Genomic DNA, 57,671 nt, shown 5'->3' with positions numbered 1-57,671 from the left:
TTATATTTTTTATTGAAAAATTTAGAATAAAGTTTATTCGGGATTTAGCTTTGCTGAAATAATTAACTAGAACTAAAAAAATAGTCACCCTGAGGTGCTCGAAGGGCGACTATTTATAAGTTTATGGGATAAAAACTTTATCATCCTTCGAGTGCCTCAGGATGACGAAGTTTTTATTTTACACTTTCCACGTCTTTGTATAAGCAGAGCCAACTACACCTTTTTTACAAAGTTTAGTAGTCATAAAATCACCAGAGTGTTTTGCTTGTACAGAAATTGCATCAGCTAAAGTTGCTTTGCAAGAATTCTGAATACAAGCCATTATAGCTTTGCGTGCTTCAGTAATTGTTTCATCTTCGGTATTTGCAAGTCCGGAAACTTCAGTTGGAATATCAGAAATACTCTTTTCGTTTAGTTCACGTTTTTTCAAACCATGATCTGTGCCTGAAGCTAATTTCCATGCCATTTTTATAGATTGTTCCATGTTACCAGCATAGTCAGTTAACCAGCCTACAGAATCTTTTGCTTTTACTGATTTTCCGGATAAAATAAAATGTAGAAAATCTTTATAGTTAGCAGAATTCATTTTTCTTAAAGGCCAATGACAACCTTCCATTCCAGGAATTACAGGAAGTGTAACTTCCGGCATTCCAAGTGATGAATTTTCTTCGGCAATTAAATAATGGCAATGTACCATTAGTTCAAGGAATCCACCTAAACAACGTTTGCCATTTATAAAACCTACAGAAGTTTTAAAGTCAGAATTTAAACGACGTGCAGTAATTGACCATGCTTTGCTAAGTTCAATGCCAATATTTGCATTTTCAATTGCTGGAAAAAATTCAGTAGTATCGGCACCAACCATTTGAGTTGCAATATGGAAATCGCCGGTAATTATTACATTTTCTATTTTGTTAGATTTTAACCAATCGATAGCTCTGTTAAGTTCGGCATTTACATCATGGTTATAGCTTTCACGGTTAATTGAAATAACTCCTACCTTTCCATCATGCTCTGCATTAACATATAATTGTTGCCATTCAGGTGAATCAATTTTATCAAATACCTCAGGATACCATGCTTGTTTTGCGGCTGCCGGATGAAGTTTATGGTAATCGCTAACAATATTCCTTACAGCGTCAGCACCTAAGTTACGGGTAACAGCAAGAACTCCTTTACTGAATTGTGCACATAATTCACCAATTAAATTCATTTGCGAAAGATGTGAACGGTTTTCGTGTAACATCATACTTGTCATTTGGAAAAGAGGACCAAGTATCCATGCATTAAATTCAGCAGTTTCCTCTTCATTCATCGACCAATCAACCATTGGTCTGAAATGATCTAGTGGATACCAGTTCATTCCGCTATCTTTCTTCTCATTTAAAATATCGGTAGGTGTAAACAATTCACCGTAATGCTGACTTAAATGATGTAAACAAGACCAGGTTAAGAAATTTGCGCCGGCAGCACCAATTGCATCATGTGCTCTGAATGGATTTGGTCCGTAATATTTTCGAATATATTTATCTGTTTTCCAGAAAGGCATATTGGTAGCCTCATTAAATCTTGATCCTGCAAGAGTAAGTCCGCAGAATAAAACATCGAGCACAAATGCCCAGTTATCGCTAACCTGCATAGGGATTAAACCTAATGCCCATAGTAGTTTTGAGCTAGCTGATGGAGTTGGTTCAACAATTTCCCAAATTTTATTTACTTCGTGAGGAAATGCAGGGTGAGCAATTCCAACACCTAATTGAGAACTTGGGAATCCTGATGTAACAGACCAGATATCAATATCCGGAAAATTTTCTCTGAATGTTTTATAATGTTCTTTTTTAATATCAAGTATTTCTGGAATAGCTTCGAGTAAGAATTTTGGATTGTGAGCAGCTAATCCTTTAGGAAGAGTTTTTCCATCATATGAATATTTTATAATGTTACCCATTACTTTATTGGCATTTCCTTTACCAAATGCTTTTACTAATCCTGGATATTGTTTTGCAATACCATCCGAAACACCTGGAAAATCAAGGGCTACGATTGGAATACCGAAAGGCTCAAGTCTTGACCCTAATTGCATTGTCTTTCCTGCGCCAACTATTCCGTTTGCCCCAGATATAACTAATGCTCCTCTGTTATCAGCTTTCCCAAAAATTTGTTCTACCAATTCTTCTGCTGTTACAGGTAATTTTCCGTTCTGAAATATTTCAAATACAGAACCTAATCCTAAGGTCTGTAATGTTGACGATCTCATTTGATTTATCATAATTTTTCCTCCGATTCTTTGTTATGAAACTCTAAAAATACCTGCAGTACCAACATCGCCGGCAGCGCAACCAAAAACTAATACATAACCACCACCCAAGTCAACTGCTTCTTCCAATGCTTCGATAATAATTCTTGTTAAGGTTGGTGCTTGAGGATGTCCCCACACAAGTGAACAACCGGTGTTATTCATTTTTGCCCAATCGTAATTCATTGTTTTTGCAAAAATAGCATCGTTAACAGCAAAAGGATTATGGTTTTTAACAACTTTCATGTCATTCATTGTTAATCCTGTTCGTTGAAGTAATTTTTGAACTGCCATTCCGGGTGCTTCGGGCATTAATCCTGGTAATGTACGAACATCAATTTTTGCAATAAATTCAATATTTATTTCTGGTCTAGTGCTTAATTCTTTTGATTTTGCAGGAGACGCAACAAGTAGTGTAGCCATTCCATCTGCAGCATGAGTTTGTGTGCCTGATGTTACACAAGTATCTAATTCTCTTTGGTCATTAAGTGACTGTAAAGAAATTTCACGAACACCAACATCTTCACTGATTTTACCAAGAGATTTTCCCTGAACATTTAATACATCGAATGAGAATAGTACTTTATCCAGAAAACCAGAATTCTTTGCATTGAAATATTGTTTATATCTGAGATATGTTAACTCGTCGACTTCTTTTTTGTCGATTTTATATTTACGAGCAGCTAAACCGGCAGTTGCCATCATGGTTCCACCAGTTGAAGGGTCAAAATTAAAATTATCCCAAACGTCAGCAAGAACTTCAGTTCTTCTGTATGAGCGACGTTCTGGAAAAACACCAACCGGTGAATCACTTGTTCTGTCAAATGTTAAAACACCTGCAACATCGTATGATTTTGAATTTACTTCTGATCCGGCAAGAATTACTGAACTTAATCCGGTGGCACATGCTTGTTCCATTTGGAATCCGGGAATTCTTTGTCCCATGCAACTTGCAACAGCTGGTCCGTTCCAGAATTTCCAATGCCATGGAATTGTTGAACCTATAACAAGATACTCAAGTTCTTTTCGTGAAACTTTTCTTTTTCCTAATATATTTGCCATAGCTTCTCCTGCAAACTGACCTATATTTACTTCTGCTAATGGTGATGATTGCCATGCTGGAAAGTAACTACTTCCCCAGGTTCCGTATGGGATTCGTGCATTTGGAAACATTGATTCGACTACTTTCATTTTGTGCCTCCTTATTGATTGTTTATTTATTATTCTTGTTCGTTGTTAAATATTGTTTTCCAAATTGAGTAGAACGCATCCATAGGCTGCCATAAACTGAGATTTCTCAGGGCTATCACAATTTGGAAATCTTTTTTTAAATAAATTCACTATTAATGGATGATTGTCTGGGATACCTCCTGTAATTACTAAAAAATCTTCTATTGGTGATAATTCAACACTTCTGTCAATAACAGAATTGTAAATGCCGAGAATTATATTTGGCATTGTAGATCCTTTTTTAATCATTCCAACAATTTCAGAAACTGCAAACACTGTGCAGTAACTATTTATTTTTGTTTCTTCTGTAGCTTGTTTTGCTAATGAAGTAAATTCTTCAACAGAAATATCTAATCTGAATGCAATTTCTTCAATAAATGAACCTGTTCCTGCAGCACATTTGCGATTCATCTTAAATTTATCAACCTGGCCAGATTCGCTAACTGTAACATATTTTGTATCCTGTCCGCCTATATCAATGATTGAACATTTTTTATTGTAATGTTTGAAAACGGCATTTGCCAATGCAATAATTTCTGAGTTAGAGGCAAAAGGAATTTTTAATTCTTCACGACCATATCCACAGGTGTATACTGGGTATTGAATTTCATGGTCAGCTGAAAATTTATCAATTATTTTTTGAGCCGCTTTATTGAAATCAAATCCTGTACGTGTTAAATGATAATCAATAATATTATTGTTATCGTCAACTAATACACCTTTGGTAAATGATGAGCCTAGATCAATTCCTATTTTATACATAATTATATTTTATTTGCCACAAATTCACCAAAGCACAAAAATTCACGAAGAAATAATTAGTGAATTGTCTTTTGTGAGATTTAGCGATTTTGTGTTTTAGTGGCATAATTATTTTCTAGTAGATAATTGTTTTATAAAAGTTTCAATAGCTATAATGCTTTGTTCTTCACTATAACAACGTGAATCACATAAGTCACCATTTATCTCCAGATAAGGAATTTTATTTTTTTCATTTAGTCTGTTTTGCAATCCAAAGCGATTGTTTGAATTACGTGCACATGTTTTTGCATCGTGATAAATAATGCCATCAATTGAAAAATCAGTCATTAATTTTTCCAGAACATTTTGTTTTGCATCATCAGATCTAACAATAAACAATTTGCAATAAGCAATTGCAGATGACTCAAAAGGGTCTTTAGGATCTAGGTCGTCAAATACCCAGCTGTTACAATATGTAGATGCTACTACGCATGTATCGTGATGAGCAAAAAGTTTAGACATACTGCTGAGTTTATACCATAATGGCATTCCGTCCCAGTATAATCTTAATTTTTCATTAGGTATTGAACTAATATTATTTTTAATTCTTTCTTCTAATTCAGTAAGAAGAATTTTGTAGTAGTCAACTGCATATTGGGTTCCACGCATTACAACAATGGGGCCCATATGAATTGCTGAATCGAAAAAGTTAATAGGAGAGGGTTTATGTTTTGCTGTTTCAAGAACTTTGCGCCACAAGACACAACCTTCGTGAGATAAATGAACAGTTTCGCGGAATTTTTCCAAATCGAATTTTTGTATTGCAACTTTTTCTAATTCCGGAACTAAATCTTTAAACTGATTTGCAATTCCGTTTATTATGCTAGGTGTTAATTCATTTATCCAAAGTGGAGTATTTACTCCAAGTATTGGAACATTAAAATGTTTTGCATAATACATAAACCAGTCACCAACTTCGTGACATTGATTTGTGTTATAAACTAAAATGTCAGGTTTTGGAACAGATTTAAAACCATTTTTTTGAAGAGGTGTTTCGTTCTGTAAAAATGCACCTATATCAGCAGTTAAGTATGAACAAATATCAGGTGAGTAACCATGAGCAACAGCAGTAGGAATATATTTGTCTGCTAATTTTGAAGCTCCTAACATTGCACCATGATTTTCAGGAAAATAAACTTCAAAACCCATAGAATATAAAAGCTCTGCTGGTCCGACGCTTGTACACCATGCAATTTTTTTATTTCCGGTTTCAGCAGCAGTACTAAGACGTAAAAAATACTCGTCCATAGTTTTCCGTAATGCATTTACGGATTGTAATTTTGCTACTTCTTTAATTTCTTCACTCATGAAATATTGTTTACTGATTAATGTTATAAGTTCTATGCTGAATGTTTTATGTTCTTTGTTTTATTTTTACTATTTGTTGTATATTGTTTGGTCCGCCGCGGTGGATTGGAATTTGGTATTTGAGATTTTGTGTTTGTGACTGTTAGTTGTTTTTCCATTCGGCTTTTCTCTTTTCCATAAAAGAATTAATTCCTTCATTGGCATCATTTGTTTCCATTAAATCTTTTACAAAAAGATCATGAAAAACAGGTAGGTTTTTTAACATAAAATAATCAAATGACGCTCTTGCTGCTTTAGTAGCATAACGTAATGAAATTGCAGATTTTGGACATATGTTCTTAGTTATCCAAGCATCAATTTCACGTTCAAGAGTTTCTTTATCTTCGAAAACTTCATTTAACAGCCCAAGATTTTTAGCTTCTTCTGCATTAATTATTTTTCCAGTAATTAATAGTTCTTCAGCTCTTGCGTTACCAATTTTTAATGGAAGCATTATTGAAGCTGGAGGTGCAAAAACACCTAGCACAATTTCTGGCTGACCAAGTTTCGCAGTTTTATCTGCAAAAAGAAAATTACACATTAATGGTAATTCAAGTCCTCCACCTAGGCATTGACCTGAAATTTTTGCCATTGTAGGAATATGTAAATCAAGTAAAGTAAAAAATATTTTGTGAAATGTTGTTAGCATTTCATCAGCTTTTTCTTTAGTGTGTTCCTCAACACTGGCACCGAATGAAAAGTTTTTTCCTGCTCCTTCAAAAGTAATAAGCTTAATGTTATTGTTTGTTTTGAATGATTGAAGCAAAGGAATTAACTCATTCATCATTATATTGTCAAGAACATTGCCTTTTCCATCGTCAAGAATTATTCTTGCTACAGAGTTATCATGAGTGTACTCTAACTTTATTTTAGTCATCTTTCTTTTGTTGTATGTTAAATGTTCATTGTTTTGTGTTAAATGTTTCAAGTTCTTTGTTTTATGTTCAATGTCTTAAGTTAATCGTTCAATGTTTATCGGTTGCTGTTTTATGAAACTTTGTACCTCTTAAGTCCGAATTTTTAAGATACGAAATTAATCCTCCGGATTTTGAGATAATTTCTTCGCAGAGTTGAGAACTGATTTTAAACTCGCTTTCTGAAATATATTTCCAATCTAACGCACGATATAGCTGTGAACTACATTCTGAGCATGAACCTAAAGCAATGCTTAAAAAATTAACAAACTCTTTATTTCCACCTCTTCCGAATCCTTCTGCAATATTGTCCATTATTGATCCACTTGAAGATTTTATCTGATCTTTAAATCTAAAATCTTTAACAAAGCTTCCCTTTTCTGTAATTTCAAAAATATTATTACATAATTTACGAGCAAGTTGCCAAATTTCTAAATCTTCAAATTTTTTAAAAGTGGACATAACCTTTAGTTTCTATTTAATCGTTTATTTTTTTTTTTTGTTTCAGGTTCATTGTTCTTTGTTTGCTTTCATCGTTAACTATTCAATTAAAAGATAAATGTTTTGTTGAACATAGAACAAATAACATAGAACTTTTTAAACATTTTTATAGTTTGGTGAAGTAGCATTAATCAATTCATCATTCCACTCGTGACCTTTTGCAAGCATTTGACGAAGTTTAACAAAATCAACTTCGCGGTTATCTTTTGGTCCATCGTTGAAAGCTCGGAATCCAGCTTTACCTTCGGTCATCATGTTTAATGCTAACCAATCTCTGTGACCCTCTTTATTTATATCCCATAAATTTAATTTATGAATACGAAGAGTGTTTATTGTTTTGCTTAAACAGTTTGGCATTGTATAAAGCAATTTGGTGCAATATTTATCGACAACTTCATCTAATGCAGTTAAATCAACAGTACCAGATTTCATAATTTCTTTGCCATTTGTTAAATCTGCACCCGTTTTTGATTTTCCATAAACAAGTTGTCCTTTATCGTCAACCCATTTGTCAACTATCACCATTGGATTTGCAACGTATTCGCCATTCACTTTTAATGCAGGAACAACTTCGGTAAGTAATCCATATCTCAAAGCTTCATGAGCAGACCAAGGTTCGCAAACAGTACATGAGAACATTGCATTTTCAATACCTACAAAAAGTGGTAAGAAATCTGTAGCACCTCCAATAGGTGCACTTCCGTGTTTCGGTCCGGCCTGACCAAAACGAGCTAAATCCGAAGCTATTGAAAAATCACAAGCCATTCCAATTTCCTGACCACCGCCAATTCTCATTCCATTTACACGACAAATAACAGGCTTATCATGCATCAAGATTGATGAAACCATATCATTGAATATACGCATATATTGTTTATATTCCTGTGGATTACCAGCATAATATTCTGCATATTCTTTAGTGTTACCACCAGTACAGAAAGCTTTGTCGCCAACACCTGTAAAAACTACAGCAACTACACTACGATCGTTTGAAGATTCACGCATAGCAAGAATGACTTCTTTTACAGCACTTGTTGTATAAGAATTGTACTGTGAAGGATTGTTAAGGAATATCCAGGCATTAAATAATCCTTCGATTATATTTCCCTGGTTATCTTTTGCTGGTCGTTTTTCGTAAATAATTTCTTTGTAAGTTGTTTCAACTAAATTGTGGCTTGATAATCCTGACATAATTATTTATTTTTAAGTTGTTATTTTATTAAGAATTTATTGTCTTCGACTACGCTCAGACTGACGGGCAATCAGTCATCCTGAGCGGAGTCGAAGGATGACATTATTTAAAATCCGGAACTAATACTGAACGTTTTTTGTATTTATGTTCGAGAGTATTTTTAAATACTTCATTAATTTGTGACATCGGGAATGTTTCTACAAAATCATGAATTTTTAATTTTCCTGAAGCGATTAATTCAACTACTTCCGGGTATAATTCAGGTTTACAACCCCAAGTTCCGATTACTTTTGCATCGAATGCCATTAAGTTACTTAAACGAACTTCCGGTTTATCCATTGTAAATCCAACAACAGACAGTGTAGATGTATAAGTAATTAAATTATATCCTAATTCTTGACCAGCTTTTGTGCCGGAAACTTCAAAAATTTTCCATCCGTAACGTGAAACTCCTAAGTTCTTTGTTATTTCTCTTATTTGTTCTTTTACTGCTTTAATGTCTAATCCTTTCACGTTAAGAGTGGCATCAATACCATTTACTTTTGCAGTATTTAATTTTTCATCATCAATATCAAGTGCTAAAACTTTTGCACCCATTATCTTTGCAATCAGCGCTGCATAAACACCAACTCCACCAATGCCAATAACAATAGCTAAATCGCCACTTTCAAGTTCAGATTTTTTTATTACCTGATATGGAGTTGATATAGCATCAGCAATTACTGCAAGTTGTTCTAAGGTGTAGTTTTCTAAAATCTTTTCTGGAACAGGACATAAATATTTTGAAGGAACTTTAATATGTGATGCAAATCCACCATGGAAATCGTTACCTGGCATAAGCTGTTTCTGGCACATATTGCTACGCCCTTTTTTACAAAGTTCGCATTCGCCACAAGGTAAAACAGCAGGAATTATTACTTTTTTGCCAATCCAATGTGATGGTCCGGCAATTACTTCTCCTGAAATTTCATGACCTAATGTTAAGGGTAATTCCTTTTTTGTTTTAACTCCAAAATGCCAAAAACTTAAATCGGTATGACAAACTCCACAACCGGCTATTTTTACCAGAGCTTCACCTTCTGATAATTCAGGAAAAGCACTTTCTACTATTATAAAATCAGCTTTTAGCTCTGTCATCTGCCAGGAATACATTTGTCCTTCCATAGTATAATTTGTTATTTGTGTTAAATGTTATTGTTTATTCAAATCTGAAAGTGTCTTTTTTCTTGTAATTATTTACACCATTTTTATGTCCGATTGCATTAACCAGATTTGTGAATGTTAAATTTAACGGAGTTCGTATATAATGTTTTCTTCCGTATTCAACTATTTTACCGTTCATATAATCGATTTCAGTTTCTTTATTGTTAATTAAGTCAACTGCAAGAGAAGGCATGTGATTTCCGGCAGCCATTAAATAACGAATACATAATTTAACAAAGTTGTCAGGTAATTTAATCTCTTCTGCTTTGGCGACTTCAACGGCTTCGTATAAAATTTGTTCAACAATTTCTAAAGTGTCAGGGTGACTCATTGCTTCTTTCATTGTTAATCTGGAAATAGCACAAAGTGGACTAAGAGCTGCATTTAATATAGTTTTTTCCCAAATTTTATCAGCAATTACAAAAGAGTCAGCCATTCTTGTTTCAAGATTAACACTAGTCAATGTATCAGCTATCCATTGAGCCATTTCTTTTTGTGAATCGTCAATAGAGCCAACAAAATTAGGAGGATTAAAGAAATTAATGTTAACTACATTTGGAGCTTGTAAATTACCTGCATAGTTTACAACCATTCTGAAAATTTTTGAATCTGTAAAATGGTTTACATATTTTTTTCTAATATCAATTCCATTTTGAGCACTTAGTAAATAAAGATCTTTTTTGCCGCTTTTATCAAGTTCATCTAAAATTGTGTCAACATGGTAAGCTTTTACAGCACTAATTAACAAATCGAAATCATGCTCCATTAATTCTTCAATAGAATTATAAACATGCTTGAAATATGACTTTTTTTGAATTTTTCCGCACAATTCAATACCATGAGATCTTACTAAACTTAATTTCTCTCTGTCAAGATCGGTAATTGCTACTTCACATCCAGCTTCATTAAAATGAACAGCTAGTGTTTCCCCAATAGGACCTAACCCAATAATTCCAATTTTGGAAAGTTGTTTTTTCATATTTTTATTATTTAAGCTCTAAATATATTAATTTTTTAAAGTATTATTCTTGCATCAACAGCACAAACTCTGTCTTCGAAAGCAAATACAGGGTTTATATCAAGTTCTTTTATTTCGGGATTATCTGAAACAAGTTTTGAAACTCTTTGTATTAATTCAATTAATAATTTCTTATTAACCCCTTTGTTACCACGATATCCTGAAATTAATTTTGCTGCTTTAATTGTTTCAACCATTTCCTGTGCTTCAATATCTGATATTGGTGCAATATTAAATTTTACATCTTTAAATATTTCAACAAAAATACCACCCATTCCAAACATAATCAAATGACCCAATCCTTCTTCTTTTTTTGCACCGATAATTAACTCTAATCCTTTTGGTTGTTGTTTCTGAATAAAAAATTTAAGATCATTAATTATAAATTTTTCCTGCATTTCTTTTACAGTTTTTATTACCTGATCTTCATTTTCAATGTTTAAAGCAACACCACCAACATCGCTTTTATGGATTACTTTTTCTGAATCAGCCTTTATAACAACTGGAAAACCAATTTTAATTGCTGCTTCAACCGCTTCTTCTGCTTTACTTGCATTTCTCCATTCTGAAACAGGAATAGAGTAGGCACCTAGAATTGAATATACTTCATTTGCAGTTAAAACCTCACGATTTGCAGCTTTTGCCTTTTCTATTATTATTTTAGAAATGTTTTTATCAGAGTCAATAAACTGTTTTATTTCACCTTTTTTTCTTGATAAAATATCATTATATCTTACCATTGCTGCCAATGCTTTTGCTGCAGTTTCGGCAAAATCAAAACATGGAATTGAACCATCTTTTAATATTTTTGAAGTTTCCTGCCATTTTTGCTTGTCAGTCATGTAATTGCAGACAATTGGTTTTGTGCTGTTTTTTGCAGCTTCTGCAAATTCTCTTGCAACGCTTTCGCAATCTACAAATGGAGGGGTAACAAAGTTCACATATATATTGTCAACATTTTCTTCATTCATCATAACTTCAAATGCCGATTTAAAATGCTGTGCGTTAGCTGTTGCAACAACGTCCAACGGATTATTAATTGAAGCAGATTCGAGCATTGTGGTTTTTAAAATGGCTTTTGCTTTTTCTGAGAGTGGCGGAATTTCTAAGCCATTACTTACTAGCTCGTCTATTGCTATTACTGAAGGACCACCGGTATTTGTAATAATTCCAACTCTTTTTCCATGTGGAATGGGTTGGTATGCAAATGCAACTGCAGCATTACATAAATCTTCAAGATTTGTAAATGAAAGAATTCCAACTTTTTTGAAAACAACTTCCATTGAAATACTACCGGCTAAACCACCGATATGCGAACGTGATGCTTCTGCACCTTTATCTGTTCTGCCGGCAGTCATTGCCAAAATAGGTTTTTTAGCAGTAACTTCAAGTGCAATATCCATGAATTCTTTCGGGTCAGTCAAACTTTCAACATAAAGCACAATAGCGCGTGTGTTTTCATCATTCCCGTAGTGACGAATAACCTCTGGAATTGATACGTCAGATGCATTACCGTTTGATGTGTACATTCTCATTCCAATTCCCCAATCATAAAAAGCTTGCATTATAACTGCACCAACACCACCACTTTGTGCAACAACAGAAATATATCCTTCTTCTGGAAATGTGAAAGTGAAATTACAATATGCTTTATATTTTGGATCGGAATTTATTGTACCCTGACAATTTGGACCTATTATTCTTATTCCATATTTTTTTGCAATTGCAAGAAAGTCATTTTCAAGAGCCTGACCTTCTGCGCCCATTTCTTTAAAACCAGCTGTATTTATTATAATAGCTTTAACTCCTTTTTTTCCGCAATTTTCAACTTCTTCCGGAACAAATGTTGGTGGTATTACAATATGAGCTAAGTCAATTTCACCCGGAACATCGATAATAGATTGATAAGCCTTTAATCCTCTAATTTCATCTACTTTAGGATTTATGGGATATATAGGTCCAGTGAATCCATAATGTAATAAATTCTTGATTATTACATTCCCAATCGAAAGTTCCTTTACTGAAGCACCGATTAAAGCAATTGATTTTGGTTCGAAAAAAGCCTTTAAGTCATTCATAAACTTTCAAAATTAAAAATACTAATTTTAAAAAATTATTACATATATCACGTTTATTTTGAAGATAATTTTAGATGCCTGAAACCACCCCATATAGCTGCACCGAGTGCGCCTGCATATACTGCATCCGGATTTGAAGTAATAGTTAAGTTTAGCTTACCAAGCTCAGCAAGTTCATTAATAGCCTGAACCATTCCGATATTCATTGCCATTCCACCCGTTAGAGTAACAGGTGATTCTGCTCTTACCGATGTTAATAGTTTAACAACTTTATTTGCTATTGAAAGATGAATTCCTTTTATTATATCTGGTGTTGAAATTCCTCTTGAAACCATATTAATAACATCTGTTTCAGCTAATACTGCACATATTCCTGATGGTAATTCGGGTTTGGTAGATTTTAGAGATGTTTCTCCAACTTCTTCAATAGCTAAACCTAAATATCTTGAAATATTCTCGATAAATTGCCCTGATCCTGATGCGCATTGTCCGGTCATTTTATAGTCAATTACTTTACCAAAATCGTCAACTTTAATTGCTCTAACATACAGTGCACCTAGGTCAACAACTGTTTTTGCGCCGGGCGAAAAATAAATTCCTCCACGGGCATGGGTTGTCATACTGTAAAAATGACCTCGTTTTCTTGTAAGCATTTCACCTTCTCCAGTTGATGCAATGTATGCAATGTCCTTTATATTAAGGTTGTTTTTTTCCAGAAGATGGTCGATAAGTAAATTTGCAACCATTTCGGGATTACGTTTTCTAATTTTCTCGGAATCTTTATCAATAATAACAGGATTTTCTGAATAGTTCAGAAGAACCATTTTAATGTTACTACTTCCAACATCAACTCCTATTGTGTATAATTTGTTATCCATTTTTTAAAATTAATTTTAATCTTTATAACTTCTGCGTGCAAACATTGCACCGCCCAAAGCTCCCATAAAAATTGAGTCGGTGTGAATATTTATTTTAAGATCGTCACCGTAATTTTTTCTTACAAGTTCTGTAACATATTTTAATACAGCTTGGTTTCTTGCTACGCCTCCTGTAAATGTGAATTCATTTCTAACACCACCTGAACGCGCAAGTAAAGACATCGCCCTCATAACAATTGATTTATGTAAGCCTGCAAGAATGTCTGCACGTTCTTCGCCAACATTTAATAATTCTCTTATTTCTGCGGCTGCAAAAACAGTACATGTTGAGCAAATTGTTACTTCTTTCTTTGCGTCTGATGCAAGGGGACCTAATTCATTAAGTGAAATGTTAAATTCATCTGCAATATAGCCTAAATATCTTCCACAACCTGCAGCACATCTGTCATTCATGTGAAAACTTGTAACTAAACCATGGCTGTCAACCTGAATTGCTTTTGTGTCCTGACCACCAATATCCAGAACGGTTTTAGTATTTGGAAATACTGCATGGGCACCAAAAGCATGGCAAAGAATTTCCGATTTTATAGATTTCTCCGGAAATGGTAAAAGCGCACGACCATAGCCGGTACCAACCATGTTTGCTATATGTATATCCATGTTTGCAATAAAAGTTATGTGTTCTTTTATTGACTCGTGAACTTGTTTATGATTTCCTTTCAGGATATTCATTTCAATGTCGAACTGGATATCTGAAACCTCTGGATTTGTGTTTTCTAAATAAGAATATTTTTCATTAAGAACTTCAAGTGCTTCAAATATCAGTTCTTTAAAATCAAACTCAGTTAATTCATTTTCCACAGGAGTAATACTTTTATCGTAAATCAGCATCATTGGCTCAAAATATTCTTTGCCAAGTTTTGCAATTTCTTTATTGTAGCGTTCACTTACTATATCACGGAAAAACTGATTTTTATTTCCAAGATTTGCGAAAATAAATTCATGTCTTATTTCAGGAGCAATAATATTGAATATTGTTTTAACAAAATTAACAATAGTAGTTTTTTTCTCACCTTCAAAAGTAGAATTTATTGATTCGTCAAACTGAACAATTAGCTTATCTAATCTACGTTTAAACTGTAAATATTGAAATACAGATTCAATATCCTCAATATATTTTTTATATTCAGGTTTACTTTTTATTTCATCATCTAATTTCATTTTAAGAATTGAAAAACGGGCATTGTAAATTGCTTCCAATCTTGCAATTTCTGTTGCTACCATGTAATTTGCCCTAGTATTTGTTATTCCTCTTCCAATGATTTCATCCTGCTCGTTAATAATAACAGCCTTTGAAGTAGTTGAACCAAGGTCGATACCTAAAAAATATTTTTTCATTAATAATTATTTTTCTTAATTAAAAGATTGTTATGATTATTCTAAAATTAATTTACGTTGTTCTAACATTTGGAAGAATGATTCGAGACGATTTTTAATATTTGCATATGAAAAGTATCTAGGATCAACCAAATCAGATTCAATAAAACCAACTGGTATTTCCAGACGACGTTCCAGTTGTTGCATAATCATTAACTGACCTGCCGAGAATGAATTACAGCTTTTAATTGAATTAACGAGAAATCCATCTGCATGATAATCAGTAATACATTTACTTAAAAGTTCTACACGTTGTTCAAGGTTTAGATTTGTATAACAATTCATACAGTAATCGGCAAGACTTTCCAATGGTTTATCCGGATTTACACGGAATCCCATATCGTAAACTCCACCAACTTTTGTATATGAAGAAGCTACAATAACGGCACCCATATCATAAAATAATTTCCAGAATTCGCGAAAGTGTGTCCAGTTGGGTGGACCTTCAACCACTAAACGGAAACGTTCTTTCTCCATTTCACCTTCAGGTGTTATAGGTCCTAATCCATTATGAACTCTGTCCATAATTTCTTTGTATAGCTCATTATAATAATCTATAGCTTCAGGAGTTCCTCTGAAACCATTATTTATAGGTCCGATATAATATACTCCTGCAAAATAAGCATCAATAGGTGAGGGACGGTTTTTAGTTGTATCAAATATTTTGATTATTGTTTCTTCAACTTTTGAGGAATTTGCAAGTATTTTCTTTAATTTTTCTTCGTCATATTTGTTACCTGAAACTTTTTCCATTTTTGGTATAACTTCTTCTTTGAGTTGTTTTACCATATATTGCGTCATTTCTGGAGTAATTTTATGACCTTCCTGATATGGAGTGTGAAGTAAAGCAACTGGTACATTTGGGTAAAGTCGTTTTAATGTCTCGAACCATTTCATAAATGTGAAACAGCCGGTATAGCTTAATAACAAAAGATCAGGTGCCGGAATCTTTTCACCTGATGGTCCAATGTTACCATTAATCATCATACCAACATCACATTTAACGTAAGTACAAACATCTTCTGAATGTCCCAATTTTTCTGCATCAAGTATGAAGCCTTCAGATTTCTTTCGCATACCGGATTGAAGTGCATTAATTTCAGGATAAACAGGAAGCATGTCGAAAGCAAGAATAAGCTCTGAAATATTTCCGGGAACAAAAGTATAAACAACTTTCTTTCCGGTTTCTTTAGCATTTCCCAACTCCTTTAACAATCCTGCAATCATCTCTTTCTGGATGATCATGCTCTTTTCTTTGCTAACAGATTTTGACATATTATTTATTAATATTTTCTTCTTTAATTGTGATTTAATTAAGCCCAAAGTTTAATTGAGTCTGAAAAAGTTCCGACCTGTTCTTTAATTACCTTAAACTGACCGGTGTTTTCGCTGTATAAAAAGCTTATGTAACGAACGTTGTTATCATCGCAGGCTTTTTGCAAAATAGGATGATCAAGTAGAGCTGGGTCGCAGAAACTTGGAGCTGCAAAAATGATCCCGTCTACGTTTCTTTCTTTCAATTGAGTTAGTAAGCGACCTTCTTTTGGATTGTCTACATCATAAACTGACGAAGAAAATGTGCTTTGTTCGAGGTAAGCTCTAACTATAGAATCTAAAGGTGAGTATTTTGTTGTATTTATATCGCCTTTTATCCATCTTGAACCAAGAAGAAAATCGTCTTCAATAATATAACACCCTGCAAGCTCAATTGTTTTTATTAAACTTAAGGGAGGTTGTTCGCAGAATGCACCAATTACAAGAACTCTTATTTTATCATGAGGTTCACCGTTTTCAACTTTTAAAAGATTTACAACTTCTTCTAAAATGTCATTATGTTCTTCAACCGGAATTACAAAACCGGCACGTACAATATTATATATGTCGGCAGCAGTAATTCTCCATGGAAACTCTGATCTGATATTGTATATTTCTTCAGTTAGTTTTCTGTTTTTATTAAATAGATCAATTGATTTTTGAAGACGCTCAGGTGTAACTTCAATATTATTTATTTTTTTAATCTCATTTAATATATGTTGAAGCTCTGATTTATAAAATTCACCTCCGACTTCAGGTAAGAAGTTTTGAGGAAAGTCCATGTATTTCACAAATTTACCTTTACCAAAAAGCTGAAACATTCCGGATAGATTCCTTATTACATCACAAATTGACGGAAATATAAATCCGTCAAAATCTTCAAGATGATTATCAAGTACTAATTCTACAATCCCACGGGGCATATGACACACATATGATTGATAGTATGCGTCACCCTTAATAATCTGCTTCTTATCTCCACCGCCAAGTATTCCTACCGCCAAACCATTAGCTGCATGAACTATTTCTCGCGGAAAGTAAATAGGCATATATCCAACCAAAACTCTGCTATTATCCTGTTTCTTCCATTCTTTTGCTCTGGTAAAATTCAGGTCAAAAGCTAGTTCATTACATTTTTTAATTATATCGTTTAATGCTTCCAAAATAAATTAAATTAAATTGATTGGTAATTAATTTGTTGAAGAAAAAGTAAAATCCTAATAGGCAGATTGTAAGCGCGATAATAAGATTGCTCCTTAATTAATCAACTACCAAATATAATAATATTATTTAAAATAAAAATGTTATTTAGCATAAAATATAAATATCGTGTTACTTTCTTGTTTATAGTAAATTAAATAAATATTCAATTTTTTAATATTTAAATTAATCAAATTTTAATACAAGTATTTTTACAATTAGATTAGTTATTTTATTCTGATATTATATTTTTGCCTGAAAATCTTATTTCCTATTTTTCTTACATTTACCAAGTTTTTTAAATTTTAATTTAATGAAGAGTTTATTTTTTTTAGGAATTTTTTCATTGTGTATTTACTTTAGTTCTTGTAATAGTAAATCCAAAAAAGATGTTGTAAAAAAGGATGTTGTTGCAAAAAATGATAGTATAAAAGTAAAACCTATAGATTCATTAAAGTGGGAAATTGAGCAATTTCTTACAGATAGCACAATTCGTCATGCTTCTGTAGGAATTATAATTGCTGAAGATTCGATTGATAATGTTATTTATCAATATAACCCGCAAATAAGTTTAGTGCCGGCATCAGTATTGAAATTACTAACAACAGCTACAGCATTGGAAGCCCTTGGTGGGGGAATGTCATTTAAAACCACTTTACAATATAATGGTAATATTTCTGAAGGGCATATATTAAATGGTAATATTATTATTAAAGGAGGTGGTGATCCGACTCTTGGCAGAGTTGATGAGTCAAATATTGTGTCGAAATGGGGAAATGCAATTAAAAAATTAGGAATAGATTCAATAAATGGAAAAGTTATTGGTGATGCATCGGTGTATGAAGATGAACTTGCCTGCCCCACATGGAGTTGGGGTGAGGTAGCAAATTATTACTGTCAGCCTGCAAGTGGTTTAACTTTTAATGATAATGTTTTTGAACTTAGGTTTAATGTTACTAACAAAGCAGCATTATATTCCAGTTCAGGAAATATGAAACCTTATGTGCCTGGAATTAGATTTAATAATTTTTCTCAGGGAGCAGGAATTGGCGAACTTGAAACTTATTTTTTAGGTATGCCATACGGAAAGGAATTTGATATTCAAGGTTATTATCCAAATAGTCAGGGAAGTTCTATGATGGTTGGAACTATGCCCGATCCTGCTTTGGCTGCAGCATATCAATTAAATTTCTGGTTAAAAAGAAATGGTGTTAAAGTTTGTGATACAGCAACAACTATTCGTGAATTAAAGTTGCATAGAATGGATACTGGTGGTGAGCGTAAGGAAATTATAACAACCTTCTCTCATAGTTTGTACTCAATTATTTCTGAGACTAATCTTGTTAGTAGAAATCTTTTTGCCGAACATATTTTAAAGCATTTAGGTTTTATGAGAAGTGGTAAAGGAAGCAGACAGTCAGGATTAAATTATGAAGCTGCATTCTGGAAAAATAAAAAAATGGATACAGGTGGTTTGTTTTTACATGATGGTAGCGGGATAAGCAGATATAATGGCATTACTGTTTCACAACTTGCTTTTGTGTTATCACATATGAAAAATAAGAGTCAGCATTATGAGTCGTTTAAAAATACTTTACCAGAAGCTGGTAAAACAGGTACAATGCGACGTATGGGGAAAAATACTCTGGCAGAAGGAAGAGTTTTTGCCAAGAGTGGAACAATGTCCAGAGTTTCTAGTTATGCGGGTTATGTAACAACGATTAAGGGAAAGACATTAATTTTCGCAATTATTACAAATAATTTTACCTGTTCTCTTGCTGAAATTAAAGAAAAGTATGAGAAGATAATGATTAGAATGGCAGAATGGGAAAGAATAACAAAATAGAATTATAAATTTTGAAATAGCTTTTAACTTAATAACTGTTTGACTTATTCCTTAGTTATTAATTACTCTGATTTCGTGTGTTAATTCAAATGCTTTTTTATACATGTATGAAACACCGCAATAGCGATCTTGTGATAATTCTACGGCTTTCTGAAGTTTTTCTATTGGTAAATCTTTACCTTCAAATTCGTAAATAATATGCATTTTGGTATAATGCTTAGGGTGTTCTTCGGTAATGTCTGCGTCAACAATAATATTAAAGCTGGTGATTTCAACGCGCATTTTTTCAAGAATAGAAACTACATCCATACCTGAGCAGCCTGCAACAGAAGCAAGCATTAATTCTTTCGGACGTGGACCCTCATTATTGCCTCCAACTTCTGCATTTGCATCCATTGTTAAATTATGGCCATTTACTTCAGCATTAAATGCCATTTTACCTTTCCAGGAAGTTTTAACAGAATGTTTCATTTAAAGAATTTCAATAAATTATTTCTTAAAGTTAAAAAAGCTCCGAAAATTCGGAGCTTTTTGTGGTACCACCTGGAATTGAACCGGGGACACACGGATTTTCAGTCCGTTGCTCTACCAACTGAGCTATGGTACCCTTTTGTTGGGTTGCAAAAGTATAAAAATTTAATATTACACAAAACTTTTTTTGAATAATAAAATAATATTTTTTTCAAGTATTTACGTAATCGCCATAAAAATAGATGATTGAGTCGTAAATATTTTTTGTGATTATATGAAATTATTTTTTGTAAATGAATTTTTGATTTCCGAATTAATTGTATCTTTGCAGTCCGTTTAAAATAAATAATTATATGCCAGCAAAAATCAGATTAGCAAGACATGGTAAGAAAAGATCGCCGTATTATCACATTGTGATTGCGGACGCGCGGGCGCCACGAGATGGCAAGTTCATCGAAAGCATTGGCACCTACAATCCAGTAACAAACCCAGCAACTATCGACATTAATTTCGATAAAGCGTTAGCTTGGTTAAACAACGGGGCAGTTCCTACAGAAACCTGCCGCGCAATTTTATCATATACAGGAGTGTATATGAAAAAACATCTTATGGAAGGCGTTAAAAAAGGCGCATTTGATGAGACTGTTGCAGAAACTCGTTTTAACGATTGGAAACAACAGAAATTCAATAAGATTCAGGATAAGAAAAACAGATTAAGCAAAGAAAGTGTTTCTGAACTTAAAGCTCGTTTAGAAGCTGAATCAAAAGTAAAAGATGCAAGAGCAGAAGCAATAGCTAAAAAATTAGCTAAAGCTGCAGAAAAAGCTAAAGCTGAAAACGAAGAAGTTTCTGAAGCACCAGCTGACGAAGCAGCTCAAGCTGAAGCATAAACGTTCTTATGTTCAGAGAAAAATGCCGTGAGTTCGGCATTGTGCTGAAAACGCACGGTGTAAAAGGCGAACTACTTATAAAAACGGTATTTGAGATTTCTGACAGTTACGAATTAGCGGAATCAATATTCCTTGAAATAGAAGGATTATTGGTTCCGTTTTTTATTGAAGAATATACAGTTTCTTCAAATCAGACAATTATTGTAAAACTTTCTTTTATAGATAACAAAAATAAAGCAGTAAGATTTGTCGACTGCAATGTTTTTATCGAAAAAAATAAATCCAAAGCTCCTAAGGTAGAATTCTCAACTTCTGATTTAATTGGATTTTCAGTTTTAAATCAGGATGGGGTAAATCTTGGTAAAATTATCGACTTTATGGATATTCCAGGAAATTTTCTTGTAACAGTAATGTTTGGGAATAAAGAAATTCTTATACCATTTAATGAGCATGTTTTAATTGATTTTAATAAGTCCAAGAAGCAAATTACTTTGGATGTTCAGGATGGACTTGTTGACTTATAAAAAAAATATAGATCAATTTTTAAACTTTAGATACTCTAAGTACTTTAATTAATTAAGGCACTTATTCCCCTAAACCATGACTTTTATATTTCTTTTTTTACTTAATAATATTATCTTTGTCTGTTAGCCTTTTAACTAATTAAGGATTTATTGTTAAGGCTTTCAGTATTTTGTAATTTTATTTTTTGTCAGATAATGAAAGTTGAGAAAAACAAAAAAGTGAATGCTCTGATATTAGCTGCAGGAAATTCTACAAGAATGAATGCTCCTAAACCTTTTTTGAAGTTTGATAAAAACATAACATTTATAGAAAAAATTATATCCAGTTATCAGAAATTTGGTTGTGATGATATTATAATAGTTGTAAATACTGAATGTGTTGAAGCTATTAGAAAATTTCAAGTTGATAATGTTACAATAGTAATTAATGAAAACATAGAACTTGAAAGATTTCATTCTGCAAAACTTGGTTTTCAGAAAATGCAGGATTGTGATTTCTGTTTTTTACAGGATGCAGATAATCCATTTATAACAAAGGATATTCTGACTTATGTTTATTCTGAGAATTTGCCTGATCAATATATAATACCAAGCTATAAGGGTAAAGGCGGGCATCCTATTTTATTGCCAGAAAGTATAATATCTGATTTGAAAAAATATCAAAAACAAAGTGCAAATTTAAAAGAGTTTTTGTCAGATTATAAAAGCTATAAATTAGAGATTCCTAATAAAGATATACTTATTAATATAAATACTCCCGAAGACTATAATTATTATTTTAATTCCTGATTAGAAAAAATGAACAATATATATAATAAAATATCTGAAATTTTAAAGTCGAATAATAGGACTGCGTTATGTACAATAGTTTCTACTGTTGGTTCTACACCATTAAAAGCGGGTGCAAAGATGATAGTTTATGAAGATGGAAGTATTTTCGGAACTATTGGTGGTGGGCATCTAGAGGAAGCTACAATTAAAAATGCACTTGTTGTTATTAAGGCAAAAGAACCAAAATTATTTAAGCATGAACTAAAGGCTCAGCATGAAATGTGTTGTGGTGGATCATTAGAAATATTTATAGAACCAATTATGCAAAAGAAAAAAATGTTTTTGTTTGGGGCAGGACACGTAGGTAAAGCAATAGTTAAACATTCACTTGATTTAGATTTTGATATTACTGTGATTGATAGTCGTGAAGGCATTTTTAACGAATGGGCATTTGATGGGGTTGAGAAAATTATTGCACCTTTTACTCAGGTTCTTCCAACTCTATCATATGATAATAATACATTCATTATTATAACAACGTTTGATCATGCTATCGATAGAGAGGTGTTAGCTTTTTGTATGAAACAACCGCATTTTTATTTAGGTATGATTGGTAGTAAAACCAAGATTGCACGAACCTATGAAATGTTCCAGTCAGAAGGAATTTCTACAAAAGAACAACTTGAAAAAGTTGATATGCCAATGGGTATTGATATCAATGCTGAAACTGCTGATGAAATAGCCATAAGTATTATCGCAAAACTTATTAAAGAAAAAAACACATTGCACTAAAATTGTTAAAGAAAATTAATGAAACAACTAAGTATAAAAATTAATGGAAAGCAATTTGAAGTTTTAATTAACGAACATGAATTACTTTCATCAGTAATTAGGGATAAAGTTGGATTAACCGGAACTAAAATTGGTTGTGAGCAGGGAAGTTGTGGCGCTTGTACTGTTTTAGTTAATAATGAACCTGTTCTTAGTTGTATAACTCCTGCACTTCGTTGTAACAATACAGAAATAACGACAATTGAAGCTCTTGCTGTTGATGGAAAATTGCATAAACTACAGGAAAAATTTGTAGAAAAAGGTGCAATTCAATGTGGCTTTTGTACACCGGGCATGGTAATGACTGCAATATGTTTAATTCCAAATCTTGATTTAAAGGCAGGAATGGAAGCTGTCAGAAATCAGATAAAGGAAGGGATCTCAGGAAATTTATGCAGATGTACAGGATATAAAAAAATAATTGATGCAGTTGCCGAACATGCTTTGGAAATAGAAAATTCTAAATCAAAAATAAATGATAATTTAAATGGGGCTGTGGGTATATCACGACCATATATTGAAGCAGAGAAAAAAGTAAGAGGTGCTGCAGAATATGCTGATGATATTTACACAAGAAATGCATTGCATTGTAAGTTATTACGTAGTACATATTCTCATGCTAAAATTGAAAGTATTGATACTTCAGAAGCATTAAGACTTGAAGGTGTGCATTATGTTGCGATTGGAAAAGAATTGCCAATAACATTTGGAGTGCTTCCAATTTCTCAGGATGAAAATGCAATTGCAGTTAATAAGGTTCGTTATGAAGGCGAAATAGTTGCAGCTGTTGCAGCTGATAGCGAAGAAATTGCAGAACAGGCATGTAAACTTATTAAAGTAAAATATATTCCATTAAAAGAATTTTTAGAGATTGATGAATCACTTTATGATGTTGGCGAAAATGAAAAAATTCATGAATATGGAAAATTCAATAACAATATTCATAAGAAAGCAGAACTTCGGTTTGGTGATCAGCAACAAGGAATAAAAGAAGCTGATGTAACATCAAAAATGTTTTTTGAATTTGAGGGAATAAATCATGGTTTTACTGAACCTCATGCTGCAACTGCTTATTGGGATGAGAATGGTTTAACAATAACTACAGCAACTCAGGTTCCTCATTATTTGCATCGTGCATTGGCAAAAGTAATGGAAGTCCCCTTAAGTAGAGTTAGGGTTATTAAACCATATTTAGGTGGTGGCTTCGGAGGTAAAAGTGATCCTTTTCCACATGAGATTATTGTTTCGCATTTAGCTAGAAAAACAGGAAGACCGGTAAGGGTTAGATTAACACGTGAAGAAGTATTCTTAACAAATCATGGCAGGCATCCATCAAAAATGACTGTTGAAATGGGTATTTCAAATGATGGTGAATTCAAAGTTCTTGATGCTGATGTTGCGATTGATGGTGGCGCTTATGGAAGTTTTGGTGTTGTAACTTCTTATTATAATGGTGTGTTGTTACAGGCACCTTATAAATTAAATAATTTTGGTTTTAAAACTTACAGGGTTTATACAAACAAGCCTCAGTGCGGTGCTATGCGCGGGCATGGTGCTGTAAATTCCCGTTTTGCAGTTGAATCAATAATTGATGATTTAGCTCACAAAATTAAAGTTGATCCATGTGAATTAAGATTGAAAAATTTCCTTGATTCAAATACTTTAACAGTTGGTCAATATAGAATTACTTCAAATGGTAGTCGAGAGGCTTTATTAAAAGTAATGGAGCAATCTGAATGGAAAAAACGAATTGGTAAATTAGTAACCGGGCATGGATTAGGTGCTGCTTGTGGCTTTTTTATTAGTGGAAGTGCACTTCCAATTATATGGAATGAATTACCTCAATCAGTAGTTCATTTAAAACTTGATTTTGATGGCAGAGTGTTAGTAACATCTGGTTCAAGTGATATTGGTCAGGGAAGTGATACAATGCTTGCAATAATTGTTTCTGAAGTTTTAGGAATTAGTTTAGATAAAATATTCGTTTTAGCTGCTGACACTTTACTTACTCCTGTTGATTTTGGTAGTTATTCAAGCAGGGTAACTTTTATGGCAGGTAATGCAGCAAAGGATGCTGCTGGGAATTTAAAGAAAGAAATAATTGAATCTGTAACAAATCAAAAAAATATTTCTAAAGAAGAACTAAATTTTGTAGGTGGTAGAGTTTTTAGTAATGACAAAACTGTCGATTTATCATGGATTGAAGTGGTAGATATTTTAACTGCTAAACGCGGAGCTGTCTGTGTTAGTGGAAAATATATTTCTCCAAAACTGGGTGGCGATTTTAAAGGTGCAGGAGCTGGTTTAAGTCCGTCATATACTTTTGGATCTTGTGTTGCTGAAGTGAATGTTGATACTGAAACAGGTTTTGTAAAAGTTTTAAACGTATGGGGAGCGCATGATTGTGGAAAAGCTTTAAACCCAATGGCAGTTGAAGGTCAGTTAGAAGGCTCGTGGCATATGGGAGTGGGGCAGGCAATAAGCGAACAAATGAAATATTATAAAGGTTTATTGTTAAATAATAATTTCCTTGATTATAAAATTCCAACTTCACTTGATACTCCTGATATTCATGCTAACATTATAGAAACAATTGATCCTGAAGGTCCGTTTGGAGCAAAAGAAGCAGGTGAGGGAGCTATTCATCCTGTAATTCCTGCAATAGCAAATGCTATTTTTAATGCAGTTGGCGTAAGAATTACCAAATTGCCAATAACTGCCGAGGATATTTTAAAGCAAATGAAGGAGAATAAATTGTTAAAAGAAAAAACTATTGCGTAATGATAACAGAAAAAACATACATCACAGCTTTAACTATTGACCATGCATTTTTTGAAGCAAAGAAATGTCTATCTGGTTTTCGTTATATTGCTGGCGGAACAGACGTAATAGTAAATAAATTTCAGGGAAATGATAATGCCGATTGTTTGATTGACATTAGTGGAATAGCAGAATTAAAGCAAGTTGTTACAAAAGAAAACCATATAGAAATAGGTGCTTTAGTTCGTTTAGATGATTTGAAAAATTATAAAGTAATTACTGATAATTTTCCTGCTTTACTTGAGGCTGCAAATTTAGTTGCTTCACCGGTTATAAGAAAAACTGCAACTATAGGCGGTAATTTACTTTGCGAAAACAGATGTGTTTTTTACAATCAAAGTGAATGGTGGAGAGAAGCTGCTGGACATTGCTTAAAATGTAATGGTAATGTTTGCATAGCCTCAGGTGGAAATAAAAATTGTTTTGCGAAATTTGTTTCTGATACTGCTGTTGTTTTAATAAGCATGAATGCCAGTATTGAAGTTTTTGATGATAATAAATTATCAATAATTCCAATTGAAGAAATTTATTCCGGCGATGGTATAATACCTGTTAAGTTAAGCAAACTAGCTATTGTTAAGTCAATTCATATTCCGCTTAATAATCAATATAAATCTGTATTTAAAAAACTGCGACAGCGTGAGACTTTAGAATTCAGTTCTATGTCAACTGCTGTAACAATAAATAAAATAGGTAAACTTAAAATTGTATTAGGTGCTGTACATGCTAAACCAATTATTTTTAATGGTAATGTTACAGATGATTTTAATGAAATACTTAATGCTTTAATTTCTAATACTAGAATTGTAGATAATGATGTTTATTCGAGATCATACAGAAAAGAAATGATTTCTGTATTTTTACAAAGAAGTTTTAAAGAGTTATCTTTATTAAAATAAATGAAAATGAATTTAGAAAATAAAACTGCAATTGTTACAGGTGGTAGTGCCGGTATAGGTGCTGCAATAGCTTTAAAACTCGCCGAATACGGTGCGAATATTGCAATTGTAGATTGGAAAGAAGAAGCAAATGCAATAATTTCAGAAATAGAAAAACTGGGAAGAAAAGCAATTTTTATTCGTGCTGACGTTTCTAAATTTAATGATGCACAAACTGCAGTGGAGAACGTTGTTAAAGAATTTGGAAGAATAGATATCCTTGTCAATAATGCAGGAATAAATAAGGATGGCGTAATATGGAAGATGACAGAAGAACAGTGGGATAACGTGGTTGATATTAATCTTAAAGGTTTTTTTAATTACATACGAGCAGTTTCTCCAATATTTCGCGAACAACAATCAGGTAAGATTGTAAATATTACATCAATTAATGGTATGCGCGGAAAATTCGGTCAAGCAAATTATTCTGCAGCAAAATCAGGTATTATAGGCTTAACAAAAACTGTTGCAAAGGAACTTGGAAAATATAATGTAAATGTAAATGCAGTTGCTCCAGGGTTAATTGAAACAGAAATGATGAAAAATGCTGATGAAAGTGTAAGAATTCAGGCAATGGCAGATATAACATTAGGAAGAATTGGACAGCCTGAAGATATTGCAAATGCTGTTGCTTTTTTGTGCAGTGAGCTTGCAAAACATATTACAGGAGACGTTTTAAAAGTTGATGGAGGACAGTATATTTGAAAAGTTATTAAGTTTTAAAAGTTAATAGGTTATAGAGTTATTAAGTTATTAAAATGGTTTTAGTGAGATTTTGCGATTTAGTGTTTTTTGTGGCAAAAAGAGTTCATAGGTTATTAAGTTATTAAAAATATTTAGTGAGTTTTTGTGATTTTGAGTTTTTGTGGCAAAAGAGTTATTTGGTTATTAAGTTATTAAAATAGTTTTAGTGAGATTTTGTGATTTAGTGTTTTTGTGGCATTTAAAAATAAACGAAAATGAATTTAAATGATATAGTTGTTATTTCTGCTTGCAGAACAGCAATGGGTAAATTTGGCGGATCTTTAAGAGATATTGAATCTTATGATTTAGGTGCTGTTGTAATAAAAGGAGCTTTGCAAAGAGCAGGCTTAATAGGAAGTCAGATTGATGATGTAATTCTTGGGAGCTGTCGTCAGGCTGGTAATGGACCTAACCCTGCGCGTACTGCGGCCGTTAGAGGTGGAATAAATCCATTAGTTCCTGCAATCTCCTTAAATATGGCGTGTCCATCAGGAATGAGATCTGTTGCCTTTGCATCTCAGGCTATTCGTCTGGGTGAAGCTGAGATTGTTTTAGCAGGTGGATTTGATAATATGAGCTCTATTCCTTATTTGTTGAAAGGTGCAAGGTGGGAAGGTTTTAAAATGGGTAATAAAACTATTGAAGATGGCTGGAGTGATAGCATTGATCCATTAATTGGAATGGGCATGGGTGACACAGCGGAAAATCTTTATGATAAATATAAAATTTCAAGAGAAGAGCAGGATGAGTATGCAGTGCAAAGCCATTTGAAAGCTTCTGCTGCACAAAAGAGCGGACGATTTAATGATGAAATTGTACCGGTTGAAATTCCTGCAACAAAACACACTAATGCAATTACTTTTGATAAAGATGAAACTATTCGCCATGAGATAAATATTGAAAAGATGGCGAAAATTCCTCCTGCTTTCAGAAAAGGTGGAACTGTTTCAGCTGGAAATTCATGTGGCTTGAGTGATGGTGCCACTGCGTTAATTGTAACATCTAGACAAAAAGCAACTGAATTAGGAGTTAAACCATTATTTTCAATAGTGTCATTTGCTCAGACTTCTGTTGAGCCTAATGTTATGGGCGAGGGTCCTTCATATTCTATTCCATTGGCATTAAAAAATGCAAAGATGGAATTAAGTGATATGGATTTGGTTGAAATTAATGAAGCTTTTGCTATTCAGGTTTTATCAAACCAAAAAGTATTGAAAATTGATAACAATAAGCTAAATGTTAATGGTGGTGCTATAGCATTGGGACATCCAACCGGAATCAGCGGAGCAAGAATTCTAGTTACAGGTTATTATGCTTTAAAAAATCTTGATAAAACATTTTGTGTTGCCAGTATTTGTGGCGGTGGCGGTGTAACAACTGCAATGGTAATTAAAAGAGAATTGTAATTGTATATGAAAAGTCTATTTCATATTATAATGTTATTTGTTCTTATTTTATCTGTTTCATGTAATCAGATTAAAGAAAAAACTATAAAAATTAATGAAGATAGTTCAGGATATTTTTTTAGATATTACGACTCTGACACAGGGCAGATAATAAGATTAACTGAAAAGCAAATGCAGGAAATTCAAAATGCTATACCTTATTTGAATGTTGATTCTTGTAAAATTTATAATCCTGATAGTTTATATGCACTTTGTTTATTAAGTTGTGAAGAGCAGCTTGATATAAATGGATTTACAAGCGAAGCAGGACAGGATGAATTTTATAAAATATATTCAATGGTTTTAAGGAAAGAGGTAGATAAAAAATTTGTTGATTCTGATACGTTAAGAATAGCTTTGCAAAATATATTTAACAGTGTTAATAGTACTTTCCAATGTGTTTCGCAAGGTGGAACAATGTACTATCATATGTCTGAACGAATATATGGATATGCAGAATGGTATTTATTGACTGGTATCAATGATAATTATAAATCTCTGAACATTGTTAAATATGGTGATATCGAAAAACAAATTTCAGATATTTGTATAACCTACAAAGAAAATATTTCTAAAGAACAGATAAATTCATGTATGCAAAATATTACTGTAAGTAACAAAGAATATAAAAACTGGCTATTAGAACAAGCGTTTGATTTTACTGGGTTATATAAATAAATCTTTTTATGATAGGTATTATGCTTAATAACATTTTGATTTAATGCTAATACTTGCTATTTTTATAGTATAGATACAATAAATATATTAGTAATTAATTGGGAATAAATATGTGTTATGGGCTATAATAAGAAATAGTGAATCGTATAATATTGTTTTAACCACATAATCTAAAAATAATATGAGAAATTTAATATTACTTTTCTTACTTGCAACTGCAACATTTTCTTTTGGTCAAGCACCTACATCCTATTTTGCTGTGCCGAGTGAATATGTATGCACAAATCAAATTACTACCGTAGTTTATACTGGTAACGCCTCACCTTCTGCAATATATATATGGGATTTTGGTTCAGGACAAATAGTTAGTGGAAGTGGACAAGGACCAATTCAGGTTAGTTTTCCAATTGCAGGAACTATCACAATTTCTTTGACAGTAATTCAATATCCTGACACTTCAGTGACAACATCAGGAGATATGTATGTTTCATTGTGTAATGGAATCGAAAATGTAAAAAATACAAATTGGCTGATTACTCCGAATCCCGCAATCGATAAAGTTTACATTAAGACTTCTCTTTCAAATGCAGTTGCAGAATTTTTCGATTTAAATGGCAAAATTCTGCTTAAAGAAATAATTATAAGTGACAAGCAATGTGACATCAGTAAATTTAACAAAGGCGTGTATGTTGTTAAATTGACTTCAGACCATAAAACTTACTTTAAGACTTTAATTAAAGAATAGAAATTACAGCCCATAACACCACCTACGAAAACAACGAGCAGTAATGTGCAACTTGGCAACTATAACATTAAATAATATTCTTAGCGGTTTGACGCTGACTGCAAGCAAATGCTCGTCGTTCCGTAACTTCAACCGTTAGCAACCCTTAAAACAAAAATTGACAATATGAAAAAATTATTATTATTATCCATTATATTTTTATTTCTTACACAAATTCTATTTGCTCAGACAAATTTTAATTTCCGTTATGGTTCTTCATATTTTGACAGAGCAAAAAAAGTCATCCAAACAGATGATGGTAATTTTATTATAGTTGGACAAACTAATGGATTTGGTTCTTCTGGAAACGCCTTTATGATGAAAGTTAATGCTTCTGGAATTATTCTATGGGTAAAGGATTATGAAGGTGTTAATATTGATATTATTTTTGATGTTATTGAACTTGCAGATAGAAAATTAGTAATGTGTGGTTCAACACTTAGTTTTGGTTCAGGTTCATATGATGGTTTTGTAATGAAAACTGATAGTTCAGGAAATACCTTATGGGCAAAATCCTATGGTAATGTCTTATATGAGGAATTTTATAAACTTAGTGCAGATAATGAAAATGGCTTTTATGTTTCCGGCTTTGCTGTGAATAATACATCAAGCAATGTGGGTATCGCAATAATGAAGATTGACAGTGCAGGAAGTGTTAATTGGATTAAATGGGCACCTGATTGGGACCCTCAGGGAGATTGGTGGCCATTAGATATCACATCGACAACGACAGGAGACGTGGTGGTTTGCGGACATGGGTCTTCTTATGGTATTGATGTTTGGAAAATATCTTCATCAGGCAATGTTCTTTGGTCTAATCGTTATACTCCAACCCCTACATACAGTGGTTTGGTTGGTTACTCAATCACAGAAAATAAATTTGGAGATATTTTTGTAAATTATGCTTTTAGTAATCCCAATACCGTCGCGCAGTCAGAGGATATAGGTGTCTTTAAACTTAACAGTACAGGCAATTGTATTTGGAATAAATGCTACGGTGGTACTTATACCGATAATTGTCGATCTATCTCAAAAACTAGTGACGGCGGTGTCATAATATGTGGTCAAACAAATAGTGTTGGTAATGGGGACGATGATGCATGCTTAATTAAAATAAAGCCTGACGGCTCTGTTTCTTGGTCTAAAGCTTATGGCACTTCTTGGGCAGAACATCCTGCAAATGCTATTCAAATTAATGATAGTGGCTTTGTGTTTACTGGGCAGACATGGGCTACCGGTTCTAATAATGATAGTTCAAAAATTCATTTAGTAAAAACTGATTCACTTGGTAATACAACTTGCTCTAATGTTTCTTGGACACCATCAATTATAAATCAAACATTTCAAATATCGATTGCTTCTACTCTCGAAAATATTAATTTTCAATCAACTCAAATACCATGGAATGCTGTTAGTCGTAATTTTTATACAAAAAATATTTGTTTGCCGGTATCAGTGCCTTCAATTCAAGAAATAGACAAATTGTGGAACATTTATCCTAATCCATTCTCCTTCTCAGCTACAATTAAAACAGAAAGTGTAATTAAATATGCCACACTTGAGTTATTTAATGTCTTTGGACAAAAAGTTAAGCAAATTCCACTTACCAAACCAGAATCCCAAATTACACGTGACAATCTTGTAAGTGGAGTATATATTTATCATATTATTTCCGATTCAAAAACAGTTGAAATAGGAAAAATAATCATACAATAGAGCATCTATAACACCATCAATGACAACAACGAGCAGTTATGGGCAACTTTATACATTTAACATTAATAAAAATATAAACGATAATATGCTGAAACAATATGAGATCAAAAATATTTACATTTATTATTACACTATTTGTTAGTTCTGTTATTAATGCTCAGGATTATCAGATTGATTTTATGGGTTCAGGATCAAGTACTTTTGTTGACTCTGTAAATGTAGAAAACTTAACACAATGTAAAAGTATAAATATTGCAGGAAGTAATATATTGCACCTTGTTGCTGAAGTTGGAATTAATGAAGTGAATACAGGAACAGAAATTAAGCTTTTTACTTATCCGAATCCTATGTCTGATCTTTGTTATATTGAAATTGAGTCAAAATCAATTGGAAAAGCAACTGTAGGATTATATAATTTAGCCGGAAATAAAATTATTCAAGTTCAGGAATTATTAACAAAGGGGCATCATATTTACAAACTAAGTGGAATAAGTGAAGGTGTATATTTACTAAAGGTTGAATCTGAAACATATTGTTTTAATTCTAAAATTGTAAGTGTAAATAAAGTTCTTGCTAACCCTGAAATAAAGCGTGTCGAAACAATTCCTGACAAAATGTTAACAGAGATGCCAAAGAGCTTAAAAAGTGAAAAAGCAATAATAGACATGCAATATACCGTTGGTGATCTTTTAAAACTGACAGGAAAATCGGGCGTATTCCGCACCATAGTAATGCTTGTTCCTAACAATAGTCAAACAGTAAATTTTACTTTTATGCCTTGTACTGATTCCAATGGTAATAGCTATTCTATAGTACAAATAGGAAACCAATGGTGGATGGCTGAAAATTTGAATGCCGGTACTTATGTACCGGTTACCAGTCCTCAGGTATCTGGAACAAAATTTTGTATGGACGTATATGGGCAAGCCGATCCAAATTGTCCTATGGGAGGTTTATATGAGTGGGCAAATCTTATGCAAGGAGCTATACAATGTAATGGTACAGGTGCTCCGCCTAATGACAAATGTACAAATCCCGTAAAAGGACTTTGCCCTAATGGTTGGCATATCCCATCTCATTATGAGTGGACAACTTTAGAAAGAAATTCTGGTATCAATCCCGGTGCTTTCCCTTACAATACTTCAACAATAAGTTTGCTTGGAACAGACGAAGGTGGCAACTTAAAAGAGACATGTACATCTTATTGGTGGGCTCCTAATTCAGGTGCAACAAATTTAACCGGTTTTTCCGGTCTTCCGGGAGGAGATACATGGAATGGAGTTTTCGAAGATTTTGGTCAAAGTGCATATTTTTGGACATCAACAGAGCCATTTTTTATGGCCTGGGTTCATGCATTGAATTATAGCCTTACTGTTGTTGGGCGCTCTAGCTATGCAGTGGAGAGTGGTTTTAGTTGTCGTTGTGTTAAAGATTAATTGAAACGCAATTTTAACTAAGTTTTTTATAAATTTAATTTGTAAATTTTGTTAGGTCATATTTAATATTCAACTTAGATTCGAGAACACACGAACCATGGAAGAGGAGAAAATCACGAGTAATTAAAATACTTAATTGTATTAATTATTTGTTTAATAACATTTTGATTTAATGTTAATACTTGCTATTTTTATGGTTTAGATACAATAAATATATTAGTTATTAATTTGAATTTATAAGTGTTAGCGGCAAGGTGTGCGAAAAAATTATATCAAAATGAAGTTTAATGACTGGGAATATTTTTGTGACAATCAAAATGGAAGTATTATTCCTAATAGAAAAATTGTTTTACCTAATTCTTTTATTAAATATTTTAGTTTAACAGAATATAATGTAAATGCATTGATAAATAGTTATTTATTTTTTTCACATCCATTAATTCTAAACGACCCATTTGATTCTTGTCGAAGATTAATTAGTTTAAATAAATTTTCAGAAAGTCAATTTATTAATTTAATGATAAAAAGTAATCATTATGTTTTCCCAGATTCACCAAAAACTAATGATCAACTTGAGAATTTTGTTAAACATACATTATTTGAAAATAAAGAAGAACTTCTTGATATTACTCTAAATATTTATTGGAATCTTCTTTTTAAAGATTGTGGCATCTTATCTTTATCAGAAATTGACAATGATTTGTTAATGTGGTCATATTATACTAATCATGAAGGCTTTGTTATAGATTTTAATAATAGTTTATTTAATAATAATAACGAAATAATAGGTCCTTTTCCTATAAATTACAGTGAAAGTTATATTACAATTTCCCCTGAAAGTGTGGAGATGGAAAAAGAAAATCTCTTATACGTAACTAATGTTAAATCTAATCGTTGGCTACATGAAAAAGAGTGGAGATTTATTTTAAATAGAGAAAATATGTCAATTCCTGATTATGATTTGCCAAATCATAGTTTAGAGAAAAGGAAAATTAATTATGGTTTTGAAAAAATTAATTCCATTATTCTTGGTTATAAGTTTTTTAAGGGAAATCTGACTAATAAATATTTAGGTAAAGGGAAAAGATTTTTTGAACTTAGACCAAACGAAAATGTAAATGACAAATTTAAAATACAAATTCTTGACTTTTTAATTGAAAATAAAATTAAAACAAATGAAATGACTATTGAAGAAAACAATACATATAACTTGAAAGTTTCAAACATGAAATTGATTTGTGTAAAAAAAGGTAAAGAATATATTGTTGAATCAGAATATTAATACATCCAACAGCTAACACAATACAAAACCATTTGGACGGTTGGTAGTAAATTGGCAACATAGTCACTTTTGCAACGAGAAGATTAGTATTATCTATTATTAATCGTATTATATTCTATTAAATAATTTTATACATTTGATTTAATTATTTATTTAAATAAAACTATTGAATATAGTAAAACCTATATGGCCGGTGTTAATTATATTTTGTATTGTTATTTCTTTTTTTGAAAGTTGCAAAAAAGAAGAAAAGAAAAGTGATGGCGAAGACTGGTCATTTGTTGTGTGCAGCGATCCACAACAGGGATTGGGTGTTTACAGTGTGCTTGCAAAAGAAATGGGTGAAATTATTCCAACCCCAAAAGCAATGTTTTGCTGCGGAGATATTATGCTGCGTGCCGGTAACGAAGCGGAGTGGATAAACTTCTGGAAATATTCTGAGCCGGTTACTGAAAAAATGCCCTTGTTTATTGCACGTGGTAATCATGAGGGTTTTGGATCAGCTGCAGAAGAGTTTTTGCATACATGGGGACATATTCCCGGCAATAATCTGTATTATGTTAATTACATAGGTAAAGCAACTTGCATTGTGCTCGATTGTGATGTTACCGGTGAAGAAAATTCAATTGCAGGAACACAAATGGCATGGTTGCATAATCAACTGGATACTGCAACAAATGATACAAGTATTCCATATGTTTTTATTTTTATGCATAAACCTTTGTACCCACAAGGAGCACAGGTGCAATTTCCACTTCATAACAATGATTCGCTTCATCAGATGTTTCTCAATCACCCGAAAGTAAAAGCAATATTTTCAGGGCATGAACATATGTTTCATAAACATTATAAAGATGGATTATGTTATATCACTACAGGTGGGGCAGGAGCTTCACTAGATAAAGGTTACGGTGGAGAATATAACCACTTTATTAAAGTTTCATTCTTTAGTAATCCCTTAAGAATAAATATAAAAACAATTGGACTTTTTAATGAAGAAATTGAAGATTTTGATTTATAGTATTTGTATCGGAGCATTTTTTCCGGTTGGTTCCTTGTATGCCCAGAATGTATCTATACGTGCAGGAATATATGACTTTACTGGAATGGCTGCAAGTGAGATATACAGGGTTGCTCCAACTATTCAGTTTGGAATACCTGTTTGGCAACGCAATAAACTGTGTATGGAAGTAATTCCGGGTTTCTCCTTCAAATCAAAAGACTATAATGAGAATCATCATTATTTGTATATGGTTCCACTCCTGTTTAGTATGAATTACACTGCAGCTAATCCAGACACTAAAGTGTTTCCTGTTTTTTCTTCGGGCTTTACTTTTCTTGGTAAAGCAGATCATAATGTTTTTATGGATAAACCAATTTATTCTTTTACTTATGGTTTTCATCTCGGCACAGGTATTCGTGCAATTTGTAAGAACAAAAGTCAGTTATCATTAACTCTTACATATAATCTACTTATTCCACCCGTTATGGAGAAAGTTAATCCATCCGGAGTACTAATAATGATTGGTTATCATTTTAAAGTGAAAAGCGAACAGTAGATTAAATTAATACATCAAGTGTAAACGTTCAAAGTATTACTATTTAACGCAAGTTCGATATAAGCATATCGTGTTTATTATATACACTTTACAGATAACGCTAATGTCATATTGATTGTCTGTTGCTGAAGATCGAAGTATTTATTTGTCAAGAATATAGATTCTTCACTACGTTCAGAATGACAAATTATATCGAACTCGCGTTATTTATTATATTTTGAAATAAAATACCAGAAATTGCATTTGTTATTACAAAACAAAAAAGTCATGTAAGGAAACTTACATGACTTTAATGAAAACTTATTATTTGTTGTTAAATCTTTGCTCTTTGTAATCTTCTTGCGGCTCTGTTTGATTTTCCGCGTTTAATTTTAACTTTAGAAGTGTACATTAAATAATACATTACTGGTATCATAATTAATGTTAAGAAAGTAGCAAATGTAAGTCCAAATATAATAGTCCATGCAAGTGGTCCAAAGAATGTAACATTATCCCCACCAAGGTGAATTTTAGGATCAAAACTACTGAATAAGCTTACAAAGTCAATGTTTAGACCGATAGCCAAAGGTATAAGTCCTATAATTGTTGCACTTGCAGTAAGTAACACCGGAGTGATACGTGTTTTACCAGCCTGAATAATTGCATCGCGGGTTTTTAATCCACGTTCTTTCAAAACATCAGCAAATTCTACTAACAATATACCATTTCTAACAACTATACCACCTAAAGCAACAACTCCTAATCCGGTCATAATTATTGAGATTGTCATATCAAAAATAATAAATCCTAACAATACTCCAATTATACTGAATATTACTTCTGAAAGAATGATAACCGATTTTCCAAATGAGTTAAACTGTGTTATTAGAATAAAGAATATTAATAGTAATGCTAATACCATAGCTTTTGATAAGAATCCCATGGTTTCAGCCTGATCTTCCTGCTCACCTGTTAATTTAATTTCAATGTTTTCACTTTTTTGGAAACCAGGAATTGCTTTATTTATTTTAGCAACAATTTCATTTGCAGTATACCCTGAAGTAATGTCTGATGATAGAGTAATTACGCGTTTTAAATTATATCTTTTAATTCCTCCAAAAGAATTCTGATATCTGATTTTAGCAACAGATGATAGTGGAATACTTCTAAGCATACCGCTATTCATATCACGATAAGTGATGCGATGATTTAAAAGTTTATCAATATTTTCTCTTGTTTCTTCTGAATATCGTAACTGCACAGGATATTGATCTTCGCCTTCACGGTATTTTGTTATTTCTTTTCCATATACAGCGGTTCTAAGTTCACCACCAACCTGACCTGTCATAATGCCTTCACTATTTGCTCTCTCGCGATCAATGTCAATAATGATTTCAGGTTTACCTTGTTCGAAATCAGACTTCAATAATTCTATTCCTTGTATGTTTAAAGAATCAAGATAACGTTTAAAGTGTACAGAGGCGTCTATAAGTTCTTCAAGATTTTCGCCACTAATTTCAATATTAACGGGTTTACCTGTTGGAGGTCCCATTTTTTGTTTCTCAATAGAAATCTGTGCACCCGGAATATTTTTAACAGATCTACTTAATAAATCCATATATTTTGAAGTACTTTCTCCGTGACGTTTTGCAAAGTCAACAAAGTTTACAGTAACTTTTCCCTGATTAGGGGTTATCGTTCCAAAATCAAAAGCATTACTAGATGCACCAAGTGCAACATTACTAATAATAGATTCTACAATAGGATTGTGTTTGCCAATAACTTCAAAAACTTTTTTCTCGACGATTGTTGTAACAGAATCAGTAACTTTTACACTTGTTCCAACAGGCATTTTAATTAATACAAATAAATTGTTTGGTTCATTATCCGGGAAGAAAACTACTTTTGGTTTTTTGATTCCGGTTATAACAAATGTTGCAAAAAGCAGCACAACTAATCCAATCATTAAATAATAAGGACGTCTGTTCTTTAATGACCAGTGTAAAATATTTTCATATTTTTTAAGAATATTTGGAATTGTTTTCTTTTGGAATCTGAGTAAAATAAACTGACCCCAGAAGTTATGAAAAATATAAAGAAGTGCTAAAAACACTATGAAATTTCCAATACCCCAAACCTGAAAAATATAGAAAGGTAATGATACACAAGTTATAATCAGAGCATTCCTGAATATTTTTTTGCTGCTTAATTTTTCTTCTTCATTTTCATGTTTCATAAAGCGAACAGCAAATACAGGATTTATGATGTATGCTACAAATAGGGATGCAGTTAATGTGATGATAAGAGTTGCAGGAATAAAGTACATGAAACTACCTACGGTTCCTGGCCAGAATAACAATGGGAAAAATGGAGCAATAGTTGTAAGCGTACCCGAAAGGATAGGAACAAATACTTCTCCGGCTGCAATCTTGGCAGCCTTGCCTATACTCATTTTTCCATTATGTTGATTGAAAATTCTGTGAGTATTTTCTATTACCACAATGGCATCATCAACAACAATTCCCAGTGCAAAAATAAACGAGAACATTACAAGCATATTCATTGTAAAATCAAATCCTGGCATAACAATATATGCAATTCCCATTGAAAGTGGCACTGCCAATCCTACAAAAACAGCATTGGTAAGCCCCATGAAGAACATAAGGATGATTGTTACCAGAATAAATCCAATAATAATAGTGTTGTTCAAATCTGCAAGTGTTGTTCTTGTTAAACGTGATTGGTCTCCCGAAATAGTTATTGTTAAATCTTCTGGTAATTTTTCTTCTTGAAGGTCAGCAATTATATCTTTAATCTGATCACTTGCATCTAAAAGATTTTGACCGCTTTTTTTAACAATGTTCAATGTGATTACATTTTCATTGTTTAAACGTGCAAAGCTTTCCTGTGTTTTAAATGAATCTTTTACTTCTGCAATATCACTAAGTTTTAACAATGCACCCGCACTGCTCTTAAAATTAATATTTTTTATTGTTTCAATATCTTTAAACTCGCCTGTAATTCTTATTGAGCGTGTCATTCCCTGCAAGTCAATAGTACCTCCGGAGATTGTCATATTTTCGACAGAAATTGCTCTCTCTATATCAGAAAATGTACAACCGGACATTTGCATTTTGTACATATCAACATTTATCTGAATTTCTCTGGATAATGCACCAACAATGTCAACACGTGTTATTTCTTTTAATGATTCAATTCTGTCCTGAAGAAGTTCTGCATATTTTTTTAGTTTATCCAGAGGATAGTTTCCGGAGATATTGAGGTACATAATAGGAATCTCTGAAATGTCAATTTCTCTTACTGCAGGGTCGGCAGGTAAATCGTTTGGAAGTGAAGATTTGGTTTTATCAACTGCATCTTTTACCTTTTGTTTTGCCTCGGCAACATCAATACCTGTGTTAAATTCTACAACTATAGTTGAAAAATCCTGAATACTGTTACTGGTAATTTTTTTTACTCCGCTTATTGATTTAATGTTTTTCTCAATTGGCCTTGATATAAGGTTTTCCATATCATTTGGCGAAGTACCAGGATAAATAGTATTTACTAAAATCGTTGGTATTACAATTTCCGGAAACTGTTCTTTGGGAATTGTATTATAGTTCCAGATTCCAAAAATGCTTATAATAAAAACCAGCACGTAAATACTCATCTTATTGTCAATAGACCAGCTGGTAGGTCCGAATTCTTTTGTTTTATGTAGTTTCATTTTTATTCTTTGTTAGAAATAATTCTGCTGATAATTTAAATATTTCTACAATTCAATTTTTTGATTTTCTTCTATGTCGAATAAGTTTGATGTAAGCAGAATGTCGCCTTCACTTAATCCTGAAATAATTTCGGTTAAGCCATTATAACTTAGTCCCTGTGTAATTACTTTTTTAGAAACAGTATAACCTTTATCATTTTTTAAGGCAACCCAAACAAATTGAGACTTTGAATCGTTCTGTATAAGATTTACTGGTATAACAAAAGCCTCATTATTTCTATAATCAAGAATATTCATTATAGCAATCATATTTGCTCTATACTCAATTTCGCCAGGTTTTACATATGATTCAATTTGGAATGTACGATTAATCGGGTTTATAAAACGACTTGTGAAATCAATTTTTGCATCAAATGTTTTGTTGTCTTCAGGGAAAGTAATTTTTACTTCATTTCCTTTTTTAATTTTAATTGCATTTACTTCTGAAACATCAGATACAATCTTTACTCTGTTGAAATTAATTACTCTGAATGCAACCATACCCGGAGCCAAACTTTGACCTATTTTAATAGGTGCTTCTTCAATTGTACCAGAAATTGGAGAAGTTACTTTATACATGTCGCCCTGTTCTTTTATCGTTTTTATTTGATTTTCTATGTTTTCTTTGTTATTCTTTGCTGAAAGATATTGTACTTCGCTACCAATTTTCTGATCCCATAATGCTTTTTGACGGTTATATAAATCAGTTAGAAATACTAATTGTGTGTTTAATTGATTTAATGTTTGAGTAACCATGCCAGCATCAAGTTCTGCCAATATCTGTCCTTTAGAAACTTTGTCACCTTCTTTTACAAGAACTTTTGTTACAACTCCCATGGCTTGGGATGTAGCAATTACATTTTCTTCTCCATCAACTTTTCCTTGTACTTCAATATAATGACTGAAAGTTGTTTTTTTAATTTCTAAAAACGGAACTTTTGCATTACTTGCAATAAGAGTTGTGTCACCATTATTTTTAATTTCACTTTCTAATGCTTTTATGTCATTCCCAAGTTTTTCGTAATCAGCTTTCATTTTTTCGAGCTGGGCTTTTTTATCTCCGCTACAAGCTGTAAACATTACAACTGTTGCTATTAGAACTAATAATTTTGTGTTCATTTGTATATATTGTTTTAATTTTTTAATTAAGATTCAAAAGTTTTTCCATTTTTGCTTTTGCATTAAGCAAATCCATCATAGATGTAAAATAGTTTGACATTGACTGCAGGTATTGGTTTGAAACCTGTGTAATATCTGTACTTGATGACATCCCTTCTTTATATTTAATTATTGTACGTTTCTGAATTTTATCAGAAAGCCTCATGTTTTCTTTACTCGTTTTATATTTATCAAGAGCCGACATTAATTCACTTTTTGATTTCTCGTGATCTAATTTTAATCCCTGTGAAGCCTGTTCTTTAGATATTCTTGTTTTATCGAGAGCTATTCTGGCTTGCTGTACTTTTGCATGTTTCATTCCTGAGCTGAAAATTGGAATATTAACCGATAATCCAATCATATCAGGGGCAGTAAACGATAATGAATGTGTATTGAAGTTTTCATTATGTGCATAGAATGCAGCAATGTCAGGCAAGTATGTTGATTGGTTGTATTTAACATTTAATAGAGTTAATCTTTCCTGACTTTCTAGTAGCTGAACTTCTGGTGTAGCTGATGATTCAAATGGTTTGATCAATAATTCCTGCAAATTGTTTTCATCAACAAAATTTTCAATTTTATCTGTTAGTTCAATTTTCTTTGAAAGATCTAATCCCATCTGAAATTTTAAAAGATTATATGCAATCTCAACCTGACGGGTAATCATCATTCTTGAATCGTTTAAATTGCTTAATGTTAATTTCATCTGGTCAACATCTGTTTCTTCAATAAAACCCTGAACAAACATCTGCTCCATTTTAAATTTTAATTTCTCTGTATTGAAATATGTAGAGTCAAGAACTTTTTTGTTTTCTTCGGCTACTAATACTAAGTAATATGCACTGGATACAGATTGTTTTAAATCTTTTTCTGATTTTGTTAATGCGATTTCAGATAAGCTTCTGAATGTTTTTGCAGTTTGTAATCCTACAATATAAGAGCCACTAAAAATTAGTTGAGTTGCTGTAATATCCAATGTTGACCCCCATTTCATATCACTTTCTTTAACGGTTTCTGGAGGTCCTGGATTTGGATAATATCCAAAACCTTGCCCGGGTGCTAATTGGTTTAATGCTTGATCGGCACCATACATCCAAGTTCCCAAGTTGCTTAATCCTGAAAATGATTTAATAGATGCAGGAACAGTTAGCATATAAGTTGCATTAAGTTTTGCGTTTATCTGTGGTAAACCAAATGCAGTTGTTTCCCAAATTTTCTTTTTAGCCGATTCTAAATCAAGTTGTGCGTTTTTTGTTAGCGGACTATTTTTTAAAGCATAATCCTGCGATTCTTTTAAATTTACACGAATTGTACTATCGCTTTGAGCAAACGATATAAAGCTAATAGTAATTAATGTATACGTTAAAACTAAAATACAAATACTTCTCATTTTTCTGATTCTTTTTTTATGTTTTCAAGTTCTTTTTCTAAAATTTTTATTCCTTCCTGAGTTGCAATTCCCCTTACATGATAAACAATTAATTCGCGATGACAGCTTTTATCAAGTAATTCTTCCATAGTAAATATTTCAGATTGTTGCATTGTAACTAATCTAGAAACATGAAGTCTTGCAATAAACTCAGCATTAAAATCATTTCTGTATACTTTTTCTTTTATACCCCGGTTTAAATTTGCAAGAATATGTGAATGCATTGCTTCAAGCGCCTTGTTTTTATGATTTTCATAAATAGAGAAATGGTATTTCCTTAAATCAAAATCAACATTTGCGTTATAATTTTTTATTTTTTCGCTGAAATATTTATTAATAAGAAATAATTCAAGAATTGCATTTTGTGCACAACCTAAAATTTCACACAAATCTTTTAAAACCTTATTTCTTTCTAATTCAAAAACCTGACTAACCATTTCATCTTTATCTTTGAAATGTTCGTAAAGTGTTTTTTTAGAGATGCCAAGTTCACGACTAACATCATCCATAGTAACACTTTTTATCCCATATTTAAAATACAGGTTGTAAATGCGACTGAGTATATTTTCTAATTCTGGATTCATGGCGCAAAATTATATAAAAATTAAACTTTGGAAACTATTTGCATGTAAAAAGTTTCCGCAGTTTAACATTTTTTTGCTTTTCATTTTTTCAACTATCTGATATTTTGCGACAAAAGTATTTTTGACGTTTTGCCTTTTAAAATTGTTTTTTACGAATGGGCAATTTTTCTCGTTGAATGGCGAAAAAAAGGGGTTGGAGAAAAATATGTTAATTTTTAATACAATAATCATTAATCTTAATATCTAAAACCTATATCTTTGCACCGAATTTTTAAATATAAAAAGATGAAAGCATATGTATTTCCGGGCCAGGGTGCTCAATTTTCAGGAATGGGAAAAGATCTTTACGAATCAAATCCTATTGCTAAAGAAATGTTTGATAAAGCAAATGAAATTTTAGGTTTTAGAATTACAGATATCATGTTTGGTGGTACAGATGAGGAGCTTAAACAAACAAAAGTAACACAGCCAGCAATTTTTCTTCACTCAGTTATTTTAGCAAAAACTATGGGAGAAAATTTTAAACCCGAAATGGTTGCAGGACATTCTTTAGGAGAATTTTCTGCTTTGGTAGCTAACGGAACATTATCTTTTGAAGATGGTTTAAGATTAGTTTCTGCACGTGCACAGGCAATGCAAAAAGCTTGTGAAGCTGAACCTTCAACAATGGCAGCTATTTTAGGGATTGATGATGAAATAGTTGAACAGGTTTGTGTAGAAATTTCTGATGTTGTTGTGCCTGCAAATTATAATAGTCCCGGACAAATAGTAATTTCCGGTTCGGTTTCAGGAATTGATAAAGCTATAGAAGAGCTTACAAAACGTGGAGCAAAACGAGCATTAAAACTTATGGTTGGAGGTGCATTTCATTCACCTTTAATGGAGCCTGCAAGAAAAGAATTAGCTGCAGCAATTAGTAATACTCATTTTGCAAATCCAATTTGTCCGGTTTACCAAAATGTAAATGCTTTACCAGAAGTAAATCCTGAAAAAATAAAAGAAAATTTAATAGCACAATTAACTTCACCTGTGCGTTGGACACAAATAGTAAAAAATATGATAGCAGGTGGTGCTTCATCATTTACTGAAGTTGGTCCTGGTAGTGTGTTACAGGGATTAATTAAAAAAGTTGACAGAGCAATGGCATGTGCCAGTGCATAAAAAATCAGTCAGGTCGAAAGACCTGACAACAATATAAATAAACTATGGAAGAAATAGGAATTGGCTCAAGAATAAAGCATAACACTTTTGGAGTTGGTGTTATAGTACAGATTAAATACAGCTCTTATACAGTTACCTTTATTGAAGAGGGAATGAAAGAGATTTCGAAAGATTTTTCACATTTTGAAGTTCTTGATAAAACTCTACCTCCAAATGAGTTGGTTAGTCTTTTTGATATCGAAAAAAGCTTTATGCAAATAATTCAGCGCTATTCTGATATTCAGGAAAATGTGCAGTTAGGTAGCAAATGGACAGGTGGTTCAATGATTTTAAGACCCGGAGATAAAAACCTGAAAGAAAAAGTAATTCCTATTGATGCATTTTTCCATAAAATAGTAATGATTCGCGATAGAATCAGAACTTTAGAACAACGTGTAAATGCAAGTAAAATGACCGATGAGGAAAAGGTAAATATTCAACAATATATTACAAGAATATATGGAAGCTTAACTTCATTTAATGTTTTGTTTAAAAGGACGGAAGATTATTTTATTGGGGATAAGGGGGAGTAATATTTTAATTTCTTTCTAAATACTTTTTATAATAAATGGGAAAAGCGTCTTCGCTTTTCCCATTTATTATTTTTTTTGCTCTTGCGGATTTTAAAATCCGCAATTATATAAGTGGGGATTTTAAATCCCCACTAGCAGCCATTTTTTTTAATAAAGTATTCATACTTGATTAAATAACATTTAACAAATAACTTGTTAACTTTTTTAAAAGTCCTTTACCATTAATTTTGGTTCCATCATTTCGTGAATTGCAAATTTTACGCCTTCACGACCAACACCAGAATTTTTTACACCTCCATAAGGCATTTGATCAACGCGGAAAGTTGGAACTTCGTTTATCATTACTCCGCCTGCTTCAATTTCGTTAAATGCATAATTCATTTCGCTTATTGAATTTGTGAATACTCCAGCTTGTAAGCCATAATCAGAATCGTTTACGCTATCAACTGCACTTTTAAAATCAGAATATTTTTCGATTGTAACAACAGGTCCAAATATTTCTAATTTGCAAACATTCATTTCTTGTTTGGTATTTGTGAGTATTGTTGGTTTGTAAACAGTACCATTTCGTTTTCCACCACTTAATACCTTTGCACCATCTTTTACTGCCTGATTAACCCAGTCTTCAACACGAATTGCATTTTCTTCGTCAATCATTGCAGAGATATCTGTATCTGGTTCTTCTGGTTTTCCGATTTTATATTTTTTAATTATTTCTGTAAATTTTGAAATAAATTCATTGAAAATATTCTCATGAACATATATTCTTTGAATATGAATACAAACCTGGCCAGAGAATGCAAAGCTTCCAACTGTGCACTTTGCTACGGCTAAATCAATATTTGCAGATTCTGATACAATTACTCCGGCATTACCGCCTAGTTCTAGCGCTATTTTCTTTTTTCCACATTCTGCTTTCATTTTCCATCCAACTTGTGAGGAACCTGTAAAAGATAACATCGAAAATCTGTCATCAGTTACAAGTTGTTGTCCGGCTTCTCTGTCCATAGGTAATACAGAAAAAGCACCTTTTGGTAATGCAGTTTCGTGAATAATTTTTGCTAATTCTAAAGTAGAGAGTGGAGTGGAGCGGGCAGGCTTTATAATTATACAATTTCCGCTTGCTAGTGCAGGAGCTATTTTGTGTGCAGCAAGGTTTAAGGGAAAATTAAAAGGTACAATGCCTGCAATTAATCCTAAAGGAAAATACTTGATTATTCCTTCTTTGTTTTTTCCTGCTGGGGTCCAGTCAAGTGACATCATTTCACCAGGCAATCTTTTTGTTTCTTCGGCAGCAACAATAAAAGTTTGCACTGCACGATCAATTTCACCTAAAGCATATTTTAAAGGTTTGCAAGCTTCCATTGCCAATACCAATGCTAACCTTTGTCGCGATACTTTTAGTTTTTCTGCGATTTCTATTAAAATTTCATAGCGGGTAAATGCAGGAAGTTCGCGCATGGTTCTTTTAACTGCCTGTGCTTTTTCAATTGCTTTTTCTAATTCTTTTTTCCCAGCAATATACGTTTGAGCAAATTCTTCGTGAGAATATGAATTGATTACTTTTAATTTTTGTTCAGTTGTAATAAACTCACCACCAACATAAATAGGATAATTTGCTGACATAATAAATAATTTAAAATTATAATTCAAATTTAGTTTTTATAAGTTAAATAACTAAAATTTATAATCAAAAGTTTGAAAGAAAAATTATTTACTTTTGCTAAAAATATAATTGTTGTGAGTAATATTCAGCCTTTTTCTGATGAGCATTTTATGCGCGAGGCGCTTAAAGAAGCCAAAAAAGCAGAAGCAGAGAATGAAGTTCCTGTTGGTGCAGTAATTGTTTGTAATGATAAAATTATTGCAAGAACTCATAATCTTACAGAAACTTTGACTGATGTTACAGCTCATGCTGAAATGCAGGCGATAACTTCAGCCGAGAATGCAATTAATGGAAAATTTCTTGAAGAATGTACCTTATATGTAACACTTGAGCCTTGTGTTATGTGTGCAGGAGCTTGTTACTGGAGTCGATTTAAAAAAATAGTATTTGGTGCTCTCGATCCTAAACGCGGTGCTTCGTTAGTTGGCAAAAATATTTATCACCCAAAAACAGAGATTATAGGAGGAATATTAAGCGGGGAATGTGGTGGCATTATTAGTGAATTTTTCAGGAAGAAACGAGAAATAGATAATATTTGAGGTAGTTATAGGTAATATTCTATTAACGTTTTTACCGTTGTATTTTTAATTAATTTTGTGAAGTTTTATTTTAGTATAAAATTATTTATATTGCATAAAATAGTTTGTATTGTAACTGTTTAGAAATTAATTTTTAAGAAATGAAAAATTTTGACTTTGACCTTAATCTTAATATAGGGAATCAGCCCCAGAAAAAAGCTATTTGTGTTTTTTGCTCTTCTAGTGAGGTGTTAGACAGCTCTTACTTTGATGTTGCAAAAATTATGGGTAAACTTATTGCTGAAAGTGGGTTTAATCTGGTTCACGGAGGAGGAATGATTGGTTTAATGGGTGCAATTTCTGAATCGTGCCAGAAATATGGAAGCAAGGTAACAGGTGTATTACCGGAAAGATTAAATCTTGAAGGAATAGCATCTGAAACTGATGATGAGATTATTATCACAAAGGATATGGCAGATCGCAAAACTGAAATGCGCAAAAGGTCAGAGGCATTTATTGCTTTGCCAGGTGGTTTTGGAACTCTTGAGGAGATTAGTGAAGTAATAACTTTAAAGCAACTTAAGTATCATACTAAACCTATTGTTATATTAAATACAAATGATTTCTATAAACCATTAATTGACTTGTTTGAAAAGTTTTACGAAAACTCATTTGCAAAGCCAGAGTATAGAAATTTGTATTTTGTTGCGGCAACACCCGAGGAAGCTATTAAATATATAAATGAATATAAATACGAAGAAGTTAAAGACAAATGGTTTTTTAAGAATTTGTAATAATTATATTTTAAAGCCTAATATTGTTATATCATCTACCTGAAAATAATTTTCTTTCCAATTTGTTAAACTATTTTCAATTTTTTCCAACTGCTTGTTCATCGGCAAATTGTTAATTTCTACAAATAATTCCTTAAGCTTAGCATATTTGAATTTTCTACCTTTATCACCACCAAACTGATCGGCATATCCGTCACTCATTAAATAAAGAATATCACCTTTAGAGAGTTGAAATTCGTGATTAGTAAATTCATTCATTTTTGTATGTATAGCTATTGGCATTTTATCTCCTTTGAGTTCAATTAATTCATTGTTTTTAACAATGTATAATGGATTATTTGCACCAGCAAATTGTAGTTTTAATGTTTCTGTGTCAAGAACACATAATGAAATGTCCATTCCATCTTGCACCCTTAATGTTGAAGAAGGGTGTTCATCACTCTCTTCTTTTTGTTTTAATGATTCAATTATGCTTTGTCTTAGGTGATTTAATACATCAGCAGCAGCTGTTATTTCTTCTTTAAGAACTATCTCGTTTAAAAATGAAATTCCAAGCATGCTCATAAAACCTCCTGGAACTCCATGTCCTGTGCAGTCTGCAACACAAAAAATCAGTAGATTATTTATTTTTGTTGTCCAGAAAAAATCTCCGCTTACAATATCTCTTGGCAGAAATAGCACAAAATGATCGCCAAGCATTTCTGTCATTTGTTCTTTTGAAGGTAATACAGCATTCTGAATTCGTTGTGCATAGCGAATACTTGAAGTAAGCTCTTCATGAATTTCTTCTATTTTATCTTTCTGATTAATAACTAAGTCGCGTTGTGCTTCAATTTCTTCTTTTTGCTGATTAACTTCTTCATTTAGAAGCATCAGATTGTCACGTTGAGCCTCAATTTCATCGCGCTGAGTTTCAATTTCTTCTTTTTGTTGTAAGATTTCCTGGTTTCTTTTTCTTAGCTCTTCTGTTCTTTGTTCTACAATTTGTTCAAGTTTAATATTTGCAGCTTTTAGTCTTCTTGTATTAATCCATATTCCCAAATAAACTAAAATTATAAAGAGAATTAAATATGAAAAATATGCTAAATAAGTTCTGTACCACGGGGCGAGTATTGTAAACTCATATGTTATTTCCTGACCTTCTATTTCATAAATATTTTTTGATTTAACTCTGAAAATATATGTTCCCTCTGGTATGTTAGTATATTCTTTTTTGCATATTGTTGAATAATCTGACCACTCATCATCAAAACCATCAAGAAAACATGAGAAAGTATTGTCTTCTTCCCTGTCAAAAGTAGGAGCTGCATATTCAAAAATTAATGAGTTGTGTGAATAGGGAAGTTGTTTTTTTTGCCATTCCGGTTGAATAACTGAGAATAACCCTGCTTTGTCAGAATAGCATCCATTAAATAAAGTGTCTTTATGGTAAATTACTCTTGATAAGATTGTTTTAAAATTTGTAACAAGTTTTTTATTTTGTTTAGAATCATATCTGTAAATACAGTCTGTTGTTCCAATCCAGGTTATCCCATTGCTGTCAGGGTATATAAAATAAAGATCGTTAAAAACTAATCTTTTAAAAGGATTGTCAAATTTTATATATTTATTATTTTCATGTTTTAATTGAGTAACAGTTTTATTAATCATTAACCAAACAGATTTATCACTTCCTTCAGAAATATTATACATTGGTTGTGATTGTTCTATAGAATCACTAAAAAAAGTTTTTGATTTATAAAAAGAATTTGTTTTTTCATTAAACTGGTACATACCATTAGGTGTACCAATATGTAGCTCATTGTTTAAAAGTCTTACCTCTAATAAACCATTTGGTAGTCCATTTGAGCTGTCAAAGTGTGTAACCTCAGTATTATAGTTTATGGTATCTTTTAATTTAATTTTATAAATACCATTTGCAGCTGTACTTGCCCAAAAGATATTCTTTTTTTCTTCTAAGATATAATATACATCGCCAGAGATTTCTTTTGAAGGTTTGTAAAGTTGCCATTTGTTATTTTTATTTTTGAAAAATCCAAAATCCTCGCCACCACCATAAAAAATCAGGTTCTTATAATATCTTGAACTTTCCACACATAATTCATAATTGTTATGGTAAATAAATTTATTTTTTAATTTTTCAATAATAAACATTCCGCTATACCAACAAATAAGAGGATTATTGTTATAGTTTGCAACTGAAAATGTCTGGTTGTTTAGATTGTTAACAACGTTAAAAAAAGATGGTGAAAATTTATTATTTTCAAATTTCGCAGAATTTAATTTAAACAAACCATCAAGAGTTGCAATTAATAATTTATTTCCTATTTTAACAATATCCTGGCAGATGCCTGTTATTCCTAATCTTTTGTCAAAAATTGTGAAAGGCGATGAGACTTCAATTCTTCCTAGTCCATTGCTTAGCATTGCCCATAATTCACCTTGTGAATCGTTAAACAAAGCATATACAGAATTTCCTGTTAAACCGGTTTCAGAATTTATAATTTGTATTATTTCACCTTTAGTATTGATAATAATAATACCACCTGACATAGTTGCAATTGCTAAATTATTGTTAGATAATTTAATTCCTTTATAAAATCTGAGATCTTTAAGTTTGTCAATTTGTGAAGGAATGTTTTGAGGAAGTGTAGTTGCACTAAAATTTATCAGACCTTTATTTTCTGATAGTCCTATGTAAGAATTGTTATAAGATTTAAAAATTGCTCTTAAATCTTTTAATTGATTCCATCCTTTATGTTGAATGAGTGAGTCATTTTCTATTGTTAAAAGTCCTTTGTCATTATCCTGAACAAAAAACTTTCCATCTGTCATAAAAGCTGTGAAAAATCCTGAGTATGGTTTAAATATTTTAGTTTCTTTTTTGTTTATTCTTATTATTTTTTGAGGTGTTACAAAATATACCCCATCTTTATTAGTATAAGTATTCCAAACATAACTAAAATCTCTTTCTTTTTCAGGTACTTTATTCAGAAGTGAAACAAAGTGCACAAGTCCGGAAGAATCTACACCAAGATAACCAATTTCGCCTTCTCCTCCAACATATATTCTACCAGTACTATCTTTTCCTAAAGATAAAACTGTACTTATTTTCTCTGTAAAAAATCGTCGCCAGTTTTTTCCATCATACTCTAAAATACCTTTTCCGTTACCAAAATACATTACACCTCTATTGTCTTGTTCTGCTGACCAGTTCTGAAAGAAACCGTGATATTCGTCTGGAGTGTATATTCTTATAAAAGGTAAACCCTCGTTTTGAGAAAATAATTGTAACGAGCAAAAAAATAGTATTAAAGTAAATTTCAGATATTTTAATTCTTGTGTTTTCAATTTAGTGTTCCATTAAATTCTAATTCCTGCTATTGTTATATCATCAACCTGTTCAGAGTCCCCAATCCAATTTTTTAAAGAATTATTTAATATTTTCTTTTGTAATTGCATTGGTTCGTTGAAGTTTGATAATAATATTTCCTTAAACTGTTTATACATAAACTTTTTGCCTTTTGGACCTCCAAACTGATCAGCAAAACCATCACTAAACAAATAAATGCAGTCACCTTTTTGAAGCATAAAGTTGTGATTTTTAAAAGGCTCCATTCTTTCATGAATTGCAACAGGCATTTTATCACCCTTCAGTTCATAAAGTTGAAAGTCTGAAAGTTCAAAGTAGGATCCATCTTCACTTTTAACTTTCGACTTTTCACTTTTTACTATATAAAGTGGATTATTTGCTCCTGAAAACTGTGCTTCCAATGTTTCAGTGTTAATTGTTATTAATGCCATGTCCATGCCGTCTTTTTGTTCACCCTCTATACCTTGTTGTTGTAATGACAATATTATATTATCTCTGAGTTTATTTAAAATTGTTGCAGCATTTGTAATTTTTTCTTTATTTACAATTTCGTTGAGGAATGAAATACCCAGCATTGACATAAATGCTCCAGGTACTCCGTGTCCTGTACAATCGGCAACACATAAAATGATAGTATTATCAACTTTTGAAGTCCAGTAAAAATCACCGGAGACTATATTTCTTGGAAGAAAAATAGAAAAATATTCATAATTAGATTTAGTTAGAATCTCAAGTGATGGGATCATTGCTGCCTGAATTCGTTTAGCATAATGAATACTTGAAGTTTGTTCGTTATGAATTATTTCTATTTGATTTTTCTGGATGGTTACCGTATCTCGTTGTGCTGTTATTTCATCCCTTTGGGATTCAATCTCTTCTTTCTGCTGACTAAGTTCCTCGTTTTTTTCTTCGATTTCTCGTTTTTGTTGAGCAAGAATAATGTTTGCTTTCTTTTTATGTCTATAGCTTCTAAAAATAACAATAGAAAGAATAATCATTAATCCAAATCCAAATAAATAAAAATTACGATAAAGCTTTTGTTTTTGCAATTCTGTTTCTGCAGCTAATTCCCTTTTTTTATTTTCATAATCAATTTTTTCCTGTTTTTTCTCATATTCATAATCACTTTCAAGTCTAATCATTTTCTGATTATTCTCATATGAATTTAGGCTATCCTCTAAATTATTGTATAATTCTTTATAATCAAATGCTTTTTTGAAGTCTGATATTTTGTAATATGTTTTACTCAGACCGGCATAAGTTGATATTATCAGGTTGTTTGCGCCAATTTCTTTTCCCAATATTTCTGCTTGTTTGAAATATGAGAGAGCATTTTTATAATCTTTTATTTCAAGGTATAGCTCTCCAAAACAAACTAAATTGTTTAATACACCATTTTGATCTCCGATTTCTGACTGAATATCCTGAGCTTTTTTATAGCAATCTAATGCCATTAAATACTTTTTTTGCGCCTTGTATACCAGTCCAGTATTGCTTAATGCTTGTGCTACACCTGCAGTGTTACCAACTTCTTCTTTTAGTTTCTTGCTTTTTTCTAAATAATTTAAAGCTGTATCATATTTGTTTAAATTTAAATATGTAACTCCAATATTATTATATGCATCGCCAAGATTAAGTAAATTGTTTTGAGATTTATATATGCCAACTGTTTGAAAATAATATTCAAGTGCTTTGTTATTTTTATTCTGACTTTCATAAATCATTCCGATATTATTCAGAAAATTAACAAGTCTTTCGGGATGGTTAATTTTTTCCTGAATTTTTAAACCTTTAAAAGTATAATCTAATGCTTTTTCAAAAATTCCTAAATAATAATAAACAATTCCAATATTTAAATATGAACTTGCAATATTGTCGCTATCTTTTAACAATATAGCGTAATTTAAACTTTTAAACTGATAGTCTAAAGATTTCTGGTAGTTTCCCATGTAATCATAAACTATTGCAATATTATTTAATGCTGATGAAATATTACTTGTGTCGCTTAATTGTTGTGCAATATCAAGACATCTAAGGTGATTGTCTAACGCAAGATCATATTTGCCCTGAAGTTCATATATAATTCCTTTTGTACTGAAAGATGTTGCAATGCCTCTTTTAAAACTGATTTTTTTAGACAGATTTAAGGCTTTATCTGCCCAGATTGTTGCACTATCTAAGTTTGTGTTAGTGTATTCGTATGCAATTGCAGACATTGCAATAATTCTATCTTTGTCGGTCTTACTTTTAGCAAAATCAATAAACAAACTGTCTAGATTTTTTGTAGCAGATGAATTACTGTAAAACAATGCAGCAAAAATAAATGTGCATATATAATATTTTATATATTGTTTGTAACAATTCATCTTATTATATTTTTATTCCAATTAATGTGATGTCATCAACTTGTTCTCCATTACCAATCCAATTAGTAAGAGAATTGGTAATTATTGTTTTTTGTTCGTGCATAGGCTTTTGCGAGACCGAAAGTAAAAGTTCTTTAAATTGTTTATACATAAATTTTTTGCCTTTAGGGCCTCCAAACTGATCGGCAAACCCATCACTAAAAAGATAAATGTAATCTCCTTTTTTAATTTGAATGTTTGTGTTATTAAATGAGTCCATTCTCTCGTGAATTGCAACAGGCATTTTATCGCCCTTTAGTTCATAAAGTTGTGCTGAAGGCATCCCTTCGGAAAAGTCTGAAGTTGAAAGCTCTTCGTTTTCGGACTTTTTGATTATATAAATAGGGTTATTTGCACCGGCAAATTGCATGTCCAATGTGTCAATGTTAATTGTTATGAGCGACATGTCCATACCATCTTTCTGTTCTCCACTTTCGCCTTTTTGCTTAAGAATGTTAATAATTTCTTTACGTAAACGCCTTAAAATTATTGCAGGTTGTGTTATATATTCTTTAATTACTATTTCTCTTAACAAAGATGAACCAAGCATACTCATAAAAGCACCAGGAACACCATGTCCTGTGCAATCTGCAACCGTAATAATTAAATTGTTTTCAACTTTAGCAAACCAATAAAAATCACCACTTACTTTATCTTTTGGCTTATAAATTACGAAACAATCTGAAATGTATTGTTTGATTTGATTTATGTCTGGCAAAATTGCAGTTTGTAGTCTTGTCGCATAATCAATACTTTGAGAAATTTCATTATGAATTTCTTCAATCTGTTCTTTTTGAATTGTTACAAGGTCACGTTGAGCAAGAATTTCATCACGTTGAGATTCAATTTCGTCCCGCTGTGCTGTTATTTCTTCTTTTTGTTGATTTAAAGTCTGGTTCTTTATTAGAATTTCATCTCTTTGCTTAACAACTTCTGCTGTTCTTTCATTTACAGTATTCTCAAGTAAAACTTTTGCTTTTATTAGTTTTTGTTCACGAAGCTTAATAATTACAAGAATTATAAAAATTAAAAAGAGAAATGCCAATATTCTAAACCAAATTTGTTCCCACCAAGGGGTTTCTATTTCGAAATGGAATTGAGCAATCTCGGTAGACTTTATACCATTTTCATTAATGGAAATTACCTTGAATGTGTATTTTCCTGAAGGGAGATTACTGTATGTTGCCTTTTTTTCACTTGTTGGTGGACTCCATTGATGATCCATTCCTTCTAAAATAAAGCTATATTTTGTTTTTTCAGGGCAATTTAAATTTATGCCTGAATAACAAAATGTAAAATGATTAAGATTATAAGGAAGTACAAGACCAATAGGAAGTTTAGTCCAATTCTCTAATTTGTTAAAATAAACTAATCCGGAATCTAAATAATTTTTCCAATTGATGTTTTTATAAAATAACTCAATTGATTCAATAATAACAGATGGTTGAATATTATTTATTTCTTTTAATTTTGGATTAATACAAAGTAATTTTCTGCCTGTTCCAATCCATATTATCTCATTGTTATCAATACAAATAGAATTCGCCATACAAGTACTGCCTGTATAACCTTCAACTCTACTATAGTTTTGAATTTCATAATCTGATAATGAATTAATGTTTTTTGATTTTGGTTTAAGAAATGATATCCCATTAGCAGTACCAATCCATATTCCATCTGTGTTATCAGCTAGTATAGATTTAATATGATTATTGCATAATCCATTTTCTTCTTTTAAGTTAAGTAAGGTTTTGTCTTTAAGTTGAAACAAACCCTGACCGTCAGTTCCAATCCATATCCTATTTTTATTATCACAATATAAAGATATAACAGGTGTGTTTTTACTAAAAACATCCGGATAAAGTTTAGATATCTTACCATTTGTTAAAATATATAAACCTGTTTCTGTTCCAATCCATACGTTATGTTTAGTGTCTTGTGTTATGGAATTTATAAAGATTGAGGGTAAGCTATCCTTGGAGCCGTAATGAATTATTGTATCATTTTTAATAATAGAAAGACCACCACCATAACCACCAGCATAAATTTCATTTTTGTTACCAATAAGAATAGAAAGAAAAAAATTGGTTTTTAATCCATGCTCAGTTGTTAAATTATAGAAATTATTGCCATCATATTTCATAATTCCACCTCCTGAACTTGCCATCCACAGATTATTTGATTTGTCAAATTCAGATGATAGAATGAAGTTTGATGATAGTCCCTGTGTTGTTGTATATGTATTAAATAAATTGCCATTATAAAAACATATTCCTCCGCCTGAGGAACAGAAAACAATGTTAGTGTCATTTTTTATAGAAATACTTCTTATAACATTACCAGGTAATCCTTCTGATTCGCTTAAATATGTAAATTGTTTTGCTGTATATTGACATATTCCTCCGCCATAGGTAGCTACCCATATGTTCCCATATTTGTCTTCAAGTAAACTTAAAACTATGTTATTTGATAACCCTTCATTTACAGAAAATGGCTTAAATTCTTTTCCATTATATAAAAATATTCCACTACCTGAAGTTGCAATCCAGATATTATTTTTTGAATCACATAACACATCGCATGTATTTAAATTACTTAATCCCTGCACTTTTCCATAATAATTGAAAGTTTCATTTTTAAATGAAATTAATCCACCTCCGTATGTTGCAATCCAGATTTTACCTTCATAGTCTTCATCAATTCCTAAAACTCCATTACAGGTTAATCCGTTTTTTGTATTGTAGTTTTTAAAGCTTTTTCCATCATATATACTTAAACCTTCTGTATTACTGCCAAACCATAAATTTCCATGTTTATCTTCAAAAATTTCTCTTATATTCTGACTGCATAATCCATCTTTTTTAGAAAAAATTTGGAAAGTCTTTCCGTTATAACAACATACACCTCCATTCTCAGTACCAAACCATATTTGATTTTTAGAATCCTGAAAAATTATCCATACTGAGTTGTCAGGTAGTCCGTTTGATTTATCAAAATTTTTAAATGAATTTCCATCAAATACACTTACTCCTCCACCTGAAGTAGCTATCCATAGTTTTCCTAAATTGTCTTCAAAAACATCTTGCACAATATTATTTTTTAATCCGTTTGATAAATTAAAAAATTTAAAAATATATCCGTTAAATATGCCTGCACCATTGCCAGATGTTCCAAATAAAATTTCACCTTTTTTATTTTCTCTTATTCTTAGAATGTATGGATTGCCAATTCCTTGTTCCATATCAAATTTGCGGAAAAAATATTGAATCCCAGCTGGTTTAACTTCGGGTTTTCCAGCTTTTGTGACCTTCCATTTTTTAATAATGGTAGTATCTTGTGTAAAGCCATTAAATGCAATAAAAGTGAAAAATACAAATATGTAATATCTAAAAGACATTGATAAATGTTAATGATTTTATAAAAAATGAGTAAAAAAAAACGAAAAATACAAATTAATTTTGAAACAAATAAATTTCAAAATATAATATTAAGTATATGAATATTATTTTCTTAGTTCGAAATTCTTTCCAAGATATAATTTCCTGACCTGTTCGTCTTCACTAAGCTCTTCAGCTGTTCCGGATTTAAATATTTTACCTTCAATTAATAAATATGCTCTATCAGTAATGGTAAGAGTTTCATGTACGTTATGATCAGTAATTAGAATGCCGATGTTTTTTTCTTTAAGTTTTGATACAATTTCCTGTATATCCTCAACAGCAATTGGGTCAACTCCAGCAAATGGCTCGTCAAGTAAAATAAATTTTGGACTTAAGGCTAATGCACGGGCAATTTCTGTTCTTCTTCTTTCACCACCGGAAAGTTGAATTCCTAAACTTTTTCTTATTCTGTTTAACCCAAATTCTTCCAATAAGGATTCTAGTTTATTTTTTTGTTCCACCTTAGAGAGTTTTGATAATTCGAGAATTGATAAAATATTATCCTCGACTGTCATTTGTCTGAAAACTGATGCCTCCTGAGCAAGATATCCAATTCCCATCTGAGCTCTGCGATAAACAGGTTCTTTAGTGATTTCAACATCATCTAAAAAAATTTTTCCGTCATTAGGTTTTATTAAACCAACAATCATATAAAATGAAGTTGTTTTTCCAGCACCGT

The 57,671-nt window shown here is 31.9% G+C and carries 44 protein-coding genes and 1 tRNA gene; 20 read left to right on the top strand and 25 right to left on the bottom strand.

The genetic code is table 11. The features are described 5' to 3' along the window. Positions 1-178: 178 nt before the first annotated feature. The 14 genes from HY951_07410 to bcrC form a co-directional block, all read right to left on the bottom strand. Positions 179-2,257, bottom strand: a complete 2,079-nt coding sequence (locus HY951_07410; protein ID MBI5539869.1) for an enoyl-CoA hydratase/isomerase family protein — start codon at positions 2,255-2,257, stop codon at positions 179-181. 33 nt (positions 2,258-2,290) lie between these two features. Then, on the bottom strand, positions 2,291-3,487 hold the full coding sequence (locus HY951_07405; protein ID MBI5539868.1) for a hypothetical protein: 1,197 nt from the start codon (positions 3,485-3,487) through the stop codon (positions 2,291-2,293). Between the two features lie 45 nt (positions 3,488-3,532). After that, positions 3,533-4,288: a hypothetical protein gene (locus HY951_07400; protein ID MBI5539867.1), complete on the bottom strand. Its 756-nt coding sequence runs from the start codon at positions 4,286-4,288 to the stop codon at positions 3,533-3,535. A gap of 108 nt (positions 4,289-4,396) precedes the next feature. Then, positions 4,397-5,635: a 2-hydroxyacyl-CoA dehydratase gene (locus HY951_07395; GenBank protein MBI5539866.1), complete on the bottom strand. Its 1,239-nt coding sequence runs from the start codon at positions 5,633-5,635 to the stop codon at positions 4,397-4,399. A gap of 142 nt (positions 5,636-5,777) precedes the next feature. Beyond that, positions 5,778-6,551, bottom strand: coding sequence for an enoyl-CoA hydratase/isomerase family protein (locus HY951_07390; protein MBI5539865.1), 774 nt, complete (start codon positions 6,549-6,551; stop codon positions 5,778-5,780). A gap of 88 nt (positions 6,552-6,639) precedes the next feature. Beyond that, entirely contained in the window at positions 6,640-7,050 is a 411-nt protein-coding gene (locus tag HY951_07385; GenBank protein MBI5539864.1) for a four helix bundle protein, read from the bottom strand. A 135-nt stretch (positions 7,051-7,185) separates the two neighbouring features. Then, positions 7,186-8,280: a 6-oxocyclohex-1-ene-1-carbonyl-CoA hydratase gene (gene oah, locus HY951_07380; GenBank protein MBI5539863.1), complete on the bottom strand. Its 1,095-nt coding sequence runs from the start codon at positions 8,278-8,280 to the stop codon at positions 7,186-7,188. A 103-nt stretch (positions 8,281-8,383) separates the two neighbouring features. After that, a complete protein-coding gene (gene had, locus HY951_07375) occupies positions 8,384-9,445 on the bottom strand; it encodes a 6-hydroxycyclohex-1-ene-1-carbonyl-CoA dehydrogenase (GenBank protein ID MBI5539862.1) in 1,062 nt (353 codons plus the stop codon). Between the two features lie 34 nt (positions 9,446-9,479). After that, positions 9,480-10,463 (bottom strand): ketopantoate reductase family protein, encoded by a 984-nt coding sequence (locus HY951_07370; protein ID MBI5539861.1) that lies wholly within the window; start codon positions 10,461-10,463, stop codon positions 9,480-9,482. Between the two features lie 35 nt (positions 10,464-10,498). Next, positions 10,499-12,580, bottom strand: coding sequence for an acetate--CoA ligase family protein (locus HY951_07365; protein MBI5539860.1), 2,082 nt, complete (start codon positions 12,578-12,580; stop codon positions 10,499-10,501). Between the two features lie 53 nt (positions 12,581-12,633). Next, positions 12,634-13,458 carry a benzoyl-CoA reductase subunit D gene (bcrD, locus tag HY951_07360; protein ID MBI5539859.1) on the bottom strand — a complete coding sequence of 275 codons (825 nt, stop codon included), beginning with the start codon at positions 13,456-13,458 and terminating at the stop codon, positions 12,634-12,636. A gap of 15 nt (positions 13,459-13,473) precedes the next feature. After that, positions 13,474-14,856: a benzoyl-CoA reductase subunit A gene (locus HY951_07355; protein ID MBI5539858.1), complete on the bottom strand. Its 1,383-nt coding sequence runs from the start codon at positions 14,854-14,856 to the stop codon at positions 13,474-13,476. A gap of 36 nt (positions 14,857-14,892) precedes the next feature. Next, the gene (gene bcrB / locus HY951_07350) at positions 14,893-16,170 is read right to left on the bottom strand and encodes a benzoyl-CoA reductase subunit B (GenBank protein MBI5539857.1); all 1,278 of its coding nucleotides are present in this window, start codon (positions 16,168-16,170) and stop codon (positions 14,893-14,895) included. Between the two features lie 38 nt (positions 16,171-16,208). Next, positions 16,209-17,372, bottom strand: coding sequence for a benzoyl-CoA reductase subunit C (gene bcrC, locus HY951_07345; GenBank protein MBI5539856.1), 1,164 nt, complete (start codon positions 17,370-17,372; stop codon positions 16,209-16,211). Positions 17,373-17,722: 350 nt separating this feature from the next. On the opposite strand from bcrC, the gene dacB reads away from it, so the two are divergent. After that, on the top strand, positions 17,723-19,255 hold the full coding sequence (gene dacB, locus HY951_07340; GenBank protein MBI5539855.1) for a D-alanyl-D-alanine carboxypeptidase/D-alanyl-D-alanine-endopeptidase: 1,533 nt from the start codon (positions 17,723-17,725) through the stop codon (positions 19,253-19,255). A 51-nt stretch (positions 19,256-19,306) separates the two neighbouring features. On the opposite strand, the gene HY951_07335 is transcribed toward dacB, so the two are convergent. Together HY951_07335 and HY951_07330 are read right to left on the bottom strand one after the other, a co-directional pair. Continuing rightward, positions 19,307-19,726 carry an OsmC family protein gene (locus tag HY951_07335; GenBank protein MBI5539854.1) on the bottom strand — a complete coding sequence of 140 codons (420 nt, stop codon included), beginning with the start codon at positions 19,724-19,726 and terminating at the stop codon, positions 19,307-19,309. 63 nt (positions 19,727-19,789) lie between these two features. After that, positions 19,790-19,862 (bottom strand) — tRNA-Phe (locus HY951_07330). 217 nt (positions 19,863-20,079) lie between these two features. Here HY951_07330 and HY951_07325 point away from each other — a divergent pair. The 15 genes from HY951_07325 (at position 20,080) to HY951_07255 (ending at position 36,144) form a co-directional block, all read left to right on the top strand. Beyond that, positions 20,080-20,616 carry a 30S ribosomal protein S16 gene (locus HY951_07325; protein MBI5539853.1) on the top strand — a complete coding sequence of 179 codons (537 nt, stop codon included), beginning with the start codon at positions 20,080-20,082 and terminating at the stop codon, positions 20,614-20,616. Positions 20,617-20,624: 8 nt separating this feature from the next. Then, complete coding sequence (gene rimM, locus HY951_07320; GenBank protein ID MBI5539852.1) at positions 20,625-21,140, top strand: 16S rRNA processing protein RimM; 516 nt, start codon at positions 20,625-20,627, stop codon at positions 21,138-21,140. 195 nt (positions 21,141-21,335) lie between these two features. Next, complete coding sequence (locus HY951_07315; GenBank protein ID MBI5539851.1) at positions 21,336-21,929, top strand: NTP transferase domain-containing protein; 594 nt, start codon at positions 21,336-21,338, stop codon at positions 21,927-21,929. A 9-nt stretch (positions 21,930-21,938) separates the two neighbouring features. Further along, positions 21,939-22,703, top strand: coding sequence for an XdhC family protein (locus HY951_07310; GenBank protein ID MBI5539850.1), 765 nt, complete (start codon positions 21,939-21,941; stop codon positions 22,701-22,703). An 18-nt stretch (positions 22,704-22,721) separates the two neighbouring features. Next, a complete protein-coding gene (locus HY951_07305; GenBank protein MBI5539849.1) occupies positions 22,722-25,523 on the top strand; it encodes a molybdopterin-dependent oxidoreductase in 2,802 nt (933 codons plus the stop codon). Then, positions 25,523-26,461 (top strand): FAD binding domain-containing protein, encoded by a 939-nt coding sequence (locus tag HY951_07300; protein MBI5539848.1) that lies wholly within the window; start codon positions 25,523-25,525, stop codon positions 26,459-26,461. Before HY951_07305 ends, HY951_07300 begins: the two co-directional genes overlap by 1 nt. A gap of 6 nt (positions 26,462-26,467) precedes the next feature. Further along, positions 26,468-27,205, top strand: a complete 738-nt coding sequence (locus HY951_07295) for an SDR family oxidoreductase (GenBank protein MBI5539847.1) — start codon at positions 26,468-26,470, stop codon at positions 27,203-27,205. A 254-nt stretch (positions 27,206-27,459) separates the two neighbouring features. Further along, the gene (locus tag HY951_07290) at positions 27,460-28,650 is read left to right on the top strand and encodes a thiolase family protein (GenBank protein MBI5539846.1); all 1,191 of its coding nucleotides are present in this window, start codon (positions 27,460-27,462) and stop codon (positions 28,648-28,650) included. Between the two features lie 6 nt (positions 28,651-28,656). Beyond that, positions 28,657-29,367 carry a hypothetical protein gene (locus HY951_07285; protein ID MBI5539845.1) on the top strand — a complete coding sequence of 237 codons (711 nt, stop codon included), beginning with the start codon at positions 28,657-28,659 and terminating at the stop codon, positions 29,365-29,367. A 181-nt stretch (positions 29,368-29,548) separates the two neighbouring features. Further along, entirely contained in the window at positions 29,549-30,112 is a 564-nt protein-coding gene (locus tag HY951_07280) for a T9SS type A sorting domain-containing protein (protein ID MBI5539844.1), read from the top strand. 165 nt (positions 30,113-30,277) lie between these two features. Continuing rightward, positions 30,278-31,867 (top strand): T9SS type A sorting domain-containing protein, encoded by a 1,590-nt coding sequence (locus tag HY951_07275; GenBank protein MBI5539843.1) that lies wholly within the window; start codon positions 30,278-30,280, stop codon positions 31,865-31,867. 98 nt (positions 31,868-31,965) lie between these two features. Next, positions 31,966-33,303 (top strand): T9SS type A sorting domain-containing protein, encoded by a 1,338-nt coding sequence (locus HY951_07270; GenBank protein ID MBI5539842.1) that lies wholly within the window; start codon positions 31,966-31,968, stop codon positions 33,301-33,303. A 277-nt stretch (positions 33,304-33,580) separates the two neighbouring features. Continuing rightward, positions 33,581-34,585, top strand: a complete 1,005-nt coding sequence (locus tag HY951_07265; GenBank protein ID MBI5539841.1) for a DUF2971 domain-containing protein — start codon at positions 33,581-33,583, stop codon at positions 34,583-34,585. Between the two features lie 193 nt (positions 34,586-34,778). Then, the gene (locus tag HY951_07260; protein MBI5539840.1) at positions 34,779-35,606 is read left to right on the top strand and encodes a metallophosphoesterase; all 828 of its coding nucleotides are present in this window, start codon (positions 34,779-34,781) and stop codon (positions 35,604-35,606) included. Then, positions 35,578-36,144 carry a hypothetical protein gene (locus HY951_07255; protein MBI5539839.1) on the top strand — a complete coding sequence of 189 codons (567 nt, stop codon included), beginning with the start codon at positions 35,578-35,580 and terminating at the stop codon, positions 36,142-36,144. The genes HY951_07260 and HY951_07255 overlap by 29 nt, the downstream gene beginning before the upstream one ends. A 313-nt stretch (positions 36,145-36,457) precedes the next feature. Here the strand turns inward: HY951_07255 and HY951_07250 are convergent, their stop codons facing one another. The 4 genes from HY951_07250 to HY951_07235 are packed head-to-tail and all read right to left on the bottom strand — an operon-like array spanning position 36,458 to position 43,063. After that, the gene (locus tag HY951_07250; GenBank protein ID MBI5539838.1) at positions 36,458-39,853 is read right to left on the bottom strand and encodes an efflux RND transporter permease subunit; all 3,396 of its coding nucleotides are present in this window, start codon (positions 39,851-39,853) and stop codon (positions 36,458-36,460) included. Positions 39,854-39,898: 45 nt separating this feature from the next. Further along, complete coding sequence (locus tag HY951_07245; GenBank protein MBI5539837.1) at positions 39,899-41,011, bottom strand: efflux RND transporter periplasmic adaptor subunit; 1,113 nt, start codon at positions 41,009-41,011, stop codon at positions 39,899-39,901. A gap of 22 nt (positions 41,012-41,033) precedes the next feature. Beyond that, positions 41,034-42,440 (bottom strand): TolC family protein, encoded by a 1,407-nt coding sequence (locus tag HY951_07240; GenBank protein ID MBI5539836.1) that lies wholly within the window; start codon positions 42,438-42,440, stop codon positions 41,034-41,036. Then, entirely contained in the window at positions 42,437-43,063 is a 627-nt protein-coding gene (locus tag HY951_07235) for a TetR/AcrR family transcriptional regulator (GenBank protein MBI5539835.1), read from the bottom strand. Before HY951_07235 ends, HY951_07240 begins: the two co-directional genes overlap by 4 nt. Positions 43,064-43,348: 285 nt before the next feature. Here HY951_07235 and fabD point away from each other — a divergent pair, with 285 nt between their 5' ends. Both fabD and HY951_07225 read left to right on the top strand, forming a co-directional pair. Further along, positions 43,349-44,224 carry an ACP S-malonyltransferase gene (gene fabD / locus HY951_07230; GenBank protein ID MBI5539834.1) on the top strand — a complete coding sequence of 292 codons (876 nt, stop codon included), beginning with the start codon at positions 43,349-43,351 and terminating at the stop codon, positions 44,222-44,224. Between the two features lie 44 nt (positions 44,225-44,268). Then, positions 44,269-44,796, top strand: coding sequence for a hypothetical protein (locus HY951_07225; protein ID MBI5539833.1), 528 nt, complete (start codon positions 44,269-44,271; stop codon positions 44,794-44,796). A 204-nt stretch (positions 44,797-45,000) separates the two neighbouring features. Here the strand turns inward: HY951_07225 and HY951_07220 are convergent, their stop codons facing one another. Beyond that, a complete protein-coding gene (locus HY951_07220; GenBank protein MBI5539832.1) occupies positions 45,001-46,422 on the bottom strand; it encodes an aldehyde dehydrogenase family protein in 1,422 nt (473 codons plus the stop codon). 150 nt (positions 46,423-46,572) lie between these two features. Here HY951_07220 and HY951_07215 point away from each other — a divergent pair, with 150 nt between their 5' ends. Both HY951_07215 and HY951_07210 read left to right on the top strand, forming a co-directional pair. Further along, positions 46,573-47,001, top strand: coding sequence for a nucleoside deaminase (locus tag HY951_07215; protein MBI5539831.1), 429 nt, complete (start codon positions 46,573-46,575; stop codon positions 46,999-47,001). Positions 47,002-47,141: 140 nt separating this feature from the next. After that, on the top strand, positions 47,142-47,774 hold the full coding sequence (locus tag HY951_07210; protein ID MBI5539830.1) for a TIGR00730 family Rossman fold protein: 633 nt from the start codon (positions 47,142-47,144) through the stop codon (positions 47,772-47,774). Positions 47,775-47,777: 3 nt separating this feature from the next. On the opposite strand, the gene HY951_07205 is transcribed toward HY951_07210, so the two are convergent. The 4 genes from HY951_07205 to lptB all read right to left on the bottom strand — a co-directional run. Further along, complete coding sequence (locus HY951_07205) at positions 47,778-51,125, bottom strand: SpoIIE family protein phosphatase (GenBank protein ID MBI5539829.1); 3,348 nt, start codon at positions 51,123-51,125, stop codon at positions 47,778-47,780. Between the two features lie 12 nt (positions 51,126-51,137). Next, positions 51,138-53,513 (bottom strand): tetratricopeptide repeat protein, encoded by a 2,376-nt coding sequence (locus HY951_07200; GenBank protein ID MBI5539828.1) that lies wholly within the window; start codon positions 53,511-53,513, stop codon positions 51,138-51,140. A gap of 4 nt (positions 53,514-53,517) precedes the next feature. Continuing rightward, positions 53,518-56,949 carry a SpoIIE family protein phosphatase gene (locus tag HY951_07195; protein ID MBI5539827.1) on the bottom strand — a complete coding sequence of 1,144 codons (3,432 nt, stop codon included), beginning with the start codon at positions 56,947-56,949 and terminating at the stop codon, positions 53,518-53,520. A gap of 105 nt (positions 56,950-57,054) precedes the next feature. Continuing rightward, positions 57,055-57,671, bottom strand: a 617-nt coding sequence (gene lptB, locus HY951_07190; GenBank protein MBI5539826.1) for an LPS export ABC transporter ATP-binding protein, incomplete at its 5' end; no start/stop codon positions are given.

Source organism: Bacteroidia bacterium (assembly GCA_016218155.1).
Lineage (GTDB): Bacteria > Bacteroidota > Bacteroidia > Bacteroidales > GWA2-32-17 > GWA2-32-17.
The sequence above is the reverse complement of the archived record's forward strand: the minus strand, read 5'-3'. Positions and strand labels throughout refer to the sequence as shown.

What these genes read in the sequence shown, in the direction of transcription:
- HY951_07385 (MBI5539864.1), bottom strand. Translation starts at nt 7,050, where the DNA reads ATGTCCACTTTTAAAAAATTTGAAGATTTAGAAATTTGGCAACTTGCT.
- HY951_07270 (MBI5539842.1), top strand. Translation starts at nt 31,966, where the DNA reads ATGAGATCAAAAATATTTACATTTATTATTACACTATTTGTTAGTTCT.
- HY951_07295 (MBI5539847.1), top strand. Translation starts at nt 26,468, where the DNA reads ATGAATTTAGAAAATAAAACTGCAATTGTTACAGGTGGTAGTGCCGGT.
- fabD (MBI5539834.1), top strand. Translation starts at nt 43,349, where the DNA reads ATGAAAGCATATGTATTTCCGGGCCAGGGTGCTCAATTTTCAGGAATG.
- HY951_07200 (MBI5539828.1), bottom strand. Translation starts at nt 53,513, where the DNA reads ATGAATTGTTACAAACAATATATAAAATATTATATATGCACATTTATT.
- HY951_07365 (MBI5539860.1), bottom strand. Translation starts at nt 12,580, where the DNA reads ATGAATGACTTAAAGGCTTTTTTCGAACCAAAATCAATTGCTTTAATC.
- HY951_07210 (MBI5539830.1), top strand. Translation starts at nt 47,142, where the DNA reads ATGAAAAATTTTGACTTTGACCTTAATCTTAATATAGGGAATCAGCCC.
- HY951_07335 (MBI5539854.1), bottom strand. Translation starts at nt 19,726, where the DNA reads ATGAAACATTCTGTTAAAACTTCCTGGAAAGGTAAAATGGCATTTAAT.
- HY951_07250 (MBI5539838.1), bottom strand. Translation starts at nt 39,853, where the DNA reads ATGAAACTACATAAAACAAAAGAATTCGGACCTACCAGCTGGTCTATT.
- HY951_07280 (MBI5539844.1), top strand. Translation starts at nt 29,549, where the DNA reads ATGAGAAATTTAATATTACTTTTCTTACTTGCAACTGCAACATTTTCT.
- HY951_07410 (MBI5539869.1), bottom strand. Translation starts at nt 2,257, where the DNA reads ATGAGATCGTCAACATTACAGACCTTAGGATTAGGTTCTGTATTTGAA.
- had (MBI5539862.1), bottom strand. Translation starts at nt 9,445, where the DNA reads ATGGAAGGACAAATGTATTCCTGGCAGATGACAGAGCTAAAAGCTGAT.
- HY951_07275 (MBI5539843.1), top strand. Translation starts at nt 30,278, where the DNA reads ATGAAAAAATTATTATTATTATCCATTATATTTTTATTTCTTACACAA.
- HY951_07400 (MBI5539867.1), bottom strand. Translation starts at nt 4,288, where the DNA reads ATGTATAAAATAGGAATTGATCTAGGCTCATCATTTACCAAAGGTGTA.
- HY951_07310 (MBI5539850.1), top strand. Translation starts at nt 21,939, where the DNA reads ATGAACAATATATATAATAAAATATCTGAAATTTTAAAGTCGAATAAT.
- HY951_07195 (MBI5539827.1), bottom strand. Translation starts at nt 56,949, where the DNA reads ATGTCTTTTAGATATTACATATTTGTATTTTTCACTTTTATTGCATTT.
- HY951_07325 (MBI5539853.1), top strand. Translation starts at nt 20,080, where the DNA reads ATGCCAGCAAAAATCAGATTAGCAAGACATGGTAAGAAAAGATCGCCG.
- HY951_07370 (MBI5539861.1), bottom strand. Translation starts at nt 10,463, where the DNA reads ATGAAAAAACAACTTTCCAAAATTGGAATTATTGGGTTAGGTCCTATT.
- HY951_07300 (MBI5539848.1), top strand. Translation starts at nt 25,523, where the DNA reads ATGATAACAGAAAAAACATACATCACAGCTTTAACTATTGACCATGCA.
- HY951_07220 (MBI5539832.1), bottom strand. Translation starts at nt 46,422, where the DNA reads ATGTCAGCAAATTATCCTATTTATGTTGGTGGTGAGTTTATTACAACT.
- HY951_07285 (MBI5539845.1), top strand. Translation starts at nt 28,657, where the DNA reads ATGAAAAGTCTATTTCATATTATAATGTTATTTGTTCTTATTTTATCT.
- rimM (MBI5539852.1), top strand. Translation starts at nt 20,625, where the DNA reads ATGTTCAGAGAAAAATGCCGTGAGTTCGGCATTGTGCTGAAAACGCAC.
- HY951_07225 (MBI5539833.1), top strand. Translation starts at nt 44,269, where the DNA reads ATGGAAGAAATAGGAATTGGCTCAAGAATAAAGCATAACACTTTTGGA.
- HY951_07240 (MBI5539836.1), bottom strand. Translation starts at nt 42,440, where the DNA reads ATGAGAAGTATTTGTATTTTAGTTTTAACGTATACATTAATTACTATT.
- HY951_07245 (MBI5539837.1), bottom strand. Translation starts at nt 41,011, where the DNA reads ATGAACACAAAATTATTAGTTCTAATAGCAACAGTTGTAATGTTTACA.
- HY951_07395 (MBI5539866.1), bottom strand. Translation starts at nt 5,635, where the DNA reads ATGAGTGAAGAAATTAAAGAAGTAGCAAAATTACAATCCGTAAATGCA.
- HY951_07305 (MBI5539849.1), top strand. Translation starts at nt 22,722, where the DNA reads ATGAAACAACTAAGTATAAAAATTAATGGAAAGCAATTTGAAGTTTTA.
- HY951_07355 (MBI5539858.1), bottom strand. Translation starts at nt 14,856, where the DNA reads ATGAAAAAATATTTTTTAGGTATCGACCTTGGTTCAACTACTTCAAAG.
- HY951_07315 (MBI5539851.1), top strand. Translation starts at nt 21,336, where the DNA reads ATGAAAGTTGAGAAAAACAAAAAAGTGAATGCTCTGATATTAGCTGCA.
- dacB (MBI5539855.1), top strand. Translation starts at nt 17,723, where the DNA reads ATGAAGAGTTTATTTTTTTTAGGAATTTTTTCATTGTGTATTTACTTT.
- HY951_07215 (MBI5539831.1), top strand. Translation starts at nt 46,573, where the DNA reads ATGCGCGAGGCGCTTAAAGAAGCCAAAAAAGCAGAAGCAGAGAATGAA.
- oah (MBI5539863.1), bottom strand. Translation starts at nt 8,280, where the DNA reads ATGTCAGGATTATCAAGCCACAATTTAGTTGAAACAACTTACAAAGAA.
- HY951_07290 (MBI5539846.1), top strand. Translation starts at nt 27,460, where the DNA reads ATGAATTTAAATGATATAGTTGTTATTTCTGCTTGCAGAACAGCAATG.
- bcrB (MBI5539857.1), bottom strand. Translation starts at nt 16,170, where the DNA reads ATGTCAAAATCTGTTAGCAAAGAAAAGAGCATGATCATCCAGAAAGAG.
- HY951_07390 (MBI5539865.1), bottom strand. Translation starts at nt 6,551, where the DNA reads ATGACTAAAATAAAGTTAGAGTACACTCATGATAACTCTGTAGCAAGA.
- HY951_07235 (MBI5539835.1), bottom strand. Translation starts at nt 43,063, where the DNA reads ATGAATCCAGAATTAGAAAATATACTCAGTCGCATTTACAACCTGTAT.
- HY951_07265 (MBI5539841.1), top strand. Translation starts at nt 33,581, where the DNA reads ATGAAGTTTAATGACTGGGAATATTTTTGTGACAATCAAAATGGAAGT.
- HY951_07255 (MBI5539839.1), top strand. Translation starts at nt 35,578, where the DNA reads ATGAAGAAATTGAAGATTTTGATTTATAGTATTTGTATCGGAGCATTT.
- HY951_07405 (MBI5539868.1), bottom strand. Translation starts at nt 3,487, where the DNA reads ATGAAAGTAGTCGAATCAATGTTTCCAAATGCACGAATCCCATACGGA.
- bcrD (MBI5539859.1), bottom strand. Translation starts at nt 13,458, where the DNA reads ATGGATAACAAATTATACACAATAGGAGTTGATGTTGGAAGTAGTAAC.